This is a genomic window from Actinomadura formosensis, assembly GCF_050948385.1.
Classification (GTDB): domain Bacteria; phylum Actinomycetota; class Actinomycetes; order Streptosporangiales; family Streptosporangiaceae; genus Spirillospora; species Spirillospora formosensis.
Genome location: NZ_CP192011.1, coordinates 2,709,272 through 2,766,942 on the forward strand (window position 1 = coordinate 2,709,272; position 57,671 = coordinate 2,766,942).

General features: G+C 73.0%; 51 protein-coding genes and 1 riboswitch (2 of these 52 running past the window's edge). Of the genes, 40 read left to right on the plus strand and 11 right to left on the minus strand.

Annotation, left to right across the window (positions count from 1 at the left end; all coding sequences use genetic code 11):
* The 11 genes from ACQP1N_RS12845 to metK form a co-directional block, all read left to right on the plus strand.
* Nucleotides 1-700: the 3' portion of a dihydroorotase gene (locus tag ACQP1N_RS12845; RefSeq protein WP_433231412.1), read on the plus strand. The gene continues 587 nt to the left of window position 1, outside the view; only the last 700 of its 1,287 coding nucleotides appear in the window; its start codon lies beyond the left edge, outside the window; the stop codon is at nt 698-700.
* Nucleotides 697-1,815, plus strand: coding sequence for a glutamine-hydrolyzing carbamoyl-phosphate synthase small subunit (carA, locus tag ACQP1N_RS12850; protein ID WP_433231415.1), 1,119 nt, complete (start codon nt 697-699; stop codon nt 1,813-1,815). Before ACQP1N_RS12845 ends, carA begins: the two co-directional genes overlap by 4 nt.
* Nucleotides 1,815-5,171: a carbamoyl-phosphate synthase large subunit gene (gene carB / locus ACQP1N_RS12855; RefSeq protein ID WP_067795082.1), complete on the plus strand. Its 3,357-nt coding sequence runs from the start codon at nt 1,815-1,817 to the stop codon at nt 5,169-5,171. Before carA ends, carB begins: the two co-directional genes overlap by 1 nt.
* Before the next feature lie 75 nt (nt 5,172-5,246).
* Nucleotides 5,247-6,134, plus strand: coding sequence for a dihydroorotate dehydrogenase electron transfer subunit (locus ACQP1N_RS12860; RefSeq protein WP_067795085.1), 888 nt, complete (start codon nt 5,247-5,249; stop codon nt 6,132-6,134).
* Nucleotides 6,131-7,111 (plus strand): dihydroorotate dehydrogenase, encoded by a 981-nt coding sequence (locus ACQP1N_RS12865; protein ID WP_067795087.1) that lies wholly within the window; start codon nt 6,131-6,133, stop codon nt 7,109-7,111. The genes ACQP1N_RS12860 and ACQP1N_RS12865 overlap by 4 nt, the downstream gene beginning before the upstream one ends.
* Nucleotides 7,108-7,797 (plus strand): orotidine-5'-phosphate decarboxylase, encoded by a 690-nt coding sequence (gene pyrF / locus ACQP1N_RS12870; protein WP_067795090.1) that lies wholly within the window; start codon nt 7,108-7,110, stop codon nt 7,795-7,797. Before ACQP1N_RS12865 ends, pyrF begins: the two co-directional genes overlap by 4 nt.
* A gap of 792 nt (nt 7,798-8,589) precedes the next feature.
* Nucleotides 8,590-8,916, plus strand: coding sequence for an integration host factor, actinobacterial type (gene mihF / locus ACQP1N_RS12875; protein WP_067795092.1), 327 nt, complete (start codon nt 8,590-8,592; stop codon nt 8,914-8,916).
* 94 nt (nt 8,917-9,010) lie between these two features.
* Complete coding sequence (gmk, locus tag ACQP1N_RS12880; protein ID WP_067795187.1) at nt 9,011-9,598, plus strand: guanylate kinase; 588 nt, start codon at nt 9,011-9,013, stop codon at nt 9,596-9,598.
* A gap of 26 nt (nt 9,599-9,624) precedes the next feature.
* On the plus strand, nt 9,625-9,879 hold the full coding sequence (gene rpoZ / locus ACQP1N_RS12885; RefSeq protein WP_433231420.1) for a DNA-directed RNA polymerase subunit omega: 255 nt from the start codon (nt 9,625-9,627) through the stop codon (nt 9,877-9,879).
* A 49-nt stretch (nt 9,880-9,928) separates the two neighbouring features.
* Nucleotides 9,929-11,197 carry a bifunctional phosphopantothenoylcysteine decarboxylase/phosphopantothenate--cysteine ligase CoaBC gene (gene coaBC / locus ACQP1N_RS12890; protein ID WP_433231423.1) on the plus strand — a complete coding sequence of 423 codons (1,269 nt, stop codon included), beginning with the start codon at nt 9,929-9,931 and terminating at the stop codon, nt 11,195-11,197.
* 171 nt (nt 11,198-11,368) lie between these two features.
* Nucleotides 11,369-12,562 (plus strand): methionine adenosyltransferase, encoded by a 1,194-nt coding sequence (gene metK, locus ACQP1N_RS12895; protein ID WP_067795098.1) that lies wholly within the window; start codon nt 11,369-11,371, stop codon nt 12,560-12,562.
* A gap of 63 nt (nt 12,563-12,625) precedes the next feature.
* Here metK and ACQP1N_RS12900 read toward each other — a convergent pair whose 3' ends face one another.
* Entirely contained in the window at nt 12,626-14,287 is a 1,662-nt protein-coding gene (locus tag ACQP1N_RS12900; protein ID WP_433231426.1) for an MFS transporter, read from the minus strand.
* Between the two features lie 155 nt (nt 14,288-14,442).
* Between ACQP1N_RS12900 and ACQP1N_RS12905 the strand changes: the two genes are divergently transcribed.
* The 8 genes from ACQP1N_RS12905 (at nt 14,443) to ACQP1N_RS12940 (ending at nt 23,650) form a co-directional block, all read left to right on the plus strand.
* Nucleotides 14,443-16,554 carry a primosomal protein N' gene (locus ACQP1N_RS12905; RefSeq protein WP_433231429.1) on the plus strand — a complete coding sequence of 704 codons (2,112 nt, stop codon included), beginning with the start codon at nt 14,443-14,445 and terminating at the stop codon, nt 16,552-16,554.
* A 16-nt stretch (nt 16,555-16,570) separates the two neighbouring features.
* Nucleotides 16,571-18,358: a hypothetical protein gene (locus ACQP1N_RS12910; RefSeq protein WP_067795107.1), complete on the plus strand. Its 1,788-nt coding sequence runs from the start codon at nt 16,571-16,573 to the stop codon at nt 18,356-18,358.
* A 125-nt stretch (nt 18,359-18,483) separates the two neighbouring features.
* Nucleotides 18,484-19,029, plus strand: coding sequence for a peptide deformylase (def, locus tag ACQP1N_RS12915; protein WP_067795110.1), 546 nt, complete (start codon nt 18,484-18,486; stop codon nt 19,027-19,029).
* Nucleotides 19,030-19,956 carry a methionyl-tRNA formyltransferase gene (fmt, locus tag ACQP1N_RS12920; RefSeq protein WP_067795113.1) on the plus strand — a complete coding sequence of 309 codons (927 nt, stop codon included), beginning with the start codon at nt 19,030-19,032 and terminating at the stop codon, nt 19,954-19,956.
* Complete coding sequence (locus tag ACQP1N_RS12925; RefSeq protein WP_433231434.1) at nt 19,956-21,362, plus strand: RsmB/NOP family class I SAM-dependent RNA methyltransferase; 1,407 nt, start codon at nt 19,956-19,958, stop codon at nt 21,360-21,362. The genes fmt and ACQP1N_RS12925 overlap by 1 nt, the downstream gene beginning before the upstream one ends.
* Before the next feature lie 15 nt (nt 21,363-21,377).
* Nucleotides 21,378-22,328: a phosphatase PAP2 family protein gene (locus ACQP1N_RS12930; protein ID WP_433231437.1), complete on the plus strand. Its 951-nt coding sequence runs from the start codon at nt 21,378-21,380 to the stop codon at nt 22,326-22,328.
* Nucleotides 22,329-22,340: 12 nt separating this feature from the next.
* Complete coding sequence (rpe, locus tag ACQP1N_RS12935; RefSeq protein ID WP_067795121.1) at nt 22,341-23,018, plus strand: ribulose-phosphate 3-epimerase; 678 nt, start codon at nt 22,341-22,343, stop codon at nt 23,016-23,018.
* Nucleotides 23,015-23,650, plus strand: coding sequence for an HAD-IA family hydrolase (locus ACQP1N_RS12940; RefSeq protein ID WP_433231441.1), 636 nt, complete (start codon nt 23,015-23,017; stop codon nt 23,648-23,650). Before rpe ends, ACQP1N_RS12940 begins: the two co-directional genes overlap by 4 nt.
* A 7-nt stretch (nt 23,651-23,657) precedes the next feature.
* Here ACQP1N_RS12940 and ACQP1N_RS12945 read toward each other — a convergent pair whose 3' ends face one another.
* Nucleotides 23,658-25,148, minus strand: a complete 1,491-nt coding sequence (locus ACQP1N_RS12945; RefSeq protein ID WP_433231444.1) for a P-loop ATPase, Sll1717 family — start codon at nt 25,146-25,148, stop codon at nt 23,658-23,660.
* 166 nt (nt 25,149-25,314) lie between these two features.
* Nucleotides 25,315-25,445, plus strand: a riboswitch (FMN riboswitch).
* 71 nt (nt 25,446-25,516) lie between these two features.
* Between ACQP1N_RS12945 and ACQP1N_RS12950 the strand changes: the two genes are divergently transcribed.
* From ACQP1N_RS12950 to ACQP1N_RS13000, 11 genes are all read left to right on the plus strand, one after another.
* Entirely contained in the window at nt 25,517-26,125 is a 609-nt protein-coding gene (locus ACQP1N_RS12950; protein ID WP_067795130.1) for a riboflavin synthase, read from the plus strand.
* Nucleotides 26,126-26,133: 8 nt separating this feature from the next.
* Nucleotides 26,134-26,775 carry a nicotinamide riboside transporter PnuC gene (pnuC, locus tag ACQP1N_RS12955; RefSeq protein ID WP_067795190.1) on the plus strand — a complete coding sequence of 214 codons (642 nt, stop codon included), beginning with the start codon at nt 26,134-26,136 and terminating at the stop codon, nt 26,773-26,775.
* Nucleotides 26,772-27,998, plus strand: a complete 1,227-nt coding sequence (locus tag ACQP1N_RS12960; protein ID WP_433231447.1) for a bifunctional 3,4-dihydroxy-2-butanone-4-phosphate synthase/GTP cyclohydrolase II — start codon at nt 26,772-26,774, stop codon at nt 27,996-27,998. Before pnuC ends, ACQP1N_RS12960 begins: the two co-directional genes overlap by 4 nt.
* Nucleotides 27,995-28,501, plus strand: coding sequence for a 6,7-dimethyl-8-ribityllumazine synthase (gene ribH, locus ACQP1N_RS12965; RefSeq protein WP_067795136.1), 507 nt, complete (start codon nt 27,995-27,997; stop codon nt 28,499-28,501). The genes ACQP1N_RS12960 and ribH overlap by 4 nt, the downstream gene beginning before the upstream one ends.
* Before the next feature lie 93 nt (nt 28,502-28,594).
* Nucleotides 28,595-29,470 (plus strand): ATP phosphoribosyltransferase, encoded by an 876-nt coding sequence (hisG, locus tag ACQP1N_RS12970; protein WP_433231452.1) that lies wholly within the window; start codon nt 28,595-28,597, stop codon nt 29,468-29,470.
* Complete coding sequence (locus ACQP1N_RS12975; RefSeq protein ID WP_433231455.1) at nt 29,463-29,909, plus strand: PH domain-containing protein; 447 nt, start codon at nt 29,463-29,465, stop codon at nt 29,907-29,909. Before hisG ends, ACQP1N_RS12975 begins: the two co-directional genes overlap by 8 nt.
* A gap of 101 nt (nt 29,910-30,010) precedes the next feature.
* A complete protein-coding gene (locus tag ACQP1N_RS12980; RefSeq protein ID WP_433232681.1) occupies nt 30,011-30,592 on the plus strand; it encodes a Uma2 family endonuclease in 582 nt (193 codons plus the stop codon).
* A gap of 222 nt (nt 30,593-30,814) precedes the next feature.
* Complete coding sequence (locus ACQP1N_RS12985) at nt 30,815-31,711, plus strand: AAA family ATPase (RefSeq protein WP_433231458.1); 897 nt, start codon at nt 30,815-30,817, stop codon at nt 31,709-31,711.
* A 3-nt stretch (nt 31,712-31,714) separates the two neighbouring features.
* Nucleotides 31,715-32,851, plus strand: a complete 1,137-nt coding sequence (locus ACQP1N_RS12990) for a vWA domain-containing protein (RefSeq protein ID WP_433231461.1) — start codon at nt 31,715-31,717, stop codon at nt 32,849-32,851.
* Complete coding sequence (locus tag ACQP1N_RS12995; protein ID WP_067795150.1) at nt 32,844-33,968, plus strand: XdhC family protein; 1,125 nt, start codon at nt 32,844-32,846, stop codon at nt 33,966-33,968. Before ACQP1N_RS12990 ends, ACQP1N_RS12995 begins: the two co-directional genes overlap by 8 nt.
* Before the next feature lie 18 nt (nt 33,969-33,986).
* Nucleotides 33,987-34,580, plus strand: coding sequence for a nucleotidyltransferase family protein (locus ACQP1N_RS13000; protein ID WP_067795152.1), 594 nt, complete (start codon nt 33,987-33,989; stop codon nt 34,578-34,580).
* Between the two features lie 13 nt (nt 34,581-34,593).
* Here the strand turns inward: ACQP1N_RS13000 and ACQP1N_RS13005 are convergent, their stop codons facing one another.
* Genes ACQP1N_RS13005 through ACQP1N_RS13025 form a run of 5 tightly spaced genes read right to left on the minus strand, consistent with a single transcriptional unit; the run spans nt 34,594 to nt 40,686 of the window.
* On the minus strand, nt 34,594-35,814 hold the full coding sequence (locus ACQP1N_RS13005) for a DUF6986 family protein (RefSeq protein WP_433231465.1): 1,221 nt from the start codon (nt 35,812-35,814) through the stop codon (nt 34,594-34,596).
* 55 nt (nt 35,815-35,869) lie between these two features.
* Complete coding sequence (locus ACQP1N_RS13010) at nt 35,870-36,778, minus strand: aldose 1-epimerase family protein (RefSeq protein WP_433231467.1); 909 nt, start codon at nt 36,776-36,778, stop codon at nt 35,870-35,872.
* A gap of 29 nt (nt 36,779-36,807) precedes the next feature.
* Nucleotides 36,808-38,214 carry a DUF1116 domain-containing protein gene (locus ACQP1N_RS13015; RefSeq protein WP_067795158.1) on the minus strand — a complete coding sequence of 469 codons (1,407 nt, stop codon included), beginning with the start codon at nt 38,212-38,214 and terminating at the stop codon, nt 36,808-36,810.
* The gene (locus ACQP1N_RS13020; RefSeq protein WP_433231470.1) at nt 38,211-39,665 is read right to left on the minus strand and encodes an FdrA family protein; all 1,455 of its coding nucleotides are present in this window, start codon (nt 39,663-39,665) and stop codon (nt 38,211-38,213) included. Before ACQP1N_RS13020 ends, ACQP1N_RS13015 begins: the two co-directional genes overlap by 4 nt.
* A gap of 49 nt (nt 39,666-39,714) precedes the next feature.
* Nucleotides 39,715-40,686 carry an oxamate carbamoyltransferase subunit AllH family protein gene (locus tag ACQP1N_RS13025; protein WP_433231472.1) on the minus strand — a complete coding sequence of 324 codons (972 nt, stop codon included), beginning with the start codon at nt 40,684-40,686 and terminating at the stop codon, nt 39,715-39,717.
* Nucleotides 40,687-40,898: 212 nt separating this feature from the next.
* On the opposite strand from ACQP1N_RS13025, the gene ACQP1N_RS13030 reads away from it, so the two are divergent.
* From ACQP1N_RS13030 to cutA, 5 genes are all read left to right on the plus strand, one after another.
* Nucleotides 40,899-42,653 carry a PucR family transcriptional regulator gene (locus ACQP1N_RS13030; protein WP_433231475.1) on the plus strand — a complete coding sequence of 585 codons (1,755 nt, stop codon included), beginning with the start codon at nt 40,899-40,901 and terminating at the stop codon, nt 42,651-42,653.
* 169 nt (nt 42,654-42,822) lie between these two features.
* Complete coding sequence (locus tag ACQP1N_RS13035) at nt 42,823-44,301, plus strand: uracil-xanthine permease family protein (protein ID WP_433231477.1); 1,479 nt, start codon at nt 42,823-42,825, stop codon at nt 44,299-44,301.
* A gap of 3 nt (nt 44,302-44,304) precedes the next feature.
* Nucleotides 44,305-45,168, plus strand: coding sequence for an FAD binding domain-containing protein (locus ACQP1N_RS13040; protein WP_067803275.1), 864 nt, complete (start codon nt 44,305-44,307; stop codon nt 45,166-45,168).
* Nucleotides 45,168-45,668, plus strand: a complete 501-nt coding sequence (locus ACQP1N_RS13045) for a (2Fe-2S)-binding protein (RefSeq protein WP_433232684.1) — start codon at nt 45,168-45,170, stop codon at nt 45,666-45,668. The genes ACQP1N_RS13040 and ACQP1N_RS13045 overlap by 1 nt, the downstream gene beginning before the upstream one ends.
* Entirely contained in the window at nt 45,669-48,083 is a 2,415-nt protein-coding gene (gene cutA / locus ACQP1N_RS13050) for an aerobic carbon-monoxide dehydrogenase large subunit (protein WP_067803286.1), read from the plus strand.
* A 128-nt stretch (nt 48,084-48,211) separates the two neighbouring features.
* Here cutA and ACQP1N_RS13055 read toward each other — a convergent pair whose 3' ends face one another.
* Nucleotides 48,212-49,027, minus strand: a complete 816-nt coding sequence (locus tag ACQP1N_RS13055) for a polysaccharide deacetylase family protein (RefSeq protein WP_242609010.1) — start codon at nt 49,025-49,027, stop codon at nt 48,212-48,214.
* Between the two features lie 233 nt (nt 49,028-49,260).
* Here ACQP1N_RS13055 and ACQP1N_RS13060 point away from each other — a divergent pair, with 233 nt between their 5' ends.
* Nucleotides 49,261-49,908 (plus strand): SRPBCC family protein, encoded by a 648-nt coding sequence (locus ACQP1N_RS13060; RefSeq protein WP_067803296.1) that lies wholly within the window; start codon nt 49,261-49,263, stop codon nt 49,906-49,908.
* A gap of 1 nt (nt 49,909) precedes the next feature.
* On the opposite strand, the gene ACQP1N_RS13065 is transcribed toward ACQP1N_RS13060, so the two are convergent.
* Nucleotides 49,910-50,284: an FKBP-type peptidyl-prolyl cis-trans isomerase gene (locus ACQP1N_RS13065; RefSeq protein WP_067803299.1), complete on the minus strand. Its 375-nt coding sequence runs from the start codon at nt 50,282-50,284 to the stop codon at nt 49,910-49,912.
* A 154-nt stretch (nt 50,285-50,438) separates the two neighbouring features.
* Between ACQP1N_RS13065 and ACQP1N_RS13070 the strand changes: the two genes are divergently transcribed.
* Both ACQP1N_RS13070 and ACQP1N_RS13075 read left to right on the plus strand, forming a co-directional pair.
* Complete coding sequence (locus ACQP1N_RS13070; protein ID WP_433231481.1) at nt 50,439-52,478, plus strand: hydantoinase/oxoprolinase family protein; 2,040 nt, start codon at nt 50,439-50,441, stop codon at nt 52,476-52,478.
* A complete protein-coding gene (locus ACQP1N_RS13075) occupies nt 52,475-54,313 on the plus strand; it encodes a hydantoinase B/oxoprolinase family protein (RefSeq protein WP_067803305.1) in 1,839 nt (612 codons plus the stop codon). Before ACQP1N_RS13070 ends, ACQP1N_RS13075 begins: the two co-directional genes overlap by 4 nt.
* 88 nt (nt 54,314-54,401) lie before the next feature.
* Here ACQP1N_RS13075 and ACQP1N_RS13080 read toward each other — a convergent pair whose 3' ends face one another.
* Entirely contained in the window at nt 54,402-55,214 is an 813-nt protein-coding gene (locus ACQP1N_RS13080) for a class I SAM-dependent methyltransferase (protein ID WP_067803308.1), read from the minus strand.
* Between the two features lie 27 nt (nt 55,215-55,241).
* Nucleotides 55,242-55,832, minus strand: a complete 591-nt coding sequence (locus tag ACQP1N_RS13085) for a uridine kinase family protein (RefSeq protein ID WP_433231484.1) — start codon at nt 55,830-55,832, stop codon at nt 55,242-55,244.
* 37 nt (nt 55,833-55,869) lie between these two features.
* Here ACQP1N_RS13085 and ACQP1N_RS13090 point away from each other — a divergent pair, with 37 nt between their 5' ends.
* Together ACQP1N_RS13090 and ACQP1N_RS13095 are read left to right on the plus strand one after the other, a co-directional pair.
* Nucleotides 55,870-57,267, plus strand: coding sequence for an acyl-CoA synthetase (locus ACQP1N_RS13090; protein ID WP_433232688.1), 1,398 nt, complete (start codon nt 55,870-55,872; stop codon nt 57,265-57,267).
* Nucleotides 57,268-57,431: 164 nt separating this feature from the next.
* Nucleotides 57,432-57,671, plus strand: partial view of an ABC transporter ATP-binding protein gene (locus ACQP1N_RS13095; RefSeq protein WP_433231486.1) — the beginning only. Its footprint extends 687 nt past the window's final position; 240 of the gene's 927 nt are visible here — the first part of the coding sequence; its start codon is at nt 57,432-57,434; the stop codon falls past the right edge of the window.

A 57,671-nucleotide genomic window follows, 5' to 3' on the forward strand; every position in this document is an offset into this window, starting at 1 on the left:
CGCGCTCGGCCTGCGCGGCTGGCCCGCCGTCGCCGAGGAGGCGATCATCGCCCGGGACGTGCTGCTCGCCCAGCACGTCGGGTCGCGGCTGCACGTCTGCCACGTGTCCACCGCCGGGTCGGTGGAGATCATCCGGTGGGCGAAGAGCAAGGGCTGCCCGGTGACCGCCGAGGTCACCCCGCACCACCTGCTGCTGAACGACGCCAAGGCCGGGACGTACGACCCGATCTTCAAGGTCAACCCGCCGCTGCGCACCGCCGACGATGTCACCGCGCTGCGGCACGCCCTCGCCGACGGGACGATCGACTGCGTCGCCACCGACCACGCCCCGCACCCGGTCGAGGCCAAGGAGACCGAGTGGGCGGTGGCCGCGATGGGGATGATCGGGCTGGAGACGGCGCTCCCGGTCGTCCAGGAGGCCATGGTCGAGACCGGCCTGCTCGACTGGGCCGGGGTCGCCGACCGCATGTCCCGCCGTCCCGCCCGCATCGGCCGCCTTTCCGGACAGGGTCGTCCGCTGGAGGCAGGTTCGCCCGCCAACATCACGCTGTACGACCCGTCGCCGCGCCGTGCCGTGGACCCGTCCGCGATGACCTCCAAGAGCCGCAACACCCCGTTCGCGGGGCTGGAACTGCCCGGCCGGGTCGTCGCGACGCTCCTGCGCGGCAAGCCGACCGTCCTGGAAGGGAAGCTTCAATGAACCCTGCTCTGCTCGTTCTGGAAGACGGCAGGGTGTTCCACGGGGTCGCGTACGGGGCCGAGGGGGAGACCTTCGGTGAGATGGTCTTCAACACCGGGATGACCGGCTATCAGGAGACGCTCACCGATCCCTCCTATGCCCGGCAGATCGTGGCCATGACGTCCCCCCACATCGGCAACACCGGCGTGAACGGCGAGGACCCCGAGTCCGGCCGCATCCAGGTGGCCGGCTATGTGGTGCGTGAGCCCGCCCGTGTGGCGTCCAACTGGCGCGCCACCGGGTCGCTGGGGTCCGCGCTGCGCGAGCAGGGCGTGGTGGGCATCGCCATCCCGGGCACGCGCGCGCTGACGCGGCACCTGCGCGACAGGGGGGCGATGCGCGCCGCCATCTTCAGCGGGCCGGCGGCCATGGCGCCCGATGAGGACGCCCTTGTGGAGCGTGTGCGGCAGAGCCCTTCGATGGAGGGCGCCGACCTTGCAAAGGACGTTTCCACCAAGGAGCCTTACGTCGTCCCGGCGAAGGGTGAGAAGCGCTACACCGTCGCGGCGGTGGACCTCGGCATCAAGGCGATGACGCCGTACCGGATGTCCGAGCGGGGCTGCGAAGTGCACGTCCTGCCCGCGGCCAGCACGGCCGAGCAGATCCTCGCCCTCAGGCCCGACGGCGTGTTCTTCTCCAACGGCCCCGGTGACCCCGCCGCCGCCGGCTACGCCGTGGACGCGCTCAAGGGCGTCCTCGACACCGGAACCCCGTTCTTCGGCATCTGCTTCGGCAACCAGATCTTCGGCCGTGCGCTCGGCCTCGGCACCTACAAGCTGAGGTTCGGCCACCGGGGCATCAACCAGCCCGTCCAGGACCGCGCGACCGGCAAGGTCGTCGTCTCGGCCCACAACCACGGGTTCGCGGTCGACGCGCCCGCGGACGGCCCGTTCGACACCCCCTACGGCCCCGCTGAAGTCAGCCACATCAACCTCAACGACGGCTGCGTCGAGGGGCTGAGGCTCCTCGAACGCCCCGCGTTCAGCGTCCAGTACCACCCGGAGGCCGCCGCAGGCCCGCACGACGCGTCCGGGCTCTTCGACCGTTTCTGCGAGCTCATGGAGGCGTCGAGGTAATGCCGCGTCGTGAAGACCTGAAGTCCGTCCTGGTCATCGGCTCCGGGCCGATCGTCATCGGTCAGGCGTGCGAGTTCGACTACTCCGGCACCCAGGCGTGCCGGGTGCTGAAGGCCGAGGGCCTGCGGGTGACGCTGGTCAACAGCAACCCGGCCACGATCATGACCGACCCCGAGTTCGCCGACGCCACCTACGTCGAGCCGATCACCCCCGAGGTCGTCGAGAAGATCATCGCCAAGGAGCGGCCGGACGCGCTGCTGCCGACCCTCGGCGGCCAGACGGCGCTGAACACGGCCATCGCGCTCTACGAGGGCGGTGTCCTCGCCAAGTACGGGGTCGAGCTGATCGGCGCCGACGTGGCGGCGATCCAGGCCGGCGAGAACCGCGAGCGGTTCAAGGAGGTCGTCGCCAAGGTCGCGCGTGAGCAGGGCCTGAACGCCGAGTCCGCCCGGTCGGTCATCTGCCACACGATGGACGAATGCCTCGCGGCGGCCGGCGAGCTGGGCTACCCGCTGGTGGTGCGGCCGTCGTTCACGATGGGCGGGCGGGGCTCCGGCTTCGCCCACGACGAGAACGACCTGCGCCGCATCGCCGGCGCCGGGCTCGACGCGTCCCCGACCAGCGAGGTCCTTCTGGAGGAGTCGATCCTCGGCTGGAAGGAGTACGAGCTGGAGGTCATGCGCGACCGCCACGACAATGTGGTGATCGTGTGCTCCATCGAGAACCTCGACCCGATGGGCGTGCACACCGGCGACTCGATCACGGTCGCGCCCGCGCTGACGCTGACCGACCGCGAGTACCAGAACATGCGGGACGTCGCGATCGCGGTGATCCGCGAGGTGGGCGTCGACACCGGCGGCTGCAACATCCAGTTCGCGGTGCATCCCGGCACCGGCCGGATGATCGTCATCGAGATGAACCCGCGGGTGTCGCGGTCGTCGGCGCTGGCGTCCAAGGCCACCGGCTTCCCCATCGCCAAGATCGCGGCGAAGCTGGCGATCGGCTACACCCTGGACGAGATCCCGAACGACATCACCCGGGAGACGCCCGCGTCGTTCGAGCCCACGCTCGACTACGTCGTGGTGAAGGTGCCCCGGTTCGCGTTCGAGAAGTTCCCCGGCGCCGACGGCACGCTCACCACGCACATGAAGTCCGTGGGCGAGGCCATGGCCATCGGACGCTGCTTCACCGAGGCCCTGCAGAAGGCGCTGCGGTCGCTGGAGCAGAAGGGCTCGTCGTTCAGCTGGGCCGGTGAGGCGGACGCCGCCAAGCTGGTCGAGTCCGCCAAGCGCCCGCATGACGGACGCCTCAAGGACGTCCAGCGCGCGCTCTGGGCCGGGGCCACCATCGAGGAGCTGTACGAGGCGACCGGCATCGATCCCTGGTTCCTCGACCAGATCGCCGCCATCAACGAGGTCGCCGAGGAGATCCGCACCGCCGACGACGCGCTCACCAAGGACAAGCTGCTGCGCGCCAAGCGGCACGGGTTCTCCGACGCGCAGATCGGCGAGCTGCGCGGCCTCTCCGAGGAGGTCGTCAGGGAGCTTCGGCACGCGCTCGGGATCCGCCCCGTCTACCTGACGGTCGACACCTGCGCCGCCGAATTCGAGGCACGGACTCCCTACCTGTACTCGGCCTACGACGAGGAGACCGAGGTCCCGCCGGGGACCAAGCCCAAGGTCATCATCCTGGGCAGCGGCCCCAACCGCATCGGCCAGGGCGTCGAGTTCGACTACTCGTGCGTCCACGCGTCGTTCACACTGGCCGAGGCCGGCTACGAGACCGTGATGGTCAACTGCAACCCCGAGACGGTCTCCACCGACTACGACACCTCCGACCGGCTCTACTTCGAGCCCCTGACACTGGAGGACGTCCTAGAGACCGTCTACGCGGAACAGCAGTCCGGTGAGGTCGCGGGTGTCATCGTCCAACTCGGCGGCCAGACGCCCTTGGGGCTGGCCCAGAAGCTCAAGGACGCCGGAGTGCCCATCGTGGGCACCTCCCCGGAGAGCATCCACCTCGCCGAGGAGCGGGGCGCGTTCGGGCACGTCCTGCACAGGGCGGGGCTGCTCGCGCCCAAGCACGGCACCGCCACGTCCTACGAGGAGGCACGCGAGATCGCCGAGGAGATCGGCTATCCCGTGCTCGTCCGTCCCTCGTACGTGCTCGGCGGGCGCGGCATGGAGATCGTGTACGACGACGTCACGCTGGAGTCGTACATGACCCGTGCCACGGAGGCGAGCCCCGAACACCCCGTCCTGGTCGACCGCTTCCTGGACGAGGCCATCGAGATCGACGTGGACGCCCTGTTCGATGGCGAGGAGCTCTACCTCGGCGGTGTCATGGAGCACATCGAGGAGGCCGGCATCCACTCCGGCGACTCGGCGTGCGCCCTCCCGCCGATCACTCTTGGGCACGACGACATCCGCCGCATCCGGGAGTCGACGGAGGCGCTCGCACGCGGCGTCGGCGTACGCGGGCTCATGAACGTCCAGTACGCGCTCTCCGCGGGTGTCCTGTACGTGCTGGAGGCGAACCCGCGGGCGTCCCGCACGGTGCCGTTCGTGTCCAAGGCGACGGCCGTGCCTCTCGCCAAGGCGGCGGCTCGCGTCATGATGGGCGCCACCATCGCCGAACTGCGCGCGGAGGGCCTGCTGCCCGAGACGGGCGACGGCGGCGACCTGCCGCTGGACGCGCCCATCGCGGTGAAGGAGGCCGTCCTGCCGTTCGACCGGTTCCGCAACGAGCGCGGGCAGGGCGTCGACATCGTCCTCGGCCCCGAGATGCGCTCGACCGGCGAGGTCATGGGCATCGACGAGGTGTTCGGCACCGCGTTCGCCAAGTCGCAGCAGGCCGCCTACGGGTCGCTGCCGACCAAGGGGCGCGCGTTCGTGTCCGTGGCGAACCGCGACAAACGGCACATGGTGTTCCCGGTGAAGCGCCTCGCTGACCTGGGCTTTGAGATTCTTGCCACGGAAGGGACCGCGGAGGTCCTGCGCCGCAACGGCGTGCGTGCCAAGATCGTGCGCAAGCACAGCGCAGGTCCGGGCCCGTCCGGCGAGCCCACGATCGTGCGGCGCATCCTGGACGGCGAGGTCGATCTCATCGTCAACACGCCCTTCGGCAGCCCCGGCCAGTCCGGGCCGCGGCTCGACGGTTACGAGATCCGCACCGCGGCGGTGCTGCGGGGCGTACCGTGCGTAACGACCGTGCAGGGCCTCGCGGCGGCCGTGCAGGGCATCGAGGCCGTCGCCGGCGGCCAGGTCGGCGTCCGCTCCCTCCAGGAGCACGCCGAGCGGCTCAGCGGCGCGCACGGCCGGACGGGAGCGCCGGACGGCACCGTGACGCCCGGGTGACGACAGGCCGCGCGGGACCGGCGGGCGGTGCGTCCGCCCGGCCCCGCGCGGCGCATGACGAGGAGAGGGAGACGGGTGTCCGACACGCCGGTGCAGACCTCGGCGACGGTCCTGACGGTCCGCCAGGTGCAGGACTACCACGCGATGACGCTGGTGGCCCCGGCCATCGCCGAGCGGTTCCGGCCCGGCCAGTTCGTGGCGCTCGCCGTCGGCGGCGAGTACACGTCCCGCCTGGTCCGCCGCTGCTTCGGGGTGCACGAGGTCAAATCCGACTACGGCGGCACCGTCGAGCTGGTGTTCGCCGACACCGAGCCCGGCACCGGCTGGCTCGCCGGCCGCCGCTCCCGCGACCAGATCGACCTCGTCGGGCCGCTCGGCCGCCCGTTCCGGCTGCCCCGCGACCCGGTGAACTGCCTGCTCGTCGGCGGCGGGCCCGGCGGTGCGTCGGTGTTCGCGCTCGCCGACACGCTGCTGCGGCGCGGCTGCCGGGTGCACTTCGTGCTCGGCGGGGCCTCGGCCCGGCAGGTGTTCGGCTCCCGGATGGCGCAGCGCATCGGCGACAGTTCCACCGTCGCCACCGAGGACGGCTCGATGGGGGAGAAGGGCACGGTCCGCGACGTCCTGCCCCGCGTCATCGAGGAGACCGGCGCCGACGTCGTCTACGGCTGCGGCCCCACCGGCCTGCTGCGCTCGGTCACGCAGGTCGCCGGTGACTTCGGCCTCCCCTCGCAGGTGTCGGTGCAGGAGTTCCTCCAGGAGACCGGCGCGTGCGGCATCGGCGTGTGCATGACGTGCATGCTCCCCGTCCACGGTGATGACGGCGTGACCCGCATGGTCCGCGCCTGCGCGGACGGTCCCGTCCTGCGCGGCGACCGCGTCCGCTGGGGCGACCTCGGCACCATCCCGTTCGACGCGCTGGGCGCGCCGCGCGTCCTGAACGTCTCCGAGGGGGGCTCGCGGTGAGCGACCGGCTCAGGGCCGCACTCGGGCCTTTGGAACTCCCCAACCCCGTCATGACGGCCTCCGGGTGCGGCGGGACGGGACGTGAGCTCGCCCAGTTCTTCGACCTCAACCGCCTGGGGGCGTTCGTCACCACGTCGGTGACGCCGCAAGCGCGCGCGGGACGTCCCACACCACGCGTGGCCGAGACACCCAGCGGACTCCTGACCGCCATGGGCCTGCCCGGGCCGGGCGTGGAGGCGTTCTTGGAACGTGACCTGCCGTGGCTCATGGAACAGGACGTCCGCACGATCGTCTCCGTCGCCGGCGGCAGCATCGAGGAGTACGGCGACCTGGCGCGCCGCCTGCGGGGCGTCCCCGGCATCGCCGCGATCGAGGTCAACGTCGCCTGCCCGAACGTCGAGGACCGCGGCCGCGTGTTCGCCTGGCACCCGGCCGCCGCCGCGTCCGTCGTCCGCGCCGTCCGCGACCACACCCGGCCCGGCGTCCCGATCTTCGCCAAGCTGGCCCCGGACGTGACCGACATCACCACGATCGCGCTCGCCTGCGTCGACGCCGGCGCCGACGGCCTCACCCTGATCAACACCATGGAGGCCATGGCGATCGACCCGAAGACGCTCCGTCCCGCCCTCACCGGCGTGTCGGGCGGCCTGTCGGGCCCCGCCATCCGGCCCCTCGCGGTCCGCTGCGTCTACCAGGTGCACGCCGCGCTGCCCACCACGCCCATCATCGGCGTCGGCGGCATCGCCACCGGCCTGGACGCGCTGGAGTTCATCCTCGCCGGGGCGTCCGCCGTCGCCGTCGGCACCGCCCTCTTCCACGACCCGGCGGCCGGCCCCCGCGTCCTGCGCGAGTTGGAGGAGGCCCTCGCTGCCCGCCGCATCGGGCGCCTCGCCGACGCCGTCGGCCTCGCGCACAAGCCCGCCGGCTACGTCCCGCCCCAGGTGCGCCCGCAAGAGCCCGAGAAGGAGAAACTGTGACCGCCCCCATCGCCGTCGCGCTGGACGCGCCCGACCTGGAGACGGCCGCGCGCTGGGCCACCCTGGTCACGCCGCACGTCTCCACCGTCAAGGTGGGGCTGGAGCTCTACCTGCGGTACGGGCCCGACGTCGTCGCCAGCGTCCGCGGCGCCAGCCGCGTCCAGGTCTTCCTGGACCTCAAGCTCCACGACATCCCCGCGACCGTCCGCGGCGCCGCCCGCGCCGTGGCGCGCCTCAAGCCGTCCTACCTGACCGTGCACGCCGCCGGGGGACCCGCGATGATCCGGGCCGCCGTGGAGGCCGCCCCCGCCACCAAGATCGCCGCGGTGACGGTGCTGACGTCCCTCGGCGAGGCCGACCTCACCGCCCTCGGCATCGCCGGACCGGCCCCCGACGCCGTCCGCCGCCTCGCCGCCCTCGCCGTCGAGGCGGGCGCCCAGGCGCTCGTCTGCTCCCCGCAGGAGGCCGCCGCCGTCCGCGCCGAGGTCGGCCCCGGCATCACGCTCATCACCCCCGGGGTCCGTCCCGCCGGCGCCGCCAACCAGGACCAGGCCCGCGTGGCCACCCCCGAAGCCGCCCTGGCGGCCGGCGCCGACCTGCTGGTGATCGGCCGCCCCATCACCGGAGCCCCCGACCCCGGCGCCGCCGCGGCCGCCATAGCCGCCGCCCTGCGCAGAGCCTGCTGACCCCGGAGCGCGGCGGTGGGCGCACCCCGGGTCGGTGGGCGGGGTCCGGCCCGCCGGGCCGGGATTGGGGTGCGGCGCGAGTATGACCAGAACTGCATTCTGGCAAGTTTCTCTGGCGCGTGGGATCGCGCATTGTGGTTTTAGTCGCATGCGAAAATCGAGACCGGTGTGTTCGCATTGCGAGTGCGCGTCGAACGAGGAACTCGTTCACGCGGAGTGGCGTTTCCCGCCGGAGACGCCTCCGATGGGGCGGCCGGTCGTTCCGCGTCCATGGGGCGCCCTGGCGGTGGGCGGGGAGCTGAGTGCGGTGGCGCGGTCCTCCGAGCGGGAGCGGATCTTGGCGGGGCCGGATGTTGTCGAGGATGACAGTAACGGTGCCGCCGCGACGTGCGGAACGGCCGGGCGTGACGAGGGTCACTCGGTCGGGATCGTTTGTGGGGGACCTCACAGGGGAGTGCCCGGCGGCCGCCGGACGGGCCCGCCGGCGGGGGCCGGAAGCGCGGCGGGAGGGCCCCCGGCGGACGCGAACCGCAGCGACATGCGGGGATCGAGTGCCGCATTTGGGGGCAGAAAGGGGGGATTTTCACGATCATGCGAAAGTCCCAGCACGGCGCGGGGATGCGCCGCCGACCCTCCGCGATTGTGTACACTCTGTATTCAGGACACTCCGGGGAGTGATTTTCGCGAATTTATGGTGGGCTAAACGGCACTTCACGTTGCCTTATGGGCGGTGAACTCGCTAGTTTCCCAACCCGTCCGACTCCGTCGAGTGGAAACCTGAGGTGACCCGGCGTGGCTCTTCCGCCCCTAACCCCCGAACAGCGCGCCGCAGCCCTGGAGAAGGCTGCCAAGGCTCGCAAGGAGCGGGCCGAGGTTAAGAACAAGCTCAAGCACGGGGGAACCTCGCTTGCCGAGGTTCTCAAAGAGGGTCAGTCCGACGACGTCATCGGCAAGATGAAGGTGTCGGCCCTCCTGGAATCGCTGCCCGGTGTGGGCAAGGTCCGTGCGAAGCAGATCATGGAGCGCCTCGGCATCGCCGAGTCCCGCCGCGTGCGGGGTCTCGGCGCGAACCAGCGCGCGTCCCTGGAGAGCGAGTTCGGCGGAAGTGCGAACCGCTGACGCGCGACTCGCGGGCGGGCGCGGCGGTCAGACCGCCGCGGCCGGCTCGGGGCGACCCGAAACCGGCACCATCCCGCCCGGCTCCGGCGCACCCATCGCTGCGCCGGAAGGCTCCAGAACGCCTGGCCCGCTCGCGCGGCGGCTGACGGTCCTGTCCGGACCGTCGGGCGTCGGCAAGAGCACGGTCGTCGCCGAGATCCGGCGATCACACCCGCGGGTGTGGCTGTCGGTCTCGGTGACCACCCGGGCCCCCCGCCCGGGTGAGACCGATGGTGTGCAGTACTTCTTCGTCGACGACGCCGGTTTCGACCGGCTCGTCGCCGAAGGAGAGCTCCTCGAATGGGCCGAGTTCGCGGGTCACCGCTACGGCACCCCGCGCCGGCCCGTCGAGGAGCGCCTGGCCCGCGGCGAACCGGTGCTCCTGGAGATCGATCTGCAGGGCGCCCGGCAGGTCCGCCGGTCCATGCCGCAGGCGCGACTCGTCTTCCTCGCGCCGCCCAGCTGGGAGGAGCTCGTCCGCCGGCTCACCGGCCGCGGCACCGAGTCCCCCGAGGTGATCGAGCGCCGGCTCGACGCGGCCCGCGTGGAGCTGGCCGCCGAGAAGGAATTCGACGTCACGCTCGTCAACACGTCCGTCCAGGACGTATGCGACGAGCTGGTAGCCTTGATGGCTGTTCAGTAAGCGACCTACCAGGGGAAGGCCACCGAGTGGTAGCCAGCAACGAGGGCATCACCAACCCGTCGATCGACGAGCTCCTGGAGGTCGTCGACACCAAGTACGGCCTCGTGAGCATCGCGGCCAAGCGCGCCCGGCAGATCAACGCCTACTACGCCCAGCTGGGCGAGGGCCTGCTGGAGTACGTCGGTCCGCTCGTCGAGACCCAGGTGCAGGAGAAGCCGCTGTCGATCGCGCTCCGCGAGACGCGCGAGGGCCTCCTGAACGCCGAGCCCATCGAGGGCTGAGGGCACCCCCGCCGCGCGTCCGCCCGGCGCCCGATGGGATGGTGGCGGCATGACCTCCCGTAAGCCGCGCGTCGTCCTCGGCGTGAGCGCCGGAATCGCCGCGTACAAGGCGTGCGAGCTGCTCCGGCGGCTCACCGAGTCCGGGCACGACGTCACCGTCGTCCCGACCGCCGACGCGCTCCGCTTCGTCGGCGAGCCCACCTGGGCCGCCCTGTCGGGCAACCCCGTGTCCCCGCAGGTGTGGGACGGGGTCGCCGAGGTTCCGCACGTCCGGCTGGGGCAGACCGCCGACCTGGTGTTCGTCGCGCCCGCCACCGCCGACCTGCTCGCCCGGGCCGCGCACGGGCTGGCGGACGACCTGCTCACCAACACCCTGCTCACCGCCCGGTGCCCGGTCGTGTTCGCGCCCGCGATGCACACCGAGATGTGGGAGCATCCGGCGACGCGGGCGAACGTGGCGACGCTGCGGTCCCGCGGCGCGCTCGTCGTCGAGCCGGCCTCCGGGCGGCTCACCGGAAAGGACACCGGCCCCGGCCGGCTGCCCGACCCCGCCGAGCTGTTCGAGGTCGCCCGGCATGTCCTGGCCCGGGGCGCGGACGGCCGCGACCTGGCCGGACGGCACGTCGTCGTCTCCGCGGGCGGCACCCGTGAGCCCATCGACCCCGTCCGGTTCATCGGGAACCGCTCGTCCGGCCTGCAGGGCTACGCCCTCGCCCGGACGGCCGTGGCCCGCGGCGCCCGGGTGACGCTCGTGTCCGCCAACGTGGCCCTGCCCGACCCCGCCGGAACCGGGATCGTCTCCGTCGGGTCGGCGGAGGAGATGCACAAGGCCGTGGTGGAGGCCGCCGCCGACGCCGACGCGGTCGTGATGGCCGCCGCCGTCGCCGACTTCCGGCCGTCCGGCTACCGCGGTTCGAAGATCAAGAAGTCGGAGGGGGCGGGGCCGGAGCCGATCCGGCTCGTCAAGAACCCCGACATCCTGGCCGAGCTGGGCGAGAACCGGCGCCCCGGCCAGGTGATCGTCGGCTTCGCGGCCGAGACCGACGACGTCCTCGCCAACGGTCGCGCCAAGCTCGCCCGCAAGCGCTGCGACCTCCTCGTCGTCAACCAGGTCGGCGAGGACCTCACGTTCGGGCGACCCGACAACGAGGCGGTGATCCTCGGCTCGGACGGCTCACAGACCGAGGTGCCGCGCGGTGCCAAGGAGGCGCTCGCCGAGATCGTCTGGGACCTCGTCGGCGCCCGGCTGAAACCGTCGTCTCCGCCGTTCCCGCCGGAGGGCCCGGGAGGCCGTCCCCTCCCGGGGGACGCCGGATGAGGGAAGAGGCCCTTTGACCGGCGAGCATGGCGGGGCCCGGCACCGATCCCGCTAGACTTCTGGCCCTAACACCCGTGGGGAACCTGTGCGGGGGGCGGCGTCCCCCGCCGAACTCGACAAAGAATCCGTCCTGCGACGTCAGTCAGCAGCCGCTGCAAGGAGTTCACGTACGTGTCTCGCCGCCTGTTCACCTCCGAGTCCGTCACCGAAGGACACCCGGACAAGATCGCGGACCAGATCAGCGATGCGATCCTCGACTCGATGCTCAAGGACGACCCGAAGAGCCGGGTCGCCGTCGAGACGTTGATCACGACCGGTCAGGTGCATGTGGCCGGTGAGGTCACCACCGAGACCTATGTGGACATCCCGGGCGTGATCCGGGAGAAGATCCTGGAGATCGGCTACGACTCGTCCAAGAAGGGCTTCGACGGGAACTCCTGTGGCGTGTCGGTGTCGATCGGCGCGCAGTCGCCCGACATCGCGCAGGGCGTCGACGACGCCTACGAGACCCGCGAGGGCGAGGGCGTCGACGACCTGGACCGGCAGGGCGCGGGCGACCAGGGCCTGATGTTCGGCTACGCCACCAACGAGACGCCCGAGCTGATGCCGCTGCCGATCACGCTGGCGCACCGGCTCGCGCAGCGGCTGTCGGCGGTCCGCAAGAGCGGCGACGTCCCCTACCTGCGCCCGGACGGCAAGACCCAGGTCACCATCGAGTACGACGGCGTCCGCGGCGTCCGCCTCGACACCGTCGTGGTGTCCAGCCAGCACGCTCCCGACATCGACCTGAAGGAGCTGCTCGCGCCGGACGTGAAGGAGCACGTGGTCGACCCGGTGCTCGCCCAGTTCGACCTCGACACCGAGGGCTACCGGCTGCTGGTGAACCCGACCGGCCGGTTCGAGATCGGCGGCCCGATGGGCGACGCCGGCCTCACCGGACGCAAGATCATCGTCGACACCTACGGCGGGATGGCCCGGCACGGCGGCGGCGCGTTCTCCGGCAAGGACCCGTCCAAGGTCGACCGGTCCGCCGCGTACGCGATGCGCTGGGTCGCCAAGAACATCGTGGCCGCGCAGCTCGCCGACCGCGCCGAGGTCCAGGTCGCCTACGCGATCGGCAAGGCGCACCCGGTGGGCGTGTTCGTGGAGACGTTCGGCACCGAGAAGGTCGCCACCGAGAAGATCGAGAAGGCCATCGACGACGTGTTCGACCTGCGTCCGGCCGCGATCGTCCGCGACCTGGACCTGCTCCGCCCGATCTACCAGCAGACCGCCGCCTACGGCCACTTCGGCCGGTCGGGGCCCGCCTTCACCTGGGAGTCGACCGACCGCGCCAAGGACCTGGCCTCCGCCGCCGGCTTCTGACCCGGTCACACGGGAGAGGGCCCCGGGGACGTCCCCGGGGCCCTCTCCCGTGTTCGCGGCTCGTCAGGCGTCGCAGTGGTTGCCGCGGTGCAGGCCGTAGCGGGCGGCGATCGTGTAGCGGCCGGGCCTGTGCGCCGTCAGCCGCACGAAGTCGCCCGCGCGCGCCAGGCAGGCGTCCCCGCCGGTGGCGCTCAGCCAGGGCGACCAGGAGACCCGCATCAGGACCGACCCGCTGGACGGCATGTCGACGACGAGTTCACCGGCGTTGAGCCGGTGGACGGACGCGGGGCGGTCGACCAGCGGTACCGGACGTGCGACGCGGAACAGGCGCCAGTGCTCGTCCCGCCAGATCTCCGTGAGGTACGGCTGGTTCCCCTCGACGAGGGCGGCCTCCTCCTGCGCCGCCCAGTCGACCTCCTGCTCGGGCAGGACGACGTACTGCACGGCCCATTCGTGCAGCCAGTCGCGGTAGGAGCCGGGCGTGAGCGCACCGTCCTCGTAGAAGAGCGTGTGGCGTTCCGCGTCGACCTGGCGGTTCCAGCCGCGTGCCAGGATGAAGTGCCGGCTGAGGCCGGACGACTCCCAGTGGGAGCGCAGTGGCACGACCTCGATGCGGCCCTTGTCCGCGCCGAGGGCGTCCAGTTCGGCGATGAGGCCGCGGGCGTGGTCGGCGGCGGATCCGGCGGGCTCGGTGTGGATCAGGTCGTCGACGGGCTTCACGACTTGCCAGGACGCCGTGACGATGAACGCCAGGGACAGCACGGCGATGCGGACGCGTCCGTGTGCGCGCGCGACGGCCGACAGCAGGAGCATGCCGCCGAACAGCAGCGCCAGGCGTTCGACGTTGCTGCCGACGGGGGAGGGGGTCAGCCAGGTGAGGACGATCCCGGCCAGGTAGACGCCGGCGCCGATGCGGACGAACGTCCAGCTCTTCGGCGCGCACAGCAGGATCGCGATGACGCTCGTGATCGCGGGCAGCACGATGGCGGTGAGCGAGATCGGCTGCACACCGCTGAACGGGAACAGCAGGCTCGTCGTCCCCACCACGACGGGAAGGCCGATGGCGAGGCAGGCGCCCGCGCGGCGCCGGCCGGTCAGGACCAGGGCGGCGGCCAGCACCAGCAGGAACAGGCCCGCTACGGGGCTGGCGAGCGAGGCGAGCAGGCTGAGGCCGGCCATCCCGGCGGCGCGCAGCGCGGGTGTGCCGCGCGGGGTGAACACCACGATCGTCGCCATGAGCGCGAAGAGCAGGCCCAGGCCGAACGTGACACGGCCCGAGGCGGCGTTGCACACCAGCGCGAACGCGGCCCACAGCGACGCGGGCAGCGCCACCGGGGCCCTGAACCGCTTGAGCAGGTGCGCGGTCAGGGCGGCCGAGAGCGTGCCCGTGACGACCGCGACCGTGCGTATGCCGAACAGCGCCATCAGGTGCGGCGACATGACGCTGTAGGACGCGGGGTGCATCCCGCCGTACCAAGCGAAGCTGTACGCCGCCCCTGGGTGGTTCCAGGCGAAGTCCGTCCATGCGGCCTGCGCCGCCAGGTCGCCCCCCTCGTTCGCCAGGAACAGCGCCCACACCAGGTGAAGGACGGCGGCGGCCGCGGTGGCCGCCACCACCGGGTGGCGTACCCGCTTCCTCCACACGGACGAGGGGCTCGGGGGACGGTGCGGCGACCCATGCCGGGCCTGGGCGTCCGTCAGCTCTGGAGTATGCGCTGTGGTCACTTCGCCTGCACGGGCTCGTCGGACGGCGGGGGGACGCGGAGGGCATCGGGCAATGGGCCGGCGGATGCGCGCCCCGTTCGAACGGACCAACCGTTCGAACGGATCAACCCTAGCGCCCGCACCGGGCTGTCGGGTTGGTCTGGTAGGACGGGGGCGTGACGAAGGACGGCGGGGGAGGCGGCGGGGGACCGGACCTGATCCCGGGGCTGGACGACCTTCCGCGGGCCCCCGCCGACCCGCCCGGCAGGCCTGACGGGCGGAAGAGGCCGGGAAGGCCCGGCAAGAAGGGGACGCGCCGCCCGGCCGCGGAACTGCCGGTGGCGCGGGTCGCGGTCGACATGTCCCTGCCGCATCTGGACCGCCCGTTCGACTACCTGGTGCCCGCCGAGATGGACGCGAGGGCGGTGCCGGGGTGCCGGGTGCGGGTGCGGTTCGCCGGGCAGCTCGTCGACGGGTTCCTGCTGGAGCGGGCCGCCGAGAGCGGCCACGACGGGAAGCTGCTGTTCCTGGAGCGGGTCACCTCGCCCGAGCCGGTGCTGACGCCGGAGATCGCCGCGCTGGCCCGGGAGGTGGCCGACCGGTACGCGGGGATGTTCGCGGACGTGCTGCGGCTGGCCGTCCCGCCCCGGCACGCCCGCGTCGAGGCGGAACCCGTGCCGGTACCGGACGGTCGTGCGGGGCCCGGTGACCGCGCGGTGCCCGATGCGGCGGATGCCGGGGTGTGGCGGGACTACCCGGCCGGGCCGTCGTTCCTGGGGGCGCTGGCCGCGGGGAGGGCGCCGCGGGCGGTCTGGACGGCGCTGCCGGGGCCCGGCTGGGCGGCGGCCATAGCGCGGGCCGTGGCCGTCACCCTGCACGGCGACCGCGGCGCGCTCGTCGTCGTGGCCGACGGGCGTGACGTGGCGCGTGTGGACGCCGCGCTCGAAGCCGAGCTGGGGGAGGGCCTGCATGTCGCCCTCACAGCGGACCTGGGCCCCGCCGAGCGCTACCGGAGATGGCTCGCGATCCTGCGCGGCAAGGCGCGGGCGGTCGTCGGCACGCGCGCCGCCATGTTCGCGCCTGTCACCGATCTCGGGCTGGTCGTGCTGTGGGACGACGGAGACGACGTCCACGCCGAACCTCACGCCCCTTACCCGCATCCCCGTGACGTCCTCGCGTTGCGTGCGCACAGGGTGGGGGCCGGGGCGCTGATCGGCGGGTTCACCAGGACCACCGACGCCACGCAACTGGTGGAGAGCGGCTGGGCGCACGCGCTCGCGGCCGACCGGACCCGGATCCGCACGGTGATGCCCCGCGTCCGGTACGCGGGGGAGGACGCACAGCTCGCCCGCGACGCCGCCGCCCACACGGCGCGCCTGCCGAACGTCGCGTTCGAGGCGGCCAGGCACGCGCTGGAGGACGGGCCCGTTCTCGTGCAGGTGCCAAGGCGCGGTTATGTACCGGGCATAGCGTGCGGGCGTTGCCGTACACCGGCACGGTGCGACGCGTGCCAGGGACCCTTGTCGCTAGCGTCGCCCCATGCCGCCCCCTACTGCCGGTGGTGCGGACGTATCGCGGGCGGCTGGCACTGCCCCGAATGTGGCTTCTTCCAAGTACGCGCGGTCGTGGTGGGCGCCAAGCGCACGGCGGAGGAGCTGGGCAGAGCGTTTCCCGGCGTGCCCGTACGGACGTCGGGGCGGGACGCGATCCTTGAGCAGATCGGGCCGGAACGGGCTCTCGTGGTGTCCACGCCGGGGGCCGAGCCGCCCGCGGAAGGGGGCTACCGGGCCGCGCTGCTGCTGGACGGCTGGGTCCTGCTCGGACGCCCGGATCTGCGCGCCGGGGAGGAGACGCTGCGCCGCTGGCTCAACGCGGCGTCGCTCGTCCGCCCGCAGGCGCCGGTGATCGTGGCCGCCGAAGGGTCTCTTCCCGCCGTCCAGGCCCTCGTCCGGTGGGATCCGGTCACCTACGCGGAGCGCGAACTGGCCGAACGCAGGGAGGCGGGCTTTCCCCCGGCCGCGCGCATGGCCTCGCTCACCGGGTCCCCGGCCGCCATACGGGAGCTTCTGGCCGATGCCCGGCTGCCCGCCGGGGCCGAGGTGCTGGGGCCGGTACCCGTCCCGCAGCCGGGGGCCGGCGCCCAGGAGAAGGAGCGCGCGTTGATACGCGTGCCCCGGGCGGCGGGACACGCCCTGGCTCACGCGCTGAAGGAAGCCCAGGGCGTACGCAGCGCGCGCAAGGCGACGGAGACGGTACGCGTCCAGATCGACCCCCTGGAGCTGATCTGACCAATAGGGTTCTCGGGTGGCCGACAACTGGGTGGAGAGCACCGTCGCGGATCTGCGGCAGTGGACGGATGAACGAGGCGAGACGCTGGACGAGCAGGGGGTCCGTATCCTGCTCGGTCTTGCCCGGGAGGAGATGGGCCTTGCAGGGGCGCACGAGCTGACCCCGGACGGGCTGCGCCGGCTGCTGCTGGAGGTCTTCCCCGAGACCGTGGTCGCTGGCAGCGACGACGTTCCCACCGTCCTCGACGCCCTCCGCAAGATCGTCGGTCAGCTGCGCGACACCGGCGCCGTCCCGGCACCGGACGCCGCGGCGCTGGCCGCGGAAATCGACCGGACCGGGCCCGAGTTCGCCCAGGTCGTCGCCGCGGTCGACGGCGAGGAGCGGCAGGCCGCCGCCGAGGTGATCGGGGGGCTGCTGCGGGCCGACGGGATCTCCCTGGACGACCAGGAGGCCGTCGACGCGTGGATGCGCGAGTTCGAGGCGCTGCCCGAGGAGGAGCGGTACGCGCGGACCGAGGCGTACCTGCGGGAGGCCGGGGAGCTCGTCGTCCCGCCCGTCCGGCTGGCGCCGCGGGCCGCGGTTGCCGCGGCCGCGCGCGGTTCCCGGCTGACCGGGACGATCCTGGCCCTGGCCGACTGGACGGGCGAGCGGACCCTCACCGAGCACGACACGCTCACCGAGACGGACGCCGAGGACGCCGCCGCCGACCTGGGGCTGGACGCCCCCCGCCGCTACGGGGAGGTGGAGGACGAGGGCGAGCTGGAACGCCTGTGGTGGGCCGCCGTAGAGGCGAACGTCATCACGGCCGGGAACGGCACCGCCGCCCCAGGGCCTGCCTGCGGAGACCTCCGGTCGGATGACGACGCGGAACTGCTCGCCGCCTGGCTGCCGCTGTTCGAGGCCGTGGTCGTCCCTGGGCACGACTACGCAGACGGCCTGGACGCGGTGGAACTCGTGCAGAACGAGATGACCGGCGTCCTGATCCACCTGTACGAGCAGGAAGAGCCGACCGAGCCGGACATCCTGGCCGGGGCGCTGCTGGGCCATGTCGCGGAGGCCTACGACCTCACCGACGCCGAGGCGATGCCCGCCCTCGTCTCCGACGCGTTCCGGCTGGAACTGGCGACCCTTGAGGACTGGGGCATCGTCGAGAAGTCCGGCGAGGGGCGTGCTCTGACGCCGCTCGGCGTGTGGGCCGTCCGCGAGCTGCTGGTGGCGGACGGGTTCACCGCCCCCGTCATCGGCGAGCTGGCCGGAGCGCGCGCGTCCGAGCTCATCGCCGGGCTCACCTGGTACCGGCCCGAGGCCGCCGACGAGGAGATCGACGGCTGGCTGGCCTCCCACGACCCCAAGGACGCCGCCGCCGACCTGCTGGACGTCATGCGAACCGGAAGCCCGGGCGCCCGCAACCTCGCTGCGGCCGTCCTGCACCGCATCGGCCCGGAGGCCGCCGGCGTGGTCCGGGCCGCGCAAGAGCATCCTCTGGTCTCGCCCTACGCCGCGCTCTGGCTCAACGCCGTCGGAGACTCGGCCGGACGGGAGCTGGCCCGTGAGGAGTACCTCTGGGTGTTCGTCGACACCGTCGCCGGGATGCTGGAGACCGCCGAGCCCGGGGAGGCGGTCGAGGCCGCCCTCATCGACGCTCCGCCGGAGGCTGAGATGAAGGTCATGGTCGAGGAGCTGTGGCGCACGGAGCATCCCGGTGTGGCCGACGTCCTGGAGGCCCTGGGCGCGCACCATCCCGACAAGGCGACCGCCAAGGCCGCCCGCACCGCCGCTTATAAGGCACGCTCGGTGCGCTAAGGGGTCCATCGCGGAGTGTGAATCACCAAGGCTCGCCCTCCGTAGACTGGGCGAGCATTCCTTACCCAAGAAACCCCGCAACGCAAGAAACCTCGCAAGAGATCTCGCAGGAAACGGAGTCCTCGTTGGCCGTCAAGCCCATCCGCCTCTTCGGAGACCCCGTCCTGCGCACGCCCGCCGAGCCGGTGAAGGACTTCGACAAGGAGCTGCGCCAGCTCGTCAAGGACCTCACCGACACGATGATCGACGCTCCCGGCGCGGGCCTCGCCGCGCCGCAGCTCGGCGTGGGCCTGCGAGTGTTCACCTACTACGTCGACGACCGGCTGGGACATCTGATCAACCCCAGCCTGGACCTGTCGGACGAGCAGGAGACCGATGACGAGGGGTGCCTGTCCCTGCCCGGCCTGGCGTTCCCCACGCCGCGCTCGGTCGGCGTCGTGGCGAAGGGCTTCAACATGCACGGGGAGCCCATCACGCTGGAGGGAAGCCACCTGCTGGCCCGCTGCGTCCAGCACGAGACCGACCACCTGGACGGGATCATCTTCATCGACCGGATGGACCCGGAGCAGCGCAAGGCCGCGATGAAGGCGATCCGGGAGGCCGAGTGGTTCGGCGACCCGGTCCCCGTCGTCAGGGAGTCGCCGCACCGGACCTTCGGGAAGGCGATCTAGGTGCGGCTGGTCTTCGCCGGAACCCCCGAGGCCGCGCTCCCGGCGCTGACGGCGCTTCTGGGGTCCTCGCACGAGGTGGCCGCGGTCGTGACCCGCCCCGACCGGCCCGCGGGCCGTGGGAGGCGGCTCAGCGCCAGCCCGGTCGCCGAGCTCGCCGCCGAGGCCGGGGTCGAGGTGCTCAAGCCCGCCAAGGCCCGCGACCCGGAGTTCCTCGACCGGCTCCGCGAGATCGCGCCCGACTGCTGCCCGGTCGTCGCCTACGGGGCGCTGCTGCCCCGCGAGGCCCTGGACATCCCCCGGCACGGCTGGGTGAACCTGCACTTCTCGCTGCTGCCCGCGTGGCGCGGCGCGGCGCCCGTGCAGCGCGCGATCCTGCACGGCGACGACATGACCGGCGCGGCCACGTTCCAGATCGAGGAGGGGCTCGACACCGGCCCGGTGTACGGCGTCCTCACCGAACCGATCCGGCCGGCCGACACGGCCGGTGACCTCCTGGGACGGCTCGCCGTCGCCGGTGCGACCCTCCTGCTGGACACGATGAACGGCATCGAGGCGGGCGTCCTCGAACCCCGGCCGCAGCCGGCCGAAGGCGTGTCCCACGCGGCGAAGCTGACGCCCGAGGACGGCCACGTCGACTGGGGGAGCCCCGCACTGCACATCGACCGCCTCGTCCGCGCGTGCACACCGGCCCCCGGTGCTTGGACGAACTTCCGTGACACGCGGATCAAGCTGGGACCGGTCCGTCCCGCCCCCGACGCGGACAAGCTGCCGCCCGGCGAGATCCGCGCGGGAAAGAACGAGGTACTGGTGGGAACGGCCACGCACCCCGTCGCGTTGGGCGAAGTACAGCCGCAGGGCAAGCGCCGCATGGCCGCCGCCGACTGGATCCGCGGCATCAACCTCACCGGCAAGGACACGCTGCACTGATGCCACCCGCCCGCAACCGCCGACACGTCCAGAACCGCAGGCCGGGCGGCCCCCGCAGGACCGGCCGTCCCCAGGACCTCGTCCGCCGCACGGCGTTCGACGTGATCCGGGCGGTCGAGACCCGCGACGCGTACGCGAACCTCCTGCTGCCCACCCGCCTGCGCGACCGCGGCCTGTCCGGACGCGACGCCGCCCTCGCCACCGAGCTCACCTACGGCACGCTGCGGGGCCGGGGCACCTACGACGCCGTCCTCGCGCTGTGCAGCGACCGGGAACTGCGCCGGATCGACGCCCCGCTCCTGGACGTCCTGCGACTGGGCGCCCATCAGATCCTCGCGACCCGCATCCCGCCGCACGCGGCGGTGGGGACCACCGTGGAGCTGGCCCGGTCCGTCGCCGGCCCCGGCCAGGCGAAGTTCGCCAACGCGGTGCTCCGCAAGGTCGCCACCCGCGACCTGGACGCCTGGCTGCAGATCGTGGCGCCCGCCGACACCGATGCGACGACGCGCCTGTCGGTCCTGTACAGCCACCCCAAGTGGATCGTGTCCGCTCTGCGCGACGCCGTCGGGCCGGACGAGATCGAGGATCTTCTGGCGGCCGACAACGCCCGCCCCCGGGTGACGTTGGTGGCGCGCCCCGGGCGAGTCACACTCCAAGAGCTCTACGGGGCCGGTGCGGAACCCGCCCTGTACTCGCCCTATGCCGCCGTGCTGCCCGAGGGTGATCCGGCGGGCATCGCCGCCGTCCGTGACGGGCGCGCCGCCGTCCAGGACGAGGCCAGCCAGATGGTCGCCCTGGCGCTGGCCGACGCTCCTCTGGACGGCCGCGACACGCGCTGGGCGGACCTCTGCGCCGGTCCCGGAGGCAAGGCGGGCCTTCTGTCGGCGCTCGCGACCCAGCGTGACGCGCGGCTGCTGGCGGCCGACGTTCAGCCGCACCGCGCGGGGCTCGTCCGGCGCGCCGTCGACGCCCGTGCCGGTGTGGTCGCGGCCGACGGCACCGCCCCCGCATGGCGTCCGGGGTCCTTCGACCGGGTCATGGTCGACGCGCCCTGCACCGGCCTGGGCGCGCTTCGCCGCCGTCCCGAATCCCGCTGGCGCCGCGGCCCCGAGGCGGTCGCCGGACTCGGCGCCCTGCAGCGGAAACTGCTCGCCACGGCGCTGGAGTCCGTCCGGCCCGGCGGTGTGGTGGCCTACGTCACGTGCTCACCGCACTTGGCCGAGACCCGTGTGGTGGTGGACGACGTTCTGGGTAGGCGTGATGACGCCGAACGGCTCGACGCGCCAGCGGTCCTGACATCGCTCTCCCCGGATCTCACCGGCGTGGGGGACGGCCCGTACGCCCAGTTCTGGCCGCACCGCCACGGCACGGACGCGATGTTCCTGGCCCTCCTGCGCCGTACCTAGACCTGGGGGATCTCCGTGCTGACCGGCTTCATGCTCTTCATGTCGTACCTGGGCAGCGCGGCGTTCTACGTGCCGTTGCTCATCGCGCTGTTCTGGTGCGTGGCTCCGCGTCTGGCGGCACGGGCCGCGGTTCTCCTGCTGTTCGGCGCGCTGCTCAACACGCTCCTCAAGCTGGTCTTCCACGATCCCCGCCCGTACTGGACGGACCCCTCCGTCAAGGGCAGGCAGTCACTGGAGTCCTTCGGGATGCCGTCCGGCCATGCCCAGAACGGCATCGCGGCCTGGGGTTTCTTCGCCGCCCAGACAAGGCGGTGGTTCCTGTGGGCGGGTGCCGCCGTCATCATCGTCTTGATCGGCGTGTCCCGCGTCTATCTGGGCGTCCACTCGATCGGCCAGGTCCTTGCGGGGTGGGCCATCGGCTTGGCCATCCTGGTGGCCGTCATGGGGCTGGAGCCGATCGTCGTCCCGTGGTGGACCCGCCGCCCCCTGGCCGTGCAGATGGCCCTCTCCCTGGCGGTCTCCCTGCTGTTGCTGGCGGCGGCGTGGGGCGCGGTGCAGCCGCTGCAGAACTGGCAGTGGCCCGAAGCCTGGGCGGAGGCCATCAGGGGGGCCGGAGGCCGGATCGAGCCCATCACGCTGACCGACTCGGCCAGAGCCTCCGGCGGGCTCTGCGGCGGACTGGCGGGCCTGTCCCTGCTCGCCGCCCGCGGCTGGTTCGACCCCGGCGGCGGGCCCTGGCAGCGTCTGGCGCGCCTCCCGGTCGGCTTCGCCGGCGCCGCCGCCATCGCCCTGACCGACCTGCTGCCCGGCGGGACGAACCTGGCGCAGGCGTTCGCCGTCCAGGTGCTGCTCGCCCTGTGGGTCACGGCCGGTGCGCCGGAGTCCTTCGTCCGCCTCCGCCTGGCCGCGCGTCCCACCCCCGCCGTCACCCGGCCGGGTGAGGAACGGGCGGAACTGCGCCAATAGACTCTGGGCATCATGGCTCCTCAGATCGCACCCAGCATCCTGTCCGCCGACTTCGCCCACCTGGCCGAGGACGTCGCGCTCATCGCCGACTCCGCCGACTGGGTGCACGTCGACGTCATGGACAACCACTTCGTCCCCAACCTCACCCTCGGGCTGCCCGTCGTCCAGGCCCTGCTGAAGCACAGCGCGCTGCCGCTCGACTGCCACCTCATGATCGAGGACCCCGACCGCTGGGCCCCGGAGTACGCCGAGGCGGGCGCGAAGAGCGTCACCATCCACGCCGAAGCGGCGAAGGCCCCGATCCGCACCCTGCGCGCCATCCGCTCCGCCGGCGCGCGCGCGGGGCTCGGCGTGAACCCGGCCACGCCGGTGGACGGTTTCGAAGACCTCCTCGGCGAGATCGACATGCTGCTCCTCATGACCGTCGAGCCCGGCTTCGGCGGCCAGAAGTTCCTGGACGTCGTCCTGCCGAAGGTGCGCCGCGCCCGAGAGCTCATCAAGGGCCGAGACCTCCCCGTCTGGCTCCAGGTAGACGGCGGCGTCAGCGCCGAGACCATCGAACGCTGCGCCGAGGCCGGGGCGGATGTCTTCGTCGCCGGCAGTGCCGTCTACGGGGCCGACGACCCGGCCGAGGCCGTCCGTAAGCTGCGCGCCCAGGCCGACGAGGCGACGGCCAAGGCGGACTGGTGATCCTGCCCTGCGCGGCCGTCCTGTTCGACGTGGACGGCACCCTCGTCGACTCCACGCCCCTCGTCGAGCGTGCGGCCCGCGAATGGGCCGCCGAGTACGGCATCGACCCGGACGAGTTCCTGGCCGACGCCCATGGCCGCCGGACGAGCGACCGCGTGGCGGACTTCCTGCCACCGGACCGGGTCCGGGAAGCCACCGCGCGCCTGGACGACCTCGAAGCGACCGGTACCGACGGCATCACCGCCCTCCCCGGCGCGGTGGAACTCCTGGCCGGCATGAACGGCCTGCCCCACGCCTTCGTCACGTCCATGGACAGGGCACAACTGGAGCTCCGCACCGGCGCGGCGGGCATCCCCCTCCCGCCCATCGTCATCACCGCGGAGGACGTCCCGGACGGCAAACCGGACCCGTCCGGCTACCTCCAGGCGGCCGGGCACCTGGGCGTGGACCCATCCGGCTGCCTGGTCATCGAGGACGCCCCCGCGGGCATAGCCGCCGGCCGTGCCGCCGGAGCCACCGTCCTGGCGGTGCTCACCAGCCATCCAAGGGAATCCCTGACGGCGGCCCATCACACCGTCGAGAACCTGGCCCGGGTGGCGGCGGCCCCGGACGGGCTCCACCTTCGGCTCTGACACAGGCTCACGCGTCCTTGGGGAGGATCCCCAAGGACGCGTGGAACATGTCGTGGACGCGGAAGCGCTGGACGGCCGCCAGGTTGAGGTGCTGCACCTGGTGGCTCCCCAGGAAACGGCCGCCCTCGGTCGGCCGGGCGGTGAGGAGCCCCGCCCGCCACAGGATCTCGATGAGGTCGTCGGGGTCGCACAGCGGCAGCCATGACCCGGTGCCGTGCGTGGGGATGTCGCCGAAGGCCAGTTCGAGGCAGAGCAGTTCGAGTTCTTCGCGGCTGAAGGTGGGCGGGTGGTTGCGGAAGACCTCGAACACGCTGAGCAGCCCCGGGTACTGGGAGCGGTACTCGGCGGCGATGTCCTTGGTGCGTTCCGCGGAGTAGCCGTACTCGGAGCGCTCGATCGCCGAGTAGGGGACGGGCAGCTTCGACGCGCGTCCTCTGGCCTGCTCAAGCGCCTCCGAGCAGAACTGGATCAGCTCCCTCGGCCGGTACAGGGTCCTGTCGACCATGTAGCCGAACGAGGCGTCCCGCGCCATGCCCGGCGGCGCGGCGAAGACCGCCGACCAGCACTCATGGTCGGCGGCCCGTTCGAGCGCCTCGGTGTCGAAGCCCTTCTCGTGCGCGGAGTACCGGATCCGCTTGGCGATCAGTTCGAGCAGCGACTCCTCCGACCAGTAGATCCTCTCCAGCAGGTCGCGGTGCTTCTGCGCGTCCTCGTAGAGGGCGGGGATGTCGTCGTACAGCTCCTGCCGCAGCGACACGTACACCCGCAGGTTCCGGTGCAGCCCGTTGATCGACACGCACGCCTGGAACAGCCCGGAGACGAACGCCTTGGCGTCCTCGGAGGAGTCCCAGCCGCGGTCGAGCTCGTCGACCAGCACCACCACCCGCTGGTCGTCCAGCACCTTCCGCAGCGCCGGCAGCAGGTTGTGGATCTCCTCCAGCTTGTAGAGCCGGTCCAGCTCCCGGGTCCGCACCCCGGCCTCGATCGGGCCGATCTTGACGGCCTCCAGCCGCTTCAGGTACGAGACCAGCAGGGACAGGGGGCCGAGCTGCCGGGCGCCGTGGTTGTCCCTGATGTAGTTGTGGATCTCCCGCCCGCCGCCCTTGGTGAGCCGCATCCCCTTCCGCGCCAGCGCCTTCATCACGAGGATGTAGATCAGGTACTTCCAGGCGGCCGCGTAGGCGCCCGTCTTGGCCCAGGCGCCCGCGTGCTCCGCGGCCATCGTGGAGCTGAGCAGCTCGTAGGAGTAGTCCTCCGGCGACAGCTCGATGACATGGCTGCCGGCGGTGCGCTCCCGTTTCGCCAGCACCTGGAAGATCGCGCTCTTCCCGGCCCCGCGGTTGCCCATCAGGATCGTCTTGGCCCCGGACCGGACGCGCTGGTACGCCGCGGACTCCACGAAGTACTTCTCCAGCCCGCGCGAGATGTCGCGTTCTGCCGAGGGGGTGCCGAAGTCGAGGACGTCGAAGATCTTTGGGGATAAGGACAGCTTGGCCATGGGCCTTCCCGAGTCGGCGGAGGGTCCTTCCGCGAACGAGTTTCTCCTTGCCTCCCGGATCCGGCAAGACCCGCCGCCGGCGAGGAGGCGGGGGAGAGGCCGGCCGTGGCGATGGTCACATGGGGTGCGGAATGGAATACGTGGCACACTGGTTGGCAAAGCATGAACGCGTGCTCCGGGGTCGGTGAAATTCCGAACCGGCGGTGACAGTCCGCGACCCGGCCGAAGCCATCGGCCGGTTGACCCGGTGGAACTCCGGGACCGACGGTGAAAGTCCGGATGGGAGGCAGCGCGCGGTACGCCCCTGGCCAGGGGCGTACGCCGACGCACGTACGTCCCCCGGAGCCCTGATCTAGGAGGCCCGGGAGATGTTCACCGGCATCGTCGAGGAGCTCGGCGAGATCGTGGCGATCGAGTCCCAGGGGGATTCGGTGACGCTCGCGATCCGCGGGCCGCTCGTCACCGAGGACGCCGTCCACGGCGCGTCGATCGCGGTCAACGGCGTCTGCCTCACCGTGGTGGACGTCGAGAACGGGATCTTCACCGCGGACGCCATCAAGGAGACCCTCGACAAGTCCAGCCTGGGCGCGCTGGAACCGGGCGCCAAGGTCAACCTGGAACGTCCCGTCCGGCTGTCCGACCGGCTCGGCGGGCACCTCGTCCAGGGCCATGTGGACGGCGTCGGTGCGATCATCTCCCGCGAGCCGGGGGAGCGGTGGGACGTGGTGACGGTGTCCCTGCCCCCGGACCTCAGCCGCTACCTGGTGAACAAGGGCTCGATCACCGTCGACGGGATCAGCCTGACGGTCGTCGAGGCGGGCGCCGACCGGTTCAGCGTCGCCCTCATCCCGACGACGCTCGCGCTCACCACGCTCGGCCACAAGAAGCCGGGCGACCCGGTCAACCTCGAAGTGGACGTCGTCGCCAAGTACGTCGAACGCATGCTGGGCACCGGTGCGGCGGGGAGCACGCCGTGAGCTGGCCCGTGAGCTGGCTCGGCGCCGGGTTCGGGGTGTTCGGCGAGCACATCCTCTGGACCGACCTCGTCGGGAACGCGCTCTCGCTGGCCGTCGTCTGGCTCGCCATGCGCAAGACCCTCTGGACGTGGCCGGTGCAGCTCATCGGCGCTCTGCTGCTGCTCGCCGCGTCCCTGCATGCGCACGTCCCCGGGAACGCCCTCAAGCAGGTGCTCTTCTGCGGGCTCGCCCTCTACGGGTGGGTCATGTGGACGCGCGGGCGGCGGGAGGCCGGCGGTCTCGCCGTCCGGCAGGCGACCCCTGTGGAACGCGCCGTGCTCCTCGGAGCGCTGGTCCTCGGCACGGCCGTGGTCGCGCAGCTGTTCGTGCACCTCGACTGGCTGAAGATCGCCTGGTCGCCGTGGGCGAACGCCTACATCTTCGTCGGCAGCGCCGTCGCGACGTTCGCGCAGAGCCGCGCGCTGGTCGACTTCTGGATCGTGTGGGTGCTCGTGGACCTGGTCGGGGTGCCGCTGGCGCTCAAGTCCGGGCTGTACGTCTCCGGCGCGGTCTACGGGATCTTCTTCGTGATGGTGATGGTCGGGTTCAGGAACTGGCTCCGGGAGTCCCGGGGCCTGCACACTCCCAGGCAGAAGGCGGTGACCGCATGAGCGGCAACGACACAGGGATCTTCGACTCCATCGAATCGGCGATCGCCGAGATCGCGGCGGGACGGCCCGTCGTGGTCGTCGACGACGAGGACCGCGAGAACGAGGGCGACATCATCTTCGCCGCGGCGAAGGCGACGCCCGAGCTGCTGGCGTTCACGATCCGCTACACCAGCGGCGTGATCTGCGTCCCGATGGAGGGCGCCGACCTGGACCGGCTGCAGATCCCGCTGATGACGGCGCAGAACGACGAGCGGATGCGGACCGCGTACACGGTCAGCGTGGACGCCCGCACCGGCGTGACGACCGGCATCTCCGCGGCCGACCGCGCCAGGACGATCCGGATGCTGTGCGACCCCGCGGCGGAGCCGGGCGACCTGACCCGTCCCGGCCACGTCTTCCCGCTGCGCTACCACGAGGGCGGCGTGCTGCGCCGCCGCGGCCACACCGAGGCGGGCGTGGACCTCGCGCGGCTCGCCGGCCTCCCGCCCGCCGGCGTCGTCTGCGAGGTGGCGAACGACGACGGCACCATGGCGCGCCTGCCCGAACTCCAGGTCTTCGCGAAGGAGCACGGGCTCAAGCTCATCTCCATCGAACAGCTCGTCGAGTACCGCCGGCGCACCGAGACGATGGTCACCCGAGTGGTCGAGACCCGTCTGCCCAACCGGTTCGGGACATGGCGCGCCATCGGCTTCTCCAGCGCCATCGACGGCGGCGAGCACCTCGCCCTGGTGCTGGGCGACCTCGGCGACGGCGAGGACGTCCTGATCCGGGCGCATTCGGAGTGCCTCACCGGCGACGTCCTGCATTCCGAACGCTGCGACTGCGGGACGCAGTTGGACGCCGCCATGGAACGCATCTCGCAGGAGGGGCGCGGCATCGTCCTCTACCTGCGCGGGCACGAGGGACGCGGCATCGGCCTGCTCGCCAAGCTGCAGGCGTACGCGCTCCAGGACAACGGGTCCGACACCGTCGACGCCAACCTGGAGTTGGGGCTCCCCGCCGACGCGCGCGAGTACTCCAACGCGGCACATATGCTGCGTGACCTCGGCGTACGCTCGGTGAGGGTGCTCACCAACAACCCCGCCAAGCTGAAGGGCCTGGACGGGTTCGGCGTGGAGGTGCGCGGACGCGAGTCCATGCCCGTCATCGTCACCGAGCACAACCGGCGCTACCTGACGGTCAAGCGCGACCGTCTCGGACACCAGATCGAGGGACTCTCATGAGCGGCGCGGGACGCCCGGAGGACACCGCCGTCGACGCGGCCGGGCTCACACTCGGCATCGTCTGCACCCGCTGGCACGAGCCGATCACCGACCGGCTCCTGGAACGCGCGCTCGCCGCGGCGAAGGCGTGCGGCGTCGACGAGCCCGTCGTCGCGCGCGTCGCCGGCGCGCTCGAACTGCCCGTCGTCGCCCAGCAGATGGCCCGCGACCTCGACGCCGTCGTCTGCCTCGGCGCGGTCGTCCGGGGCGCCACCGCCCATTTCGACTACGTCTGCGACTCGGTGACCGCCGGTGTGACCCGTGTCGCGCTCGACGCGTCGACTCCGGTGGGCAACGGGGTCCTCACGTGTGACACCATTGAGCAGGCGATGGAACGCAGCGGGCTGCCGGGCAGCTCCGAGGACAAGGGATGGGAGGCGACCGTGGCCGCACTCGACACGGCACTGACCCTGCGAGGTCTGCGGCATCACGGTCACGCCGGGCATGGCCTGGAGCATCGGTAGCGGGTACGGGGGTTTCGTCCCCGAACGGCTCGCGAACCAGGGCTCCTGAACGTCCCCGGTATCCCGTACGCATCCTCACCGAAAGGCAATTCCGTGCTGTCACTCGTTCTGCCCAAGGGGTCGCTGGAGAAGGCGACCATGCAGCTGTTCGACGCCGCCGACCTCACCGTCCAGCGGACGTCGGACCGCGACTACCGCGCCTCCATCGACGACCCCCGCATCGACCGGGTCCGGGTCCTGCGCCCGCAGGAGATCCCGACCTATCTGGAGCAGGGGCTGTTCGACCTCGGCATCACCGGCCGCGACTGGATCACCGAGACCAACGCCGACGTCGTCAGCCTCGGCGAGCTGAAGTACTCCAAGGCGACGTCCAACCCGGTGCGCGTGATCATGGCGGTGCCGGACGGCGCACCGTGGCGGTCGGTGTCCGATCTGCCGGAGGGCGTCCGGATCTCCACCGAGTTCCCGGCGATGACCAAGCGGTTCCTCGACAAGCACGGCGTGAAGGCGAAGGTCGTCCCGTCCTACGGCGCGACCGAGGCGAAGGTGCCCGACATCGTGGACGCGATCGTCGACCTCACCGAGACCGGCTCGTCCCTGCGCAAGAACGGCCTGCGCATCCTCGACACGCTCCTGACCAGCTACACCGAGCTGGTCGCCAACCGCGAGGCCTACGAGGACGCGGAGAAGCGCGCCGCGATGGAGGACATCGCCCTGCTCCTGCAGGGCGTGATCCGGGCGCGCGGCAAGGTGCTGCTGAAGCTGAACGTCGCGCAGGCCGACCTGCAGAACGTCCTGGACATCATGCCCGCGATGGCGTCCCCGACGGTCACCTCGCTCGCCGGCGGCGCGTCGAACGCCGTGGAATCGGTGGTCGCCAAGCGCGGCGTCAACACGCTGATCCCGGCGCTGAAGGCGGCCGGCGCCCACGACATCCTCGAAATCCCCATCGCGAAGATCGTTGACTGAGACACCGGCGCTGCCGGCCGTGTGGCGTCCCCGCACCACCCGGATCGTCGCCTACACCACGGCGGGTGTGATCATGCTCGGCCTGATCGCGCTCGCCGTGGTGGTGCCGGAGCAGTACAAGCTGTCCGACCGCCTGCTGATGGTCGGCTTCGGCGCGGTCGTCTCCTGGATCCTGCACATGCTCGCCCGCTGCCGCGTCGCCGCCGACGACGCCGGCGTCACGGTCGTCAACGCCTTCAGCACGCGCCGCCTCGAATGGCCCGAGATCCTGGACGTCGCCATGACCGTCGGCGACCCGTGGCCCACCCTCGACCTGGCGGACGGCACCTCGATCGGCGCCATGGGCATCAACGGCACGGAGAAGACCCTGGCCGCCCGCCAGCTGGCCGAACTCCAGGCACTCCTCCACGCCCGGGGCGAGACCCCCGACCCCCTCTGACGGCTCTGTTCTAGGCTGTTGCCAGGACCGGGAGCGCGTTCGTGTGCAAGGGTGTGCACATGACCGCTCAGAGTGCCGAGGCGATCGCAGAAAGTGGCGACATGGACGCTGCACCGCTGCCAGACTGGGTGATCCCCCCGCCGGGCGGCTTCACCGCCGACGGCTTCCTCCGCATGCGTGATCTGCCCCGGCACACGGAGCTGATCGACGGGAGCCTGGTCTTCGTGAGTTCGCAACGCAAGTGGCACCGCAGAGTGGTCGACCTGCTCAAGGACGAACTCAAGCGGCAGGCGCCGGAAACGTTGCGGGCCGAGCGCGAGATGGCGGTCAGACTCGCCGACCGGCAGGTCCCGGAACCGGACGTGTTCGTCGTGACGGCCGAGGCGTACGAGCGGGACGAGCCGTCCACCCACTACTTTCCGGAGGACCTGGTCCTCGTGGTCGAGGCGGTCTCCCCGGAGTCGGTGGACCGGGACCGGGAAACCAAGCCGCGCAAGTACGCCGCCGCCGGGATCAAGCATTTCTGGCGGGTTGAAGAGGTCGAAAGTCGTACGGTCGTGTATGTCTATGAGCTCGATCCGGCCACCGGGGTGTACGTCCCGACCGGCATCTATCACGACCAGCTCAAGCTGACGGTGCCGTTCGACATCGAGATCGACCTCACGAGAGTCTCCAACTACTGAGCCCACGGTTCGGCGGGGTGGAGTGAGATCCCAGCCTTCCCAGGACGCGGTCTCGGGGTTCATGCCGCGTGAGTCCGTCGCACTTCGCACACCTCGCGCTGAGTCGGCGGTCGCTGCCGGGGTGTGGTTCCCGGCCTTGGCCATCCCCCTGCCGGTGAGGAGCGGGAGATGCAGGGGGGCGGGGCGTGTGAGACTCGTCTCTTGCCGAGTAGCCTCGGAGCCGTGGGAGAGACGGTGGCCACGGACCAGGTCGGATCACCTGCGGAGCTGGCGGAGCTGCTCGATCGGCACGCCTATCTGTGCGACGAGGGGCTCGCGACGGCGTGCTTTCTCGCGCTGCGGATGGGCAGGCCGCTGTTCCTGGAGGGGGAGGCCGGGGTCGGGAAGACCGAGCTGGCCAAGACGCTTGCGCGGGGGCTCGGCGCACCGCTGATCCGGCTGCAGTGTTACGAGGGGCTGGACGCCTCCCAGGCGCTGTACGACTGGGACTTCCCGCGTCAGCTTCTGCACCTGCGCGCCGCCGAGGCCGCGGGCGTCAGCGACATCTCGCGGCTGGAGGGGGAGCTGTACGACCGGCGGTTCCTGCTGGCCCGGCCGCTGCTGCAGGCACTGGAGACCTCGCCGAGCGTCCTTCTCGTCGACGAACTGGACCGTGCCGACGACGAGTTCGAGGCGTTCCTGCTGGAGGTGCTCAGCGACTTCACGATCACGGTCCCCGAGCTGGGCACGATCCGGGCCGAGCGCCCGCCGGTCGTCGTGGTCACCTCCAACCGGACGCGGGAGGTCCACGACGCGCTCAAGCGGCGCTGCCTGTACCACTGGCTGGAGCATCCGTCGTTCGACCGGGAGGTCGCGATCATCAGGCGGCGGCTGCCGGACGCGGCGGAGCGGCTCGCCGGGCAGGTCGCCCGCGCCGCGCAGCGGATGCGGGAGACCGACCTGCTGAAACCGCCCGGCGTCGCCGAGACGCTGGACTGGACCGAGGCGCTCGTCGCCCTCGGCGTCCGCGAGCTGGATCCCGGGACGGCGGCGGTGACGCTCGGCGCCGTCCTGAAGTACCGCGAGGATCAGCAGCGCGTGCTCGCCGCCGGGCTAGAGGCCCTGCTCAACGGGGGCTGAGCCGTGCGGCGGGACGTCACCGAGACGATGGTCGGGTTCGCCAGGACGGTGCGCGCGGCGGGCGGCGCGGCCGACCCCGAGCGGGTGCAGGCGATGCTGGCGGCGCTCGACCACCTCGACGTGCTCGACCCGAACGACGTGTACTGGGCCGGACGCCTGACGCTGTGCGCCGACCCCGACGACATCCCCGGGTACGACCGGTGTTTCGCCGCGTACTTCTCCGGCGCGACGGCGCGGCCGGGACGCAGGCCGCCGCCCGTGGTCGTGCACCGGATGACGCTGCCCGATCCGGGCGCGCAGGCCGGGAACGAGGAGGCCGGGGAGCTGAAGTCGGCGACCGCCAGCGAGGTGGAGGTGCTGCGCGACCGGGACGTGGCGCGGCTGAGCGCCGCCGAGCGCGCCGAGGTCGCGCGGCTGATCGCGGTGCTGGACGCGCGGGCGGAGCAGCGCCGGTCGCGGCGGTTCACGCCCGCGTCCGCCGGACGGCTCGATCCGGCGCGGACGATCCGGGAGACGCTGCGGCGCGGCGGCGAGACGTCGCTGCTGCGGCGCCGCGCGCACCGCACCCGGCCGCGCCGCGTGGTGCTGATCGTGGACGTCAGCGGGTCGATGAGCCCGTACGCGGACGCGCTGCTGCGGTTCGCGCACGCCGCCGTCCGGTCCGGCGGGCGGGACGTGGAGGTCTTCAGCGCCGGGACGCGGCTCACCCGCCTCACCCGGGAGCTGCGGCACCGCGACCCGGACGCGGCGATGGCGGCGGCGTCCGCGGCGATCCCGGACTGGAGCGGCGGCACCCGGCTCGGCGCGGAGCTGAAGGAGTTCCTCGACCGGTTCGGGCAGCGCGGCCTGGCCCGCGGCGCGATCGTGGTGATCGCCTCGGACGGCTGGGAGCGCGGCGACGCGACGCTGCTCGGCGAGCAGATGGCGCGGCTGCACCGGCTCGCGCACCGGGTCGTGTGGGCGAACCCGCACAAGGCGCGGCCCGGTTACGAGCCGCTGACCGCCGGGATGGCGGCGGCACTGCCGCATGTGGACGACTTCACCTCCGGGCACAGCCTCGCCGCACTGGAGGAGCTGGCGCGCCTGGTGGCCGGAGCAGGCCCAGTGCCCGGAGCAGGAAAGGGAACGGATCATGCGTGACGTGCTGGAGGACATCGCCGGTTGGTACGCCTCCGGGCAGACGTTCGGGCTCGCGACCGTCGTGCACACCTTCCGCAGCGCTCCGCGCCCGCCGGGCGCGGCGATGGCGGTGTCGCCCGGCGGGGAGGTGGCGGGCAGCGTGTCCGGCGGCTGCGTGGAGGGCGCCGTCTACGAGCTGGCGCAGTCGGTGCTGGAGACGGGCGAGCCGGTCGTCCAGCGGTACGGGGTGAGCGACGACGACGCGTTCAGTGTCGGCCTGACCTGCGGCGGGATCCTGGACGTGCTGGTGGAGCCGGTCGGGCCGGACACCTTCCCCGAGTTCACCGAGGTCGCGGAGGCGATCAGGAGGCACGAACCCGTCGCCGTCGCGACCGTCGTCGCCGGCCCCGGCAGGATCGGTGCCCGCCGCGTCGTCTGGACCGGCCGCGCCTCCGGCTCGCTCGCCCCGGGCGCCCCGCACGCCGCCCGCCTCGACGCCGCCGTGGACGACGACGCGCGCGGCATGCTCGCGCAGGGCCTCACCGGGCAGCGCCACTACGGGCCCGAGGGGGAGCGGCGGCTGGACGACCTGACCGTCTTCGTCCACTCGTTCGCCCCGCCGCCCCGGCTGCTGGTGTTCGGCGCGATCGACTTCGCGGCGGCGGTCGCGCGGATCGGCAAGTTCCTCGGCTACCACGTGACGGTGTGCGACGCGCGGCCGGTGTTCGCGACGCCGAAGCGGTTCCCCGAGGCCGACCAGGTCGTGGTGAAGTGGCCGCACAAGTTCCTGGACGAGACGCGCGCCGACGTCGACGCGCGCACCGCCATATGCGTCCTCACCCACGATCCCAAGTTCGACGTGCCGCTGCTTGAAGTGGCGCTGCGCACGGGCGCCGGCTACGTCGGCGCGATGGGCTCGCGCCGTACCCACGACGACCGCCTCGCCCGGCTGCGGGAGGCGGGCCTGTCCGACGAGGAGCTCCGGCGGCTGCGCTCGCCGATCGGTCTCGATCTCGGTGCCCGGACGCCGGAGGAGACGGCGGTGTCGATCGCGGCGGAGCTCGTCCAGCTCCGCTGGGGCGGTTCGGGGCGTCCGCTCACCGACACCAGCGGCCGGATCCACGCCGACACGCCCTGACCGCACTACTCTCGCGGGATGACGGTGCACGGTGCGGAGACCCCGGCGGGCCTGCTGCTCGCCGCGGGGGAGGGCAGCAGGCTCGGACGCCCCAAGGCGACCCTGGAGCTGGGCGGCGAACGCCTGGTCGACCGGGGAGTGCGGACGCTGCGGGACGGCGGCTGCTCCCCGGTCCTGGTGGTGGCGGGGGCGGCGCAGATCGAGGTGATCGGCGCGGTCGTCGTCCCCAACCCGCACTGGCGGGACGGCATGGGCTCCTCGCTGCGCGCCGGGCTCGCCGCGCTGCCGCCGGCCTGCCCCGCGGTGGTGATCGCGCTCGTGGACCAGCCGCGCGTCACCCCCGCCGCGGTGGAGCGCCTCATCGCCGCGTACGAGCACGGCGCGGGGATCGCCGTCGCCACCTACGGCGGCGCGCCGCGCAACCCCGTCCTGCTGGGCGCCGAGCACTTCGCGGGCGCCGCCGAGGCCGCGGCCGGTGACCGGGGTGCGCGCGGCTACCTGCGCGCCCATCCCGAGCTGGTCACGCCCGTCCCCTGCGACGACATCTCCGCGCCCGACGACATCGACACTCCCGAGGACCTCGCCGCCTTCACCCGCGACGAGCCTCGGTGACGGCCCGGCAGGGCTAGGACGCGGGCAGGACGCTCTCGTCCAGCGCGCCGCAGTCGACCGCGCGGCGGAGCCGGGACGTGAGCGCCTTGATCGTGGCGGGCTCGTCCAGGACACCGCCCGCGTCGCCCGCCGCCTGCTCGTGCCACGCCCTGACCCGCCCGATGACGTCGTCGACGCCCGTCAGGTGGAACGCGTACACGGCGGCGTACCGGCTCGGCAGATGCGCGGGGTGCAGGTCCCAGCCCTGGTAGAAGCCGTGCGCCAGCGAGTGCCGGACGTGTGCCGCGTGCACCGCCCACGTCGCGTTCACCTCGTCGGGGCCGTCGTTGCGGGGGATGAGGTTGGTGGAGCCGTCCGACAGCCGCACACCGGTGCCCGCGAGCGACACCTGCATCAGGTGCCGGGCGAAGTCGCAGGCCGGATGGTCGAGCCGCTGCTCGTGCGGGGGCAGCCCCAGCGCGGCGGTGTAGTCGAACACGCCGAAGTGGGCGGCGGTGATCCGGCCCTTCGCCGCGGCCACGAGCGGGCCGAGCCCGACCCGTTCCTCCTCGTGGTCGATGAGCGACGGCGGCGTCTCGACCTGGATCTCGAACCGCAGGATGCCCTGCGGCAGCCCGAGCGAGGTCTCCAGCCGCTCCAGGAACTCCACGAACAGCCGGACGTGCTCGCCCGTCACCACCTTAGGGAAGGTGATCGTGAACCCGCCGGGCAGCCGCCCCAGCCGGTCGCGCAGCGCGGTCAGGAACCCGTCCAGCGTCCGCATCGCGCGCTCGTGGCCGCCGTCGGTGAACGACTTGACCCGCAGCCCCCAGTAGTGGGGGAGGCCCTTCATCTGGTAGGCGGCGGCGACGGCCTCGACGACCTGCTCGACGTGCGCGTCCTCCTCGGCGTCCTCGCGGACGCCGTAGCCGTCCTCGAAGTCGATCCTGACGTCCTCGACCGGCTCGGCGGCGAGCTTCGCCGCGACCCGCTCCCGGACCGGGGCGGCCAGCTCGGGATCGAGCCCGAACGCGGCGCCGAACGACCCGGCGCCCGGCGTGTGGGTGTTCAGCAGCCGCAGTGCCTCGGCCCCGAAGTCGGCGGGCGTCGAGCGGGAGAACCGGTCGGCCGGCACGTAGACGGTGTGCACCGGCTGCCGCCCCTCCGCGCCGCCGGGGAAGCGCTCGCCGTGCGCGTCACGGGCGGCGGCGATGCGCGCGGACAGATCCTCAAGCGAGGGCACACTGAGATTCACCCCGCCATGATCCCCCAAACGCCGCCCGCCGGGGAACCGGTCGCGCCGGATCGGATCAGGCGCCGGCGACGATGCCCCAGGTGCCGTGGAACCCGGCGCCCGGCTCCAGGTGCACGACGCCTTCACCGGACGCGAACGCGTTCGGCGGGCACGTCATGGGCTCCACACCGAGACCCTCGCGCGGCTTCGGGGTGTCGTCGGCGGTGTAGATCTCCATCCACGGGTGCGACTCGTCGGCCCAGAGCCGGACCGTCCGGCCGCCACCGGAGAGGACCGCCCAAGCGCGGCCGTCACCGTCGCGGTTCAGCCCGGCGAACGCGTTGTCGATCCGCCGGCCGCCGAGCACCGGGCCTTCGCGCAGGTCGTACCCGGTGCCGGTGACGTCCTCGGACGGCCCGGACGGGATCATCCGGTCGTCCACCGGGAGGTACCGGTCGGCGCCCAGCGTGACCGTGCAGGCGTCGATGGGCTCGCCGACCGTCAGGTAGGGGTGGGCGCCGTGGCCGTACGGGGCGGTCACCGTCCCCGCGTTGCGGGCGGACATCCGCACGCGGAGCCCGCCGGAGGCGTCCAGGGAGTATTCGGCCTCCAGGTCGAGGCGGAACGGGTAGCCGGCCGTCGCGAGGAGACGGTGGGTCAGCCGCACCCGGTCCGGCTCGTGCTCGGCGACCTGCCAGGACGCCCAGCGGACCAGCCCGTGGATCGCGCAGTCGCGGGCGGGCTCGGACACGTCGAGCTGATGCTCGGCGGCGCCGTGGGAGTAGCGCCCGCGGTCGATGCGGTTCGGCCACGGGATCAGCAGCTGCCCGGACGCGGCGGGGGCCGGCTCGTCCACGCCGTGCGGCAGCACCAGCGGGCGGCCCCCGCAGGTCAGCTCGCGCAGGCTCGCGCCCGACTCGGTGACGACCGCCTGGTACGGCCCGGCGGCGAGGGCGTACTGCTCTCCGGTGACCGGCTCGCTCATGGGCGGCACGGTACCCTCCGCGGCCACCGCTATGCGATCTCCGCGAGGGCGTGCAGGGCGTCGCTGAACACGTTCGGCGGCGGTTCGACGAGCCCCGCGCCGACCTGCCCGGTGCCCGCCTCGCGTCCCGCGATGCCGGTGTCGATGACGGGCAGGATGCCGGTGCGGACGACACGCGTGACATCGATGCCGGCGGGCGTGCCCCGGAACGACAGCAGCGGGATCTGCAGCCCCGGATGCTCGGCCAGCGTGATCTCGTACATGCGCTGGGTGGCGGCGACCGCGTCCGGGACCTCGCCGCCGACGAACCGGACGATCGCGGGCGCGGCGGCGAGCGCGAACCCGCCCACCCCGGCCGTCTCGGTGATCGCCGAGTCGCCGATGTCGGGGTTGGCGTCGTCCGGGCCGTAGCCGCCGAGGTAGAGGCCGTCGGGGACGCCGGCGGGGCCGGTGAACCAGCGGTCGCCCGTGCCCGACACCTGGATGCCGAAGTCGGTGCCGTTGCGGGCCATGGCCACGACCAGGCTGGACCCCGGCACGTCCCGGGCCGCGTCCGCGCACGCCTTCGCCGCCGCCATTCCCGCGTTCAGGAAGAAGTGGTCGTTGCCCGCGGCGAACCGCAGCGCCTCCGCCGCCCTGCCGCGGGGCACGTCCTCGGCGGCGGCGAGGTCGGGTGCGAGCTCGCGCAGCAGCAGCGACGTCGCCGCCCGGTTCCGGTTGTGCAGCTCGTCGCCCATCTGGAGCGCCTGCGCGATGACCGACATCAGGTCGAGCGGCCCGTGCCGCCGCACGGCCGCCCGCAGCGCGGGGCCGAGGACCTCCCCCATCCAGGTCAGCCGCTCGATCACCGCCGGCCCGTACGCCCCGTACCGCAGCACCTTCCCGAGCCCCTCGTTGAGGGAGCAGTACGAGGTGCCGCCGTGCTCGGCGTCCTCGACCACGAACATCCACATGGACGGGCTGACGACGCCCGCCATCGGCCCGACCGTGGCGTGGTGGTGGCACGGTTCGAGCGTGACGGTCCCGCGTTCCAGCGCGTGCCGGGCGCCGAGCGGGGTCTCGGCGAGCCCTTCGAGGAGCATCGCGCCGATGAGCGCGCCCCGCATCGGGCCGGACGCCCGCTCCCACTCCAGCGGCGGGCCCGCGTGCAGGAACGTGCCGGGGTCCAGGCCGAGGACCTCGCGGGCCGGGCGCACGTCCACCAGGTGCGGACGGGCCGTGAGCATGCGCCGCACGGCGCGGGCGTTGGCCTCGGCGTGCCCGGGGGCGCCGAGCACCGCGGCGAGCGCCGCCTCCGTCCCGGCCGGCGGGGGCCGCCAGTCGACCGTCCGCACCGGGACGGCCTGGTCCGCGAGCGCCTCGGCCAGCACCTCCACGCCGGCGGCGACGACCCGGGGCTCGCGGGACAGCAGCCCGCCGAGCCGCTGATCGGTCATGCCGAAACCCCTTCCACCAGCCGCAGGGCGTGCCGGGTCGCCTGGGCGTTGGAGGCGAACACGTCGGCGCCCGCCTCGCACAGCGCCGTGGCCTGCCGGTCGCGGCCCTGCGGGTCGGCCGGCGTCCCGCACAGCGACACGACGACCGCCAGGTCGGGACGGTCCCGCACCGCCGCGGTGACGGCCGGGGCGAGCGAGGCGGCCGGGTCCGGCTCGGCGCCGTGACCGAGCACCACGTCCAGGAGCAGGACGCCGCAGCCGGGATCGGCGGCTTCGGCCCGCAGCGCGTCCAGCCGCAGCGTCGGATCGATCATCGGATGGGCGCGGCCCCGCGTGTAGGCGTCGTCGCCGAAGTCGGTGAACCGGTGGCCGCGCGCCTGCAGATCCCAGCCGAGCGCGCCCCGGGCGATCATCTCGGCCTCGTCGCGCAGCGTGCCGCCCGCGAACAGCCCGCGCAGCGCCCGCCCTTCCGCCGCGTGCCCGGCCGCCGGGGCCGCCCGCCGCGGCGCCGTCCACCGCGGCCACCGCGGGACAGTCCGCCCGAGCGCCGTCAGCACCTTCTCCGCGGCCTGTGTCAGGTCGTCCTCACCGGCCGCCGGCAGCGCGAACACCACCGGCGTGTCCAGCCGCCGCGCCGCCTCCCGGATCAGGTCCAGCACCTGCGGCGCGGGCGGCTTGGACACCAGCACGATCAGCTCCGTGCCGGGGTCGGCGTCCAGCGCCGCGAGCGCGGACAGCGCCGACCGGCCGCTCACCTGCGGCGACAGGTCCCGGCCGCCGACGCCCAGCACATGGCTCACCCCGGTGCCGGCCGCGTCCAGCAGGCACATCAGCTGCTGCGCGCCCGTCCCGGACGCCGCCACGACGCCGACGGGCCCCGGGCGGACCGCGTTCGCGAACCCGAGGCCCGCGCCGCCGATCACCGCCGTCCCGCAGTCCGGGCCCATCACGATCAGCCCGCGCCGCGCCGCCGCCTCCTTCAGCGCGATCTCCTGGGCGAGCGGCACGTTGTCACTGAAGATCATCACGTTGAGGCCGGCGTCCAGCGCGTCCATCGCCTCGGGGAACACGTGCGGGCCCGGCACCGACAGCAGCGCGACCGTCGCGTCCGCGCCGGCCGCCGCCGACCCGGTCGTGCGCGGCGGCGCCGGCGCGCCCAGCGGCCCGCCCCCGGCCGGCGGACGGGACGCGCCGTGCAGCAGCCCGTCCAGCGCCTCACGCGCCTCATCGAGCCCGCCGCCGTCCACCCGGATCGCCACGACGAGGTCGTCGGGGCCCGTGCCGTCCGGCACGGCGAACCCCATCCGCCCGAACATCTCGCGGTTCAGCTCGGTGCCCATCGCCACCATCGCCCCGGCGACGCCCGGCCGCTCCGACAGCAGCCGGCCGGCCCGCATGAGGGTGACCGAATCGTGGTAGCTCCCCCGCCGCACCTCGACCCAGTCCTTCATGCGGCGTCCCCCGCGGGCCTCCAGCCGGCGCCGTGCCCCTCCGGCCCGCTCACGCGGTGGCCCTCGGCGCGCGGCGGGCGGACGCGGTGGCGGTGAGGGCGAGGGCGGCGCGGCAGCCGGCGAGGACGCCGTGCGCGAGGTCGGTGCCCGAGGTGTGGCCCACCGACAGCAGCCGGCGGACGGCCCCCCGGCCCGCGCCGCCCGGGGGTTCGCAGCCCGCGACGCGGCGCAGCACGGCCGCGACCTCCGCGCCCGCGCCGCCCGCCGCCGCGCAGTGCAGCAGCGTCGCGGCCAGCGCGGTCGTGCGGGTGCCCGCGTCGGTGGTGACGGCGGCGCCGAGCCAGTCGGCCAGCCGCACCGCCGCTCCGCCGTGCCGGACGGCATCGCCGACCAGCCGCAGCGACACCAGCAGCCCGCACAGGATGTCGTCGCCGGACGGCGTCAGCCCCGGCCCGAGACCCACGATCCGCTCCGCCGCCTCCACGGCCCCGGCGAGGTCACCGGCCGCGCACGCGGCGGCGAGCGCCGCCGGGTCGGGATGCCCCGCCAGGCCGCCGCCCGCCGGGCCGGCCGCGGTGAGCGCGCCGGCCGCGGTGAGCTCCTCCTCCAGGGCGTGGACGCCGCGGGCGAGCGTGGCCGGCTGCATCCCGCTGAGCCGCGGGGACGGGTCCCACCAGCGGCGGACGCGCACGTTCAGCCCGTCCGCCTCCACCCGCCCCTCGCCGACGGCGGCGTCCGCGCCCTCGCGGACGGACCGGAACGGGTGCTCGCGGCGCGACGCGACGACGACGACCGCGTTCGGCAGCCGGCCGGCGTCGGAGGTGACGACGGCGAGCACCCGCGGCTCGGCGCCGCCCCGCATCTCCAGGTACAGCGCCGCCGGGAACACCGCGATCACGCGGGCCGCGCGGCGTGGCGAGTCGAGCAGCGGCCGCAGCGCGAGGCTCGCGGCGCCGGCCGCCGGCGGACGCCGTCCGGGCCGGGCCGGGAGCGGGATCGGGGCGCGGGCGAGGGCAGTCACGTATCCTCCCGAGGCCGGTGTCGGCGGCCGTCCGGCACCCGGACGGCCCGGCCTCTGCGGAGACGGTAGAACGGGCCCCGCACCGGACGTATGGGGAAAACTGCCAAGGATGGTTGTCATCGTTCGTCTTTGTTGTCATTTTTGATCAGGAACCGGTAGCGATCACGCCATTACGGGCGATGTACGCACCAAAAGGCGAGGTGACCCCTGGCATGAGTTACACCACTGCGGACCCGGGCCCACCGGCCCTCCGGCTCGCGAGTACCGGCACACTGACCTACGGCCTGTCGGTCGGCGAGGTCCTCGGCGTCAGCACCCTGAACGGCGCCCGCCTCATCGCCGGACGGTCCGGACTCGGGCGCGTCGTGCAGCGGCTCAACGTGATGGAGGTCCCCGACATCCTGTCGTGGGTCAAACCGAACGAGCTGCTGCTGACCACCGGCTACCCCCTCCGCAACACCCCCCAGTCGCTCGACAACCTGGTCGCCGACCTGGACGAGCGCGGCCTCGCGGCCCTGGCCATCAAGCTGGGCCGCTACCTGGACTCGCTCCCCGCCGAGATGATCGCCCAGGCGGACCGGTGCGGCTTCCCCCTGATCCTGCTCCCGAACGACGTCGGCTTCGACGACATCCTGAACCAGGTCCTGACCGACATCCTGAACCGGCAGGCGGCCGTCCTCGCCCGCACCGAGGAGGTGCACCGGGCACTCGTGCAGATCGTGCTGTGCGGCGGCGGCCTCCAGGAGGTCGTGGACGAGGTCGCGTCCCTGCTGGACGTGGCGGTCGTGGTGCTGGACGGCGAGCAGCGGGCGCTCGCCGGCGCCGGTCCGGACGAGCACGTCCAGGCGATGCGCGCGTTCGAGGCGGGCCGGCACGCCGCCTGCGGGTGCGGCGGCTGCGGCATCATCGGCGCGCACGGCACCGGCGACCACCTGGTGGTGCCCGTGATGGCGGGCGGCTTCGACCACGGCCGGATCGTCGCGTTCAGCCCCGGCGGCACGCTGCGCGGCACCGACCTCGGCATCCTGGAGCGAGCCGCGACCGTCGCCGCGCTCGTGGTGACCAAGCAGCAGGCCGTCGCGGCGGTGGAGAGCAAGTACCGCGCCGACTTCCTGCGCGACATCCTCGCCGGGCGCGCCGGCGACGACGACCGGGTCGTCGCGCACTGCGGCGGGTTCGGCTGGGACCTGGACCGCCCGATGATGGTGGTCGTCGCCGAGCTGGACGGCCGCCCGCGCGGCACCGAAACCGAGGCGAAGAACCGCGGGAAGGCGGCCGAGACCGACGGCGGGACGCGCGGCGGACGCGGTCTTGAGGAGCGGTCCGCGCAGGAACGGCTCGCCGCCGCGTGGACGACCGCCGTCCGCCGGCACGACAAGGGCGCGGCCGTCGCGAGCTTCGCGCACGAGGTCGTCGCGGTCGTCGGCGCCGACGGTGAAGATCCCGCCGAATGGGCGGCCGGGCCCGTCCAGGCGATGGTCAAGGAGGCGTCGTCGATCTTCGCCGAGCATCTGTCGGGGCGGCGGACCTTCTCCACCGGCATCAGCCGGACCGTGGCCTCCCCGGCCGCGCTGCCCGAGGCCTACGACCAGGCGGTGAAGGCCGTCCGGGTCGGCCGCCAGCTCAACGGCGCGGGCGCGCGGGCGCATTTCGACCAGCTCGGCGTGTACCGGCTGCTCAGCCTGGTCTCCGACCCCGGCGAGCTGCACGCGTTCGTCCGCGAGACGCTCGGTGAGCTCGCCACCGACGACGAGCCGGAGCTGGTGGACCTGCGCCGCACCCTGCAGGTGCTGCTGGAGACCAACCTCAACGTGGCCGAGACGGCCCGCCGGCTGCACTTCCACTACAACACGCTCCGGTACCGCATCGGGAAGCTGGAGCGGATGCTCGGGGCGTTCACCGAGGACGCGCATCTGCGGCTCAACCTCACCCTCGCCCTTCACGTCCTGCGCATGCGCGGTATCTGAAGGTAAGGGCACCGCCCCGTGCCCACCGGACGACGCCCCGGAACGGGTTCACACCGGCCGGTCCTCCCAATCGGGCGGGCGGGCTTTGGCAGAAGTCGCCGATGCCCGCCCACCAGGGTGGATCTACCTTGCCCGCATGAACGCGGTCGGCTGAGCAGGAGGAACCCCGATGGTGATCGGCTGGAAGCTGCACGGTGACGGACGAACGCCGCCGCCCGGGGAGGTCGTCAGGCCGGACGAGCGGCTGTCGTGGCCGCGCACCGCCGGCATCGGCGCCCAGCACGTGGTGGCGATGTTCGGCGCGACGTTCGTGTTCCCCGTCGTGATGGGACTCGACCCCAACCTCGCGATCATGATGTCCGGGGTCGCGACGATCCTGTTCCTGCTGATCGTCGGCGGCCGGGTGCCGAGCTACCTCGGCACCAGCGCCTCCTTCGTCGGGGCGGTCGCGGCGATCCGCGCGGCGGGCGGCGACAGCGCGACCGTCACCGGCGCGATCCTCGTCGCCGGCGTCGTCCTCGCGCTGATCGGCGTGCTCATCCACGTCGCGGGCGGAGATATCGTCCACCGGGTGTTCCCGCCCGCCGTGACCGGCGCCGTGGTGATGCTCATCGGGTTCAACCTGGCCCCCGTGGTCGCCACCGTCTACTGGCCGCAGGACCAGTGGGTCGCGCTGGCGACGCTGGCCTTCGCCGTCCTGTGCGCGGTGCTGCTGCGCGGGTTCTGGGCGCGCATCACGATCCTGCTCGCGCTGGTGTTCGGGTTCGTCCTTTCGTGGATTCTCGACAACACCGCCGGGAAGATCACCTCCGTGCTGCCGGGGCAGAACCTGCTGGACGGGGCGGGCAAGACGTGCCCGGCCGAGGGCCCGTACTGCCTCGCCACCGCGTTCCCGCACGACCGGGTCGGCTTCGCGGGCGTGCGGGAGGCCGACTGGTTCGGGTTCCCGAGCCTGCACGCGCCCGACTTCAAGACCTCGGCGATCCTGCTGGCGCTGCCGGCGGTGATCGCGCTGATCGCGGAGAACACCGGGCACGTCAAGGCGGTGGCCGCGATGACCGGCGACGACCTGAACCCCGTCCTCGGCCGCGCCATCGCCGCCGACGGAATCGGCACCACCCTGGCCAGCGCGGTCGGCGGCTCGCCCACCACCACCTACGCCGAGAACATCGGTGTCATGGCCGCGACCCGGATCTACTCGACGGCCGCCTACTACGTCGCCGCGATCGTGGCGATCCTGTTCGGGCTCTGCCCGAAGTTCGGCGCGCTCGTCGCCGCGACGCCGGGCGGCGTGCTCGGCGGCATCACCGTCGTGCTGTACGGGATGATCGGCCTGCTCGGCGCGAAGATCTGGATCGAGAACCGGGTCGACTTCGCCGACCCGGTCAACCTCGTCCCGGTGGCGGCGGCGATCATCCTGGCGATCGGGAACGTGACACTGCAGATCACCGACGACTTCCCGCTGCAGGGCATCGCGCTCGGCACCATCGCCGTGCTGCTCGGCTACCACGTCCTGAACGTGCTGCGCAGGCCGGAGGACGCCGGCGGCGGCATCATCGCACCCAAGGAGGAGGAGATCGGCGGTCCCGTCCGGCCGGGGAGGGGCGGCGCCGCCACGGGCGGGGCGCCCGGGACGGAGGCGGGCTGACGCGTGAAACCGCCCCCGTTCGGCTACCACGCCCCCGGCACGCTCGATGAGGCGCTCGGCGTGCTGGCCGCCGTACCGGGCGGCAAGGTCCTCGCCGGCGGCCAGAGCCTCGTCCCGCTGCTGAACATGCGGCTCGCCGCGCCGTCCGACCTGGTCGACATCAACCGGGTCGGCGAACTCGACACCCTGCGCGTGACGGCCGGCGGGGTGCGGGCCGGCGCGCTCGCCCGGCACGCGCGGGTGGAACGCTCCGCGGCGGCCGCGGCCGTCCAGCCGCTGCTCGGGCGGGCGCTCCGGCACGTCGCGCACCCCGCCATCCGGAACCGGGGGACGGTCGTCGGCAGCCTCGCGCACGCCGACCCCGCCGCCGAACTGCCCGCCGTGCTCGCCGTCCTGCGCGGGACGGTCGAGGCGGCGTCGGCGCGGGGCCGCCGCACGATCGCGGCCGCCGAGTTCTTCCGCGGCCCGCTGGAACCGGCGCTGGAACCCGGTGAGCTGGCCGTCTCGGCGTTCTTCCCGGCGGCGCCGCCCCGCACCGGCACGGCGTTCGCCGAGACGGCGCGGCGGCACGGCGACTACGCGCTCTCCGGCGTCGCCGCCGTGGTCACCCTCGACGAGGACCTGCGCGTCGCCGCGGCGCGCACCGGCCATCTCGGCATCGCGCCGGTGCCGGTCGTGTTCGACCTGACCGGCGCCGCGGGTCCGGGCGGCGACTGGGCGGCCGCCGCCGCGCACGTCCGCGAGCGCATCGACCCCGAATCCGACATCCACGCCGGCGCCGGCTACCGGCGGCATCTGACCGGCGTGCTCACCGAGCGCGCCCTGAACGCGGCGGCGTCGGAGGCGCTGCGGAAGGCGGGAGAGTGATGGAGGAGAGCTTCGAGGTCGCGCTGACCGTCAACGGGACGCACCGCACGGCCCGCGTGCCCGCCAGGCGGCTGCTGTCGGACCTGCTCCGGCACGACCTCGGGCTCACCGGTACGCACGTCGGCTGCGAGCACGGCGTCTGCGGCTGCTGCACCGTCCTGCTGGACGGGGAGCCGGTGCGCTCGTGCCTCATGTTCGCCGTCACCGCCGCCGGCCACGCGGTCACCACCGTCGAAGGGCTCGCCGCCGAGGACGGGACGCCGTCCCCGGTGCAGCGCGCCTTCCGCGAATGCCACGGGCTGCAGTGCGGCTTCTGCACACCCGGGTTCCTCTGCACGGTGACGGCGCTGCTGCGGGAGACGCCGAATCCGACCGAGGAGCAGGTCCTGGAGGGGATCTCGGGAAACCTGTGCCGCTGCACCGGCTACCAGAACATCGTCAAGTCGGTGCACCGCGCCGCCGTCCTGCTGGCCGAAGCGGCCGGAGAAGGGGAGTCGTGAATGGGCACGCGCGTCTTCGGGGAACCGGTCCAGCGCCGCGAGGACGGCCGGCTGCTCACCGGCCGGGGCCGCTACCTCGACGACCTCGGGCGGGGCGCGCTCGCGGCGGCGTTCGTCCGGTCCCCGCACGCGCACGCCCGGATCACCGACATCGACGTGTCCGGTGCGCTCGACGTGGACGGCCTCGTCGCCGTCTACACCTGGGAGGACCTGCCCGGGCGGGTGGGGGAGCCGCTGCCGCTGCTCATCCCGCATCCGGCGCTGACGCACGGCCGCACCGGGCATCCGCTGGCGCGCGACGTCGTGCGGCACGTCGGTGAACCCGTCGCGATGGTCGTCGCCCGCGACCGCTACCTGGCCGAGGACGCCGCCGAGCGCGTCCGCGTCGAGTACGAGCCGCTGCCCGCCGTCGTCGGCATCGAGACGGCGGAGCGCGCGGAGCATCTCGTCCACGACGACGTGCCCGGCAATGTGGGGGCCGTCCTCGTCCAGGAGAACGGCGACGCCCGCGCCGCGATCGACGCCGCGCCGCACGTGCTGGAGTTCGGCCTCGCGATCGAGCGCAGCGCGTCCATGCCGCTGGAGGGACGCGGCGTCTACGCGCGGTGGGACGCCGACGACGGGTCGCTGCGCGTGTACTCCTCCACGCAGGCGTCCACCAGCGTGCGGGCCGCGATCGCCGCGCGGCTCGGGCTGCCGAACGGGAAGGTCGAGGTGATCGCGCCGGACGTCGGCGGCGGGTTCGGCGTCAAGATCGTCCATCCGTGGCCGGAGGAGATCCTCGTCCCGTGGGCGGCGCGGCTGCTGGGCCGCGAGATCAAGTGGACCGAGGACCGCCGCGAGCACTTCGTGTCCGCCGCCCACGAACGCGGCCAGCTCCAGGACGTGCGGGTCGGGTTCGACGACGACGGCCGCGTCCTCGGCCTGGACGTGCGGATCAGGCACGACCACGGCGCCTACACCCCGTACGGGATCATCATCCCGATCGTCACCTCCACCCAGCTCCTCGGCCCCTACAAGATCGGCGCGTACCGGGCGGAGGTCGTCAGCCTCTACACCAACACCCTCATCGTCACCCCGTACCGGGGCGCGGGCCGCCCGCAGGGCGTGTTCTGCATGGAGCGGACGATGGACCGCATCGCCCGCCACCTCGGCCTCGACCGCGCCGACGTGCGCGCCGCCAACTTCATCCAGCCGGGCGAGTTCCCCTACGACCAGGGCCTCACGTTCCAGGACGGCCGCCCGCTGATCTACGACTCGGGGGACTATCCGGAGCTGCTCCGCAAGGTGCGGGAGCTGATCGGCTGGGACGGGTTCGAGGCCGAGCGCGCCGCCGCCGCGGCCCGCGGCCGCCGTATCGGCATCGGCCTCGGCGTGTACGTCGAGGGGACGGGCGTCGGCCCGTACGAGGGCGGGCACGTCGAGATCGACACCGCCGGGCGGGTGCACGTGTCGACCGGACTGACCTCGCAGGGGCAGGGCCACGAGACCGTGTTCGCGCAGATCGCCGCCGCCGAGCTGGGCGTCCCGATCGAGGACGTGCGGGTGACGACGGGCGACACGCGGCGCTTCGGGTACGCGGTCGGGACGTTCGCCTCCCGCGCGGCGGTGATGAGCGGCAACGCGATCGCGCTGGCCTGCCGCAAGGTGCGCGGCAAGGCGCTGCGGATCGCCGGGGAGGCGCTGGAGGCCGATCCGGACGATCTGGACATCACCGACGGCGTCGTGCATGTGCGGGGCGACCCGTCGGCGTCCGTCCCGCTGCGGACGGTCGCGGTGCTGTCGAACCCGCTGCGGTACGCGTTCGACGAGGAGGCCGCGGCGGCGACGCAGTTCGCGGTGGGCCGTCCGGTGACCGAGCCGCCGGTCGCGTCCGGGGACGAGCCGGGGCTGGAGGGACGCGACTACTACTCGCCCGTCCGGTCCACGTTCGCGGCCGGGGCGCACGCCGCGATCGTGGAGGTCGATCCGGACACCGCCGAGGTCGCGATCCTGCGGTACGCGGTCGTCCACGACTGCGGGCGGCTCATCAACCCGATGGTGGTGGAGGGCCAGATCCACGGCGGTGTCGCCCAGGGCGTCGGCGGCGCGCTGTACGAGCGGATGGTGTACGACGAGTCGGGGCAGTTGCTGAACGCGTCCTTCATGGACTTCCTCATGCCGTACGCGACGGAGATCCCGCACATCGAGACCGACCATCTGGAGACGCCGTCGCCGCTGAACCCGCTCGGCATCAAGGGCGCGGGGGAGGCGGGCGTCATCCCGGTGTCGGCGGTGATCGCCTCGGCGGTGGAGGACGCGGAGGGCGTGCGCGTGGACGCGATGCCGCTCTCCCCGGACGGCCTCCACACGCTCCGGGAGCGCGCCGCGGGCGACGCGTCGCTGCGCGTCCGGGAGGGGGCGCGGGCGGGCTGATGCCGGCGGGCGGTGCCGGCGGGACCGGCTCGGGTTGCGGGGGACCTCGGCCCCGCCGGCGTGTCGACCCTAGTGAAGGAGACCCGGAGCCTTCGGCGTAACCGGGTTTCCTCCGGGAAGGTCGGAAATCAGCCGTGCGAGGGCGTGTCGGGGGCGTTCCCGCCGAGCGACTTCGGCAGGTAGTTCTCGACGGCGGCGGGCCGGAAGCCGGCCTGCCTGATCCAGCCGAGGATCATCTGGAGCTCCTGCGCGAGGCCCGTGCGGTAGTGCATGAGGATGATGTCGCCGGGCTTGAACCCCTTGCCGCCGTCGCCGCGTGCGAAGCCGTTGTACCCGACGCCGGGCCCGGTCGTGCCGTTGTAGAACTCCGCCGACCACAGCAGCACCGACTTGATGCCGCACTCCTTGGCGACCTGCCGGGTCGTCTGGTTGAAGCTGCCGAACGGCGGCCGGAAGACCTCCGGCCGGCGGCCGTACTGCGTGTGGATGGCGTCGGACGCCCCGCAGATCTCCTTCTTCTGCGCCTCGGCGCTCAGCGTCGCCATGTTGGGATGCGTGATCGTGTGGTTCTCCATCGGCGAGCCCGCGTTGCGCATCGCCCAGAAGTACTGTCCCTGCCCCTTGATGTAGGTCGAGGTCAGGAACGTCATGATGGGAACCTTCTCCTTGCGGACGAGGTTCACGAACTCCGAGTCGTAGGTGTAGCCGTCGTCGATGGTGAGGAAGACGACGCGCTCCCCCGTCTCGATGCGGCTGACGACCGGCGGCAGCCCGTCGGGGGACGGCTTCGGCATCGTCCAGGACCCGGGCTTCGGCGTCGCCCACTTCTGGTCGCCGAGCACCGAGGTGAGCTGCGTCCGCATGGACGGGCCCGAGTCGCCGGCCTGGGCGGCCAGGACGGGCCAGCCGCCCGCGGCCACGCCGAACACTCCGGCGGCAACCATGGCGATCACGGGCGTCTTCCCTCGCATCGGCCGCGTACTCCGTTTCGGTGAGGTCCAGTTAGGTTCGCATCGGTTGACGCGCCAAGGGCGGTCCCGGTTCGCATCCTGCCGGAACCTGCCGGACATATCTGACCATTTCCCACCGCCCGCCGGGGCGTATCTGCCCAATCCCCGGCGTGTACTCGGCAGATGTTGCCGTTCGGCGGGGCCACGGCGTTCTCTACAGTCGGGTCATGCAGCTGAACGGCAGTGCCAGTGTCGCCGCGCCGCTCGACCGCGTCTGGGACGCGCTCCAGGACCCGGCCGTCCTGGCCAGGACGATCCCCGGATGCCGTTCCCTGGAGGAGACGGCGCCCGACACCTACCGCATGACGGTCACGGCGGGCGTCGCCTCCATCCAGGGCACCTACGTCGGGCAGGTGGAACTCGCCGATCCCGACCCGCCGCGCTCGTTCGTCCTGAAGGCGCGCGGCCAGGGCGCGCCGGGCACGGTGGACGCGACGGTCCGGGTCCGGCTCTTCGACGGCGGCGGCGCGACCCGCATCGACTACGACGCGGACGCGGTCGTCGGCGGGATGGTCGGCGGGGTGGGGCAGCGGATGCTGGGCAGCGTCGCCAAGCGCACCGCGGGCGAGTTCTTCGCCGCCGTCGAGCGCGACCTCACCGCGCCCGTCACCGAGGCCGCGCCCCCCGGCGAGGCCGCGCCCGCCGGGACACCGGCGCCCGCCGGCGTCCCGGCGGGCACCGGCACGCTCTACCCGGGACGCGCCGCGCAGGCGCCGGAGTGGCCGGCGATGGCCGTCGCGTTCGCCTCCGGCGGGGCGGTCGCCCTCGCCGGCGTCGCGCTCGGCTACCTGCTCGGCCGCCGCTCGCGCCGCTGAGTCAGCCGACCGCGACCAGGTCGACGACGAAGATCAGCGTCTCGCCCGGCTTGATCGCCGGGCTGGGGCTGCGGTCGCCGTAGGCGAGGTGCGGCGGGATGACGAGCTTGCGCCGCCCGCCGACCTTCATGCCGGCGATGCCCATGTCCCAGCCCTTGATGACGCGGCCGGTGCCGAGCTGGAAGTCCAGCGTCGAGCCCCGGTTCCAGGACGCGTCGAACTCCTCGCCGGTGGACCACGACACGCCCACGTAGTGCATCGACACGTGCGAGCCCTTGACGGCCTCGGGGCCGTCGCCCTCGGTGATGTCGGTGATGTCGAGGTACTCGGGCGGCTGGCCCTCGGGGAAGTCGATCTCGGGGCGTTCAAGCGCCATGGACGGGCTCCAGCGTCGTCGTGTGATGGATCTGCGGTGAATCCGCGGATGAAAAGGCCCAGCCTAGTGCTCCACGCCCTCACGAAAGAACGGCGCCCCCGTTGGCAGATTGCGACGGTTTCGCAGCTGGGCGGGGACCGGTAGACCCTTGCGTATGGCGAGGCGGCTGCGGATAGGGATCGACACGGGCGGGACGTTCACCGACGTCGTCGCACAGGACGAGCACGGCGGGCTCGTCACCACCAAGACGCCCTCGACGCCCGCCGACCCCGCGGAGGGCTTCGCGAACGGCGTCGCGAAGGTGCTCGGCCTGCTCGGCGCGCGGCCCGCGGACATCGCGGCGCTGTCGCACGGCACGACGGTCGCGACGAACCGGCTCCTGGAAGACCGGATCGACGACCTCGGGTTCATCACGACCGAGGGGTTCGAATCCGTCCTGGAGATCGCGCGGCAGAGCGTCCCGGACGGCTACGGCAACAGTTATTTCTGGGTGAAGCCGCCGCGGATCGTCCCCGCGCACCGGGTCCGGGGAGTCGGCGGGCGGCTCGACCACACCGGCGCGGAGATCCGCCCGTTCGACGAGGGGGCGGCGGTCGCGGCGGCCCGCTGGTTCCGCGACCGGGGCGTCCGCGCGATCGGGGTGTGCCTCCTGCACTCCTACGCCGACCCGTCGCACGAGCTGGCGATGCGGGACGTCCTGCGCCGCGAGCACCCGGACGCGGTCGTGTCGCTGTCCTGCGAGGTGCTGCGCGAGTACCGCGAGTACGAGCGGTCGGTGACGACGCTCGTGGACGCCGCCGTCAAGCCCGCGATGAACGGCTACCTGGCGCGGATCACCGAACGCGTCGCGTCCCGCCTGCTGGTGATGAAGAGCAACGGCGGCGTGCTGTCGGCGGAGGAGGTGGCCGGGCAGCCGATCACGACCGTGCTGTCCGGCCCGGCCGCGGGCGCGCTCGGCGCGGCGTTCGTCGTCGCGCGCAGCGGACACGGTTCGGTCGTGACGCTGGACGGCGGTGGAACCTCGACCGACGTCGCCGTCGTCCTGGACGGCGAGCCGACGCTGACGACCGAGGGCTCGATCGGGCGGCACCCGGTCAAGATCCCGATGATCGACATCGTGACGGTCGGCGCGGGCGGCGGCTCGGTCGCGTGGCGGTCGCCGGAGGGCGCCCTGAAAGTGGGGCCGCGCAGCGCGGGCGCCGACCCCGGACCGCTCTGCTACGGCCGCGGCGGCACCGAGGTCACGGTCACCGACGCGCACGCCGTCCTCGGCCGCATCCCGCCGCATCTGCTCGGCGGCGAGGTCCCCCTGGACGTGGCCGCCGCCCGCCGGGGCCTGGAGACCCTGGCCGGGGATCTCGGCCTGCCGGTCGAGCGGGCCGCCGCCGGGATCCTGGAGATCTCGGCGTGGAACCAGGCCAACGCGATCCGGCAGATCACCGTGAAGCGGGGCCTGGACGTCCGCGACTACCCGCTCGTCGCGTTCGGCGGCTCGGGGCCGCTGCTCGCGTGCCGGCTGCTGGACGTCCTCGGGCTGCCCGCCGCGCTCGTCCCGGAGAACCCCGGCAACCTGTCGGCGTTCGGGCTGCTCACGGTGGACGCGAGGAACGACCATGTGCGCACCCGGGTCGTCCGCGACGCCGAACTCGACCCCGCGCTCCTGGCCTCGGTCTACGCCGACCTCGAAGGCGAGGCCGCCGCCACCCTCGCCCGCGAGGGGTTCGCGGAGGACCGGCGCCGCTTCGCCCGCTCCGCCGACCTGCGCTACCACGGGCAGGCGTTCGAGGTCCGCGTCGCCGCCCCCGCCGGGCCGCCGGACGAGGGGTTCCGCGCGCAGGTCGTCCGCCGGTTCCACGACGCCCACGAGGCCCTCTACGGCTACTGCTACCGCGACGACCCGCGGCATCCGGTCGAGTGGGTCAACCTGCGCGTCTCCGGCATCGGTCCGATCGAGCGCCCGCGGCTCACCGCGCGCCCGGCCGGTGACGGCGACCCGTCGCGGGCCCGCACCGGCACGCGCGGCGTGTACTTCGACGCCTGGGCGGAGACGCCGGTCTACCGGCGCGAGAAGCTCGCCCCCGGCGACACGATCGAGGGCCCGGCGGTCATCGAGGAGTTCGGCTCGACGCTCCCGCTCCACCCCGGCTTCACCGCGGCCCTCGACCCCTACGGAAACCTGGTGGTCACGCGATGATCGACCCGATCCTGCTGGAGATCGTGGAGGGGACGCTGGCGTCGGTGGAGCGCGAGGTCGAGACGGCCATCGCGCGGACGGCCCGGTCCCCGATGATCCGGGACGCGCACGACTTCCGCGCCGGGATCCACGACCGCCGCCTCCGCAAGCTGACCGGGCGGTCGTACTCGGCGCTCGTCCAGCCGGTCGCGCGCGACTTCCCGCTGGAGACGATGCGTCCCGGCGACGTGTTCTTCCACAACGACGTGTACCTGTCGGAGGGCGGGATCGGGCACCTGCCGGACCTGTGCGTGACGGTCCCGGTGTTCCATGACGGCGAGGTGGTCGCGTTCGTGCAGGCGTTCGGCCATCACGACGACATCGGCGGCGCCGTCCCCGGCTCGATGCCGAGCCATGCCCGCAGCGTGTTCGAGGAGGGCCTGATGGTCCCGCCGATCAGGCTATGGGACCGGGGCGTCCCGAACGAGGCGGCGCTGACCATCATGACCCGCAACTCGCGGATGCCCGACTCGCTCGCCGGCGACCTGGACGCCGAGTGCTCGGCGTGCCTGATGGGCGCCCGCCGCCTCGGCGACCTGTTCGCCCGGTACGGCCGCGCGGACGTCGAGGCGTGCTTCGACGCGATCATCGACCGGACGACCGAGACGTTCCGCCGCGAACTGCTCGCCAAGATCCCGGACGGGACGTTCGTCTGGGAGGACTACGCCGAGCACGACGGCGTGGACCCGCCCCGCCTGCACGCGCAGCGCATCACGCTCACCGTCGACAAGGCGGCCGCCGTCCCGCTGATCATCGACTTCACCGGTACGTCCCCGCAGGCCAAGGGGCCCATCAACCACGCGGGCGACTATGCCGGCGGCGTCTTCCTGAAGAAGTGGCTGGCACCCGTCCTGCGCAACCTCGCCGACACCCCGGAGCGGGCCGCCGAACTGGACGTCAACGAGGGCGTGGTACCGCTCGTCGAGATGCGCTTCCCGGAGAAGGGCACGCTGCTCACGCCCGTCTTCCCGGCACCGACGAACGCCCGCACGTTCGTGATCCTGCGGCTGCTCGGCGTCCTCGCGGGCGTCCTCGCCAAGGCGACGGGCGGGCGGATGCCCGCCGACCAGGAGACGATCCGCTACACCGGCGTCTACGGCGAGGACGACCGGGGCCCGTACCTCATGCGCGAGGTCCTCGGCGGCGGCTCGGGCGGCCGGTACTACGCCGACGGCGAGGACACCATCCACATCGTGCCCGACTCCCGCAACATCCCCGCCGAGTTCGCCGAGGCCCGCTGGCCGTTCATCGTCGAACGCCTCGGCCTGGCGACCGACTCCGGCGGGCCGGGGGAGCACCGCGGCGGCCTCGGCTACGACAAGCACATCCGGATGCTCCGCGACGCCCGCTACATGTCGATCGCGGACCGCTCGATCCTGTCGTGCTGGGGCGTCAACGGGGGCCGTGCGGGACGCCCGTTCCGCGTGGACATCGACGGCGAGGAGATGGACGGCCTGGTGGACGACCACCCGGTCAAGGCCGGCCAGATCATTCGCATCCGCACCACGGGCGGCGGCGGCTGGGGCGACCCACTGAACCGCGATCCGTCCCGCGTGGCCGCCGACGTCCGCGACGGCAAGGTCTCCCTGGACGGCGCCCGCGACGACTACGGCGTCGTCCTCACCGACGGTGTCGTTGATGAGGAGGCGACCCGGACCCTGCGCGCGCGCCTGCGCGCCGAACGCGGCCCCCTCCCGTTCTTCGACCGTGGCCCCGGCTACCCCGAACTCTCCGGCGGCGCCGCCACCGCCGAAGTCGACGCCCTCGAAGCCGGCCCCTCGCTCGGCGAGGCATGACGAGAACGAATTCAGAGTAGGACCCGGCATCCTCGCTTGCGGTGTGACGAGCGCGAGGGCGACTGACGCACCCCTGGTCAGGTGCGGGTCAGTCGAGAGGTCTGGTGGCGCGGAGGGTGTACATCAGGGGGATGCGGGGGCGGCCTTCGGGGAGGCGGTAGGCGGGGCCGTGGCGTTCTAGGACGGAGAACCGTTGCCAGAGCGTGTGGTCGTGTTCGTGCAGGAAATCGAGGCGCAGTCCTGCGGTGGTCAGGGCGGTGACCACCTCGCCCAGTCCATGGACGAACTCGATCGAGCGGGTGTGCTGGACGGGGGCCTGCGGGTCGGCGTAGCTGCCGGCGTCCGGCTCGTCCCAGATCTGGGGTCCCTCGGCGAAGTAGTCGTAGGTGACCGAGCGGCCTTCCTCGTCGTCAAGGGTGTCGGCGAAGGGGTGGAACTCCGCGAGGTAGACGAACCCGCCCGGACGCAGAAGGGACGTGACGGTCTCGGCCCAGCGGTCGATGTCGGGTAGCCAGCACAGGGCGCCGAGGCCCGTGTAGACGATGTCGTAGGTTTCGCCGAGAACCATCGGCGCGTCGTATACGTCGGCTACGACGAAGCGGGCTTGCAGTCCTGTTTCGTCCGCCACTGTGCGGGCGGCCTCGACGGCCTTCTCGGAGAAGTCCAGTCCGGTCACGTGCGCGCCTCGCCGGGCCCAGGAGAGGGTGTCGAGGCCGAAATGGCACTGCAGGTGGACCAGCCGCCGGCCGGTGACGTCCCCGACTTCGGCCGGCTCGAATTCCCGGAGGGTCTGGCCGCCGGCCTTGAATCCGGCCACGTCGTAGAAGTCGCTGGCAAGGTGGATCGGGACTCGTTCGTCCCAGAGCGCCTTGTTGGTCCTGAGATAGTCGGCATCCGCCATGGTCGTGAGCGTAAGGCAGTTGTGGCCTCATCGGGTTGAGAAGCGGTGTGGGGTGAGGGTGGTGCCGTCCACGTGGAGGTCGCAGCGGGACTGCGTTCCGTCTCCGGTGAAGTGGGCCTGCTCGCGGGCGGCCCAGCGCTCCCAGGCGTCGGCGAATTCGGGGCCGTCGCGGTCGAGGGCGCGGGCGCGGCGGAGGTCGCGCGGGGCGTCCAGCCAGATGCGGTAGGCGGCGGGGGAGCCGGTCCAGGCGGAGCCGACGCCTTCGATGATGAGGATGGGCGGGGGCGGGATCTCCTCTGCGGGGCCGTAGGAGTCGTGGCGCCAGTCGTAGCGGCGGAGGACGGCCGGCCGTCCGCCGCGGAGCGGGTCGAGGACGGACGTGCGGAGCGGTTCCCACCAGGTGAGCGGGTCGGCGTCCCAGGGGATCCGGAAGTCGTCCGAGCGGATGACGGGCGCACCGGCCAGGGCCTCCGCCAGGTGGTCGGCGAACGTCGACTTGCCGGCGCCGCTCGGGCCGTCCACCGCGACCAGCCGCACCGGGCCGCAGGACGGCGGCAGCGCGAGCAGGCGCGCCGCGAGGACGGGGTAGCTCAGGGTCGGGTCCGGCACGGACGGCATACTTCCAGGTGCCGGACGAGAGGGAGAGGGGCGAGTGATGGACCTGCTCGGCGGGACGGGCGGCCCGGTGCGGGTCGCCGGCCGGGAACTGGCGCGCGACGAGCTGCTCGGCCGGGCCTGCGCCGTCGCCGCGGAGATCGCGGGCGCGGACGCCGTCGCGGTGCACGCCACCGCGTCACTGGAGACGGTCGTCGCGGTCGTCGGCGGCATCCTCGCGGGCGTCCCCGTGGTGCCGCTGCCGCCCGACTCCGGGCCCGCCGAGCGCGCCCACATCCTCGGCGACTCCGGCGCGGACCTGCTTCTCGCCGCGGGCGGCGCCACGGAGCAGGCCGATGGCGAGCCGCCCGTGCTCCCCGTCGACGCGCTGCCCCGCGGCGGGAGCGTCCGGGGCGAGGTTCCAGCCGACGCCACCGCGCTGATCCTCTACACGAGCGGCACGACCGGCGCGCCGAAGGGCGTGCTCATCTCGCGGAGCGCGATCGCCGCCGGGCTGGACGCCCTCGCCGGCGCGTGGGCGTGGACGCCCGACGACGTCCTCGTCCACGGACTGCCCCTGTTCCACGTGCACGGTCTCGTCCTCGGTGTCCTCGGAGCCCTGCGGGTGGGGTCGCCGCTCGTCCACACGGGGCGGCCCAAACCCGAGCTGTACGCGGCGGCGGCGCGCAGCGACGGCGGAAGCCTGTTCTTCGGCGTCCCGACCGTCTGGTCGAGGACGGCGGCCGACCCCTCCACCGCCGCGGCCCTGCGCGGGGCGCGGCTCCTCGTCTCGGGCAGCGCGCCCCTGCCCGTGCCCGTCTTCGAGCGGCTCTCCGAGCTCACCGGGCACCGCCCGGTCGAGCGCTACGGCATGACCGAGACCCTCATCACGGTCAGCGCGCGCGCCGACGGCGACAAGCGGCCCGGCTACGTCGGCACACCGCTGCCCGGCGTCGAGACCCGCCTCGCCGCCGACGACGGCACGTCCGTCCCGCCGGACGGGGAGACGCCAGGGGAACTGCACGTCCGCGCGCCGCTGCTGTTCAAGGGCTACCTCAACCGCCCCGACGCCACCGCGAAGTCGTTCACGCCGGACGGCTGGTTCCGCACCGGCGACATCGCCGCCATCGGCCCGGACGGCTGGCACCGCATCGTCGGCCGCGCGTCCACCGACCTGATCAAGAGCGGCGGCTACCGGATCGGCGCCGGCGAGATCGAGAACGCGCTGCTCGCGCACCCGGCCGTCCGGGAGGCCGCCGTCGTCGGCACCCCGCACGACGACCTCGGCGAGCAGGTCACCGCCTACGTCGTCGCCGACGGCGTCGCGGAACGCCAGCTCATCGACTTCGTCGCCGAACGCCTGTCGGCGCACAAGCGGCCCCGCGTCGTCCACCTGGTCGACGCGCTGCCGCGCAACGCCATGGGCAAGGTCGTCAAGGCCCGCCTGAGCGAGCTCTAAGGCGGCAGCTCCGCGAGGACGGGGGACCAGGCGTCCACCGGCCGCGTCGGCAGCGTCGTGGGTCGGGAACATGACACCTGTCATGCCGATCGGGTGCCAGGCGCCGCCCGAACCGGTGACACGCGCCCCTACCGGCGCGCACGCGTGATCACGAGGCTGGGGACATGGAGAATCCAGCCATCAGCGTCGACGGCCTCCGCCAGCGGTACGGGGACTTCGAGGCCGTCGCCGGCATCTCGTTCGACGTCGGCGCGGGCGAGCTGTTCGCGCTCCTCGGCACGAACGGCGCCGGCAAGACGACCACCCTCGAAACCCTGGAGGGACACCGGGCCGTCCACGAGGGCACGGTCCGGGTCCTCGGGCACGACCCGCACGGGGAGCGCCGCAAGGTCCGCCCGCGGATC

Coding starts and splice junctions, on each gene's coding strand:
- rpe (WP_067795121.1), top strand. CDS start 22,341: ATGGCTCCTCAGATCGCACCCAGCATCCTGTCCGCCGACTTCGCCCAC.
- ACQP1N_RS13085 (WP_433231484.1), bottom strand. CDS start 55,832: ATGCCGTCCGTGCCGGACCCGACCCTGAGCTACCCCGTCCTCGCGGCG.
- ACQP1N_RS13020 (WP_433231470.1), bottom strand. CDS start 39,665: ATGAAGGACTGGGTCGAGGTGCGGCGGGGGAGCTACCACGATTCGGTC.
- carA (WP_433231415.1), top strand. CDS start 697: ATGAACCCTGCTCTGCTCGTTCTGGAAGACGGCAGGGTGTTCCACGGG.
- ACQP1N_RS13035 (WP_433231477.1), top strand. CDS start 42,823: ATGGTGATCGGCTGGAAGCTGCACGGTGACGGACGAACGCCGCCGCCC.
- ACQP1N_RS12950 (WP_067795130.1), top strand. CDS start 25,517: ATGTTCACCGGCATCGTCGAGGAGCTCGGCGAGATCGTGGCGATCGAG.
- ACQP1N_RS12925 (WP_433231434.1), top strand. CDS start 19,956: ATGCCACCCGCCCGCAACCGCCGACACGTCCAGAACCGCAGGCCGGGC.
- carB (WP_067795082.1), top strand. CDS start 1,815: ATGCCGCGTCGTGAAGACCTGAAGTCCGTCCTGGTCATCGGCTCCGGG.
- ACQP1N_RS13080 (WP_067803308.1), bottom strand. CDS start 55,214: ATGGCGGATGCCGACTATCTCAGGACCAACAAGGCGCTCTGGGACGAA.
- ACQP1N_RS13070 (WP_433231481.1), top strand. CDS start 50,439: ATGGCGAGGCGGCTGCGGATAGGGATCGACACGGGCGGGACGTTCACC.
- ACQP1N_RS12995 (WP_067795150.1), top strand. CDS start 32,844: ATGCGTGACGTGCTGGAGGACATCGCCGGTTGGTACGCCTCCGGGCAG.
- coaBC (WP_433231423.1), top strand. CDS start 9,929: ATGACCTCCCGTAAGCCGCGCGTCGTCCTCGGCGTGAGCGCCGGAATC.
- ACQP1N_RS13055 (WP_242609010.1), bottom strand. CDS start 49,027: ATGGTTGCCGCCGGAGTGTTCGGCGTGGCCGCGGGCGGCTGGCCCGTC.
- ACQP1N_RS13045 (WP_433232684.1), top strand. CDS start 45,168: ATGGAGGAGAGCTTCGAGGTCGCGCTGACCGTCAACGGGACGCACCGC.
- ACQP1N_RS13030 (WP_433231475.1), top strand. CDS start 40,899: ATGAGTTACACCACTGCGGACCCGGGCCCACCGGCCCTCCGGCTCGCG.
- ACQP1N_RS12960 (WP_433231447.1), top strand. CDS start 26,772: ATGAGCGGCAACGACACAGGGATCTTCGACTCCATCGAATCGGCGATC.
- ACQP1N_RS13060 (WP_067803296.1), top strand. CDS start 49,261: ATGCAGCTGAACGGCAGTGCCAGTGTCGCCGCGCCGCTCGACCGCGTC.
- ACQP1N_RS13090 (WP_433232688.1), top strand. CDS start 55,870: ATGGACCTGCTCGGCGGGACGGGCGGCCCGGTGCGGGTCGCCGGCCGG.
- ACQP1N_RS13015 (WP_067795158.1), bottom strand. CDS start 38,214: ATGACCGATCAGCGGCTCGGCGGGCTGCTGTCCCGCGAGCCCCGGGTC.
- ACQP1N_RS12945 (WP_433231444.1), bottom strand. CDS start 25,148: ATGGCCAAGCTGTCCTTATCCCCAAAGATCTTCGACGTCCTCGACTTC.
- ACQP1N_RS13010 (WP_433231467.1), bottom strand. CDS start 36,778: ATGAGCGAGCCGGTCACCGGAGAGCAGTACGCCCTCGCCGCCGGGCCG.
- ACQP1N_RS13075 (WP_067803305.1), top strand. CDS start 52,475: ATGATCGACCCGATCCTGCTGGAGATCGTGGAGGGGACGCTGGCGTCG.
- cutA (WP_067803286.1), top strand. CDS start 45,669: ATGGGCACGCGCGTCTTCGGGGAACCGGTCCAGCGCCGCGAGGACGGC.
- ACQP1N_RS12980 (WP_433232681.1), top strand. CDS start 30,011: ATGGACGCTGCACCGCTGCCAGACTGGGTGATCCCCCCGCCGGGCGGC.
- ACQP1N_RS13000 (WP_067795152.1), top strand. CDS start 33,987: ATGACGGTGCACGGTGCGGAGACCCCGGCGGGCCTGCTGCTCGCCGCG.
- ribH (WP_067795136.1), top strand. CDS start 27,995: ATGAGCGGCGCGGGACGCCCGGAGGACACCGCCGTCGACGCGGCCGGG.
- ACQP1N_RS13065 (WP_067803299.1), bottom strand. CDS start 50,284: ATGGCGCTTGAACGCCCCGAGATCGACTTCCCCGAGGGCCAGCCGCCC.